The 57,671-nt window shown below is 54.0% G+C and carries 45 protein-coding genes, 1 tRNA gene and 3 pseudogenes (1 of these 49 running past the window's edge); 11 read left to right on the forward strand and 38 right to left on the reverse strand.

The window, feature by feature from the left end; genetic code table 11:
• Nucleotides 1–93 precede the first annotated feature (93 nt).
• Together C8D90_RS16135 and C8D90_RS16140 are read left to right on the forward strand one after the other, a co-directional pair.
• Nucleotides 94–1,089 (forward strand): annotated as a pseudogene (locus tag C8D90_RS16135) (IS3 family transposase); the annotation flags it as partial.
• Nucleotides 1,090–1,100: 11 nt separating this feature from the next.
• Nucleotides 1,101–1,298, forward strand: a pseudogene (locus tag C8D90_RS16140) (SymE family type I addiction module toxin); the annotation flags it as partial.
• A gap of 102 nt (nucleotides 1,299–1,400) precedes the next feature.
• On the opposite strand, the gene C8D90_RS16145 reads toward C8D90_RS16140, so the two are convergent.
• The 19 genes from C8D90_RS16145 to tssB form a co-directional block, all read right to left on the reverse strand.
• A complete protein-coding gene (locus C8D90_RS16145; protein ID WP_115459507.1) occupies nucleotides 1,401–1,757 on the reverse strand; it encodes a hypothetical protein in 357 nt (118 codons plus the stop codon).
• A gap of 8 nt (nucleotides 1,758–1,765) precedes the next feature.
• Complete coding sequence (locus tag C8D90_RS16150; RefSeq protein ID WP_115459508.1) at nucleotides 1,766–6,412, reverse strand: RHS repeat-associated core domain-containing protein; 4,647 nt, start codon at nucleotides 6,410–6,412, stop codon at nucleotides 1,766–1,768.
• The gene (locus C8D90_RS16155) at nucleotides 6,405–6,860 is read right to left on the reverse strand and encodes a DcrB-related protein (RefSeq protein ID WP_115459509.1); all 456 of its coding nucleotides are present in this window, start codon (nucleotides 6,858–6,860) and stop codon (nucleotides 6,405–6,407) included. The genes C8D90_RS16150 and C8D90_RS16155 overlap by 8 nt, the downstream gene beginning before the upstream one ends.
• A gap of 3 nt (nucleotides 6,861–6,863) precedes the next feature.
• Entirely contained in the window at nucleotides 6,864–8,888 is a 2,025-nt protein-coding gene (locus C8D90_RS16160) for a type VI secretion system Vgr family protein (RefSeq protein ID WP_162844417.1), read from the reverse strand.
• Between the two features lie 771 nt (nucleotides 8,889–9,659).
• Nucleotides 9,660–11,027 carry a VasL domain-containing protein gene (locus tag C8D90_RS16165; RefSeq protein ID WP_115459709.1) on the reverse strand — a complete coding sequence of 456 codons (1,368 nt, stop codon included), beginning with the start codon at nucleotides 11,025–11,027 and terminating at the stop codon, nucleotides 9,660–9,662.
• Nucleotides 11,028–11,073: 46 nt separating this feature from the next.
• A complete protein-coding gene (tssM, locus tag C8D90_RS16170) occupies nucleotides 11,074–14,595 on the reverse strand; it encodes a type VI secretion system membrane subunit TssM (RefSeq protein ID WP_115459510.1) in 3,522 nt (1,173 codons plus the stop codon).
• A 28-nt stretch (nucleotides 14,596–14,623) separates the two neighbouring features.
• Entirely contained in the window at nucleotides 14,624–16,033 is a 1,410-nt protein-coding gene (tssA, locus tag C8D90_RS16175) for a type VI secretion system protein TssA (protein WP_115459511.1), read from the reverse strand.
• Between the two features lie 9 nt (nucleotides 16,034–16,042).
• Nucleotides 16,043–16,687 (reverse strand): type VI secretion system-associated protein VasI, encoded by a 645-nt coding sequence (gene vasI, locus C8D90_RS16180; protein ID WP_115459512.1) that lies wholly within the window; start codon nucleotides 16,685–16,687, stop codon nucleotides 16,043–16,045.
• Complete coding sequence (locus tag C8D90_RS16185) at nucleotides 16,684–17,481, reverse strand: helix-turn-helix domain-containing protein (protein ID WP_115459513.1); 798 nt, start codon at nucleotides 17,479–17,481, stop codon at nucleotides 16,684–16,686. Before C8D90_RS16185 ends, vasI begins: the two co-directional genes overlap by 4 nt.
• Nucleotides 17,478–20,078, reverse strand: a complete 2,601-nt coding sequence (gene tssH, locus C8D90_RS16190; protein ID WP_115459514.1) for a type VI secretion system ATPase TssH — start codon at nucleotides 20,076–20,078, stop codon at nucleotides 17,478–17,480. Before tssH ends, C8D90_RS16185 begins: the two co-directional genes overlap by 4 nt.
• Nucleotides 20,075–20,830, reverse strand: coding sequence for a type IVB secretion system protein IcmH/DotU (icmH, locus tag C8D90_RS16195; protein WP_115459710.1), 756 nt, complete (start codon nucleotides 20,828–20,830; stop codon nucleotides 20,075–20,077). Before icmH ends, tssH begins: the two co-directional genes overlap by 4 nt.
• Before the next feature lie 29 nt (nucleotides 20,831–20,859).
• Nucleotides 20,860–22,206 (reverse strand): type VI secretion system baseplate subunit TssK, encoded by a 1,347-nt coding sequence (gene tssK, locus C8D90_RS16200; RefSeq protein ID WP_115459515.1) that lies wholly within the window; start codon nucleotides 22,204–22,206, stop codon nucleotides 20,860–20,862.
• A 1-nt stretch (nucleotide 22,207) separates the two neighbouring features.
• Entirely contained in the window at nucleotides 22,208–22,750 is a 543-nt protein-coding gene (gene tssJ / locus C8D90_RS16205; protein ID WP_115459516.1) for a type VI secretion system lipoprotein TssJ, read from the reverse strand.
• The gene (gene tagH, locus C8D90_RS16210) at nucleotides 22,747–24,072 is read right to left on the reverse strand and encodes a type VI secretion system-associated FHA domain protein TagH (RefSeq protein WP_230473033.1); all 1,326 of its coding nucleotides are present in this window, start codon (nucleotides 24,070–24,072) and stop codon (nucleotides 22,747–22,749) included. Before tagH ends, tssJ begins: the two co-directional genes overlap by 4 nt.
• Before the next feature lie 16 nt (nucleotides 24,073–24,088).
• Nucleotides 24,089–25,123 (reverse strand): type VI secretion system baseplate subunit TssG, encoded by a 1,035-nt coding sequence (tssG, locus tag C8D90_RS16215; RefSeq protein WP_115459518.1) that lies wholly within the window; start codon nucleotides 25,121–25,123, stop codon nucleotides 24,089–24,091.
• Nucleotides 25,087–26,907: a type VI secretion system baseplate subunit TssF gene (gene tssF, locus C8D90_RS16220; RefSeq protein WP_115459519.1), complete on the reverse strand. Its 1,821-nt coding sequence runs from the start codon at nucleotides 26,905–26,907 to the stop codon at nucleotides 25,087–25,089. The genes tssG and tssF overlap by 37 nt, the downstream gene beginning before the upstream one ends.
• A gap of 7 nt (nucleotides 26,908–26,914) precedes the next feature.
• Nucleotides 26,915–27,349, reverse strand: coding sequence for a type VI secretion system baseplate subunit TssE (gene tssE, locus C8D90_RS16225; protein ID WP_115459520.1), 435 nt, complete (start codon nucleotides 27,347–27,349; stop codon nucleotides 26,915–26,917).
• Nucleotides 27,350–27,355: 6 nt separating this feature from the next.
• Nucleotides 27,356–28,837 (reverse strand): type VI secretion system contractile sheath large subunit, encoded by a 1,482-nt coding sequence (gene tssC, locus C8D90_RS16230; protein WP_115459521.1) that lies wholly within the window; start codon nucleotides 28,835–28,837, stop codon nucleotides 27,356–27,358.
• A 31-nt stretch (nucleotides 28,838–28,868) separates the two neighbouring features.
• On the reverse strand, nucleotides 28,869–29,375 hold the full coding sequence (gene tssB, locus C8D90_RS16235) for a type VI secretion system contractile sheath small subunit (RefSeq protein WP_115459522.1): 507 nt from the start codon (nucleotides 29,373–29,375) through the stop codon (nucleotides 28,869–28,871).
• Nucleotides 29,376–30,076: 701 nt separating this feature from the next.
• Here tssB and C8D90_RS16240 point away from each other — a divergent pair.
• From C8D90_RS16240 to C8D90_RS22515, 3 genes and pseudogenes are all read left to right on the forward strand, one after another.
• Nucleotides 30,077–30,595: an Hcp family type VI secretion system effector gene (locus C8D90_RS16240; RefSeq protein WP_115459523.1), complete on the forward strand. Its 519-nt coding sequence runs from the start codon at nucleotides 30,077–30,079 to the stop codon at nucleotides 30,593–30,595.
• A gap of 68 nt (nucleotides 30,596–30,663) precedes the next feature.
• Nucleotides 30,664–31,143 carry an Hcp family type VI secretion system effector gene (locus tag C8D90_RS16245; protein WP_115459524.1) on the forward strand — a complete coding sequence of 160 codons (480 nt, stop codon included), beginning with the start codon at nucleotides 30,664–30,666 and terminating at the stop codon, nucleotides 31,141–31,143.
• A 205-nt stretch (nucleotides 31,144–31,348) separates the two neighbouring features.
• A pseudogene (locus C8D90_RS22515) lies at nucleotides 31,349–31,546 on the forward strand (DUF4225 domain-containing protein); the annotation flags it as partial.
• Here C8D90_RS22515 and C8D90_RS16255 read toward each other — a convergent pair.
• Together C8D90_RS16255 and C8D90_RS16260 are read right to left on the reverse strand one after the other, a co-directional pair.
• A complete protein-coding gene (locus tag C8D90_RS16255; protein WP_115459526.1) occupies nucleotides 31,543–31,941 on the reverse strand; it encodes a hypothetical protein in 399 nt (132 codons plus the stop codon). The pseudogene C8D90_RS22515 and the gene C8D90_RS16255 overlap by 4 nt on opposite strands.
• Nucleotides 31,942–32,394: 453 nt before the next feature.
• Nucleotides 32,395–32,850, reverse strand: a complete 456-nt coding sequence (locus tag C8D90_RS16260; protein ID WP_115459711.1) for a GNAT family N-acetyltransferase — start codon at nucleotides 32,848–32,850, stop codon at nucleotides 32,395–32,397.
• A 247-nt stretch (nucleotides 32,851–33,097) separates the two neighbouring features.
• Here C8D90_RS16260 and C8D90_RS16265 point away from each other — a divergent pair, with 247 nt between their 5' ends.
• Nucleotides 33,098–34,186 carry an alpha/beta hydrolase gene (locus tag C8D90_RS16265; protein WP_115459712.1) on the forward strand — a complete coding sequence of 363 codons (1,089 nt, stop codon included), beginning with the start codon at nucleotides 33,098–33,100 and terminating at the stop codon, nucleotides 34,184–34,186.
• Nucleotides 34,187–34,444: 258 nt separating this feature from the next.
• A tRNA-Arg gene (locus tag C8D90_RS16270) sits at nucleotides 34,445–34,516 on the forward strand.
• Nucleotides 34,517–34,728: 212 nt separating this feature from the next.
• Here C8D90_RS16270 and C8D90_RS16275 read toward each other — a convergent pair.
• Both C8D90_RS16275 and C8D90_RS22520 read right to left on the reverse strand, forming a co-directional pair.
• The gene (locus C8D90_RS16275; protein ID WP_115459527.1) at nucleotides 34,729–35,286 is read right to left on the reverse strand and encodes a hypothetical protein; all 558 of its coding nucleotides are present in this window, start codon (nucleotides 35,284–35,286) and stop codon (nucleotides 34,729–34,731) included.
• Nucleotides 35,287–35,288: 2 nt separating this feature from the next.
• A complete protein-coding gene (locus tag C8D90_RS22520) occupies nucleotides 35,289–35,510 on the reverse strand; it encodes a peptidoglycan-binding domain-containing protein (RefSeq protein ID WP_115459528.1) in 222 nt (73 codons plus the stop codon).
• A 576-nt stretch (nucleotides 35,511–36,086) separates the two neighbouring features.
• Here C8D90_RS22520 and C8D90_RS16285 point away from each other — a divergent pair.
• Complete coding sequence (locus C8D90_RS16285) at nucleotides 36,087–37,208, forward strand: ribosomal protein uL16 3-hydroxylase (protein WP_115459529.1); 1,122 nt, start codon at nucleotides 36,087–36,089, stop codon at nucleotides 37,206–37,208.
• An 86-nt stretch (nucleotides 37,209–37,294) separates the two neighbouring features.
• Here the strand turns inward: C8D90_RS16285 and C8D90_RS16290 are convergent, their stop codons facing one another.
• A complete protein-coding gene (locus C8D90_RS16290) occupies nucleotides 37,295–38,068 on the reverse strand; it encodes a siderophore-interacting protein (protein WP_115459530.1) in 774 nt (257 codons plus the stop codon).
• Nucleotides 38,069–38,297: 229 nt separating this feature from the next.
• Between C8D90_RS16290 and C8D90_RS16295 the strand changes: the two genes are divergently transcribed.
• Both C8D90_RS16295 and C8D90_RS16300 read left to right on the forward strand, forming a co-directional pair.
• A complete protein-coding gene (locus tag C8D90_RS16295) occupies nucleotides 38,298–38,801 on the forward strand; it encodes a PadR family transcriptional regulator (protein WP_115459531.1) in 504 nt (167 codons plus the stop codon).
• A gap of 212 nt (nucleotides 38,802–39,013) precedes the next feature.
• Nucleotides 39,014–40,399 (forward strand): aminotransferase-like domain-containing protein, encoded by a 1,386-nt coding sequence (locus C8D90_RS16300; protein WP_147291379.1) that lies wholly within the window; start codon nucleotides 39,014–39,016, stop codon nucleotides 40,397–40,399.
• A gap of 16 nt (nucleotides 40,400–40,415) precedes the next feature.
• On the opposite strand, the gene uhpT is transcribed toward C8D90_RS16300, so the two are convergent.
• The 8 genes from uhpT to C8D90_RS16340 form a co-directional block, all read right to left on the reverse strand.
• Nucleotides 40,416–41,825 carry a hexose-6-phosphate:phosphate antiporter gene (uhpT, locus tag C8D90_RS16305; protein ID WP_115459533.1) on the reverse strand — a complete coding sequence of 470 codons (1,410 nt, stop codon included), beginning with the start codon at nucleotides 41,823–41,825 and terminating at the stop codon, nucleotides 40,416–40,418.
• A gap of 23 nt (nucleotides 41,826–41,848) precedes the next feature.
• Nucleotides 41,849–42,895 (reverse strand): galactitol-1-phosphate 5-dehydrogenase, encoded by a 1,047-nt coding sequence (locus tag C8D90_RS16310; RefSeq protein ID WP_221810506.1) that lies wholly within the window; start codon nucleotides 42,893–42,895, stop codon nucleotides 41,849–41,851.
• A 3-nt stretch (nucleotides 42,896–42,898) separates the two neighbouring features.
• Nucleotides 42,899–43,945, reverse strand: coding sequence for a zinc-dependent dehydrogenase (locus C8D90_RS16315; RefSeq protein ID WP_115459535.1), 1,047 nt, complete (start codon nucleotides 43,943–43,945; stop codon nucleotides 42,899–42,901).
• Nucleotides 43,946–43,953: 8 nt separating this feature from the next.
• Nucleotides 43,954–44,766 (reverse strand): HAD family hydrolase, encoded by an 813-nt coding sequence (locus C8D90_RS16320; protein ID WP_115459536.1) that lies wholly within the window; start codon nucleotides 44,764–44,766, stop codon nucleotides 43,954–43,956.
• A 10-nt stretch (nucleotides 44,767–44,776) separates the two neighbouring features.
• A complete protein-coding gene (deoC, locus tag C8D90_RS16325) occupies nucleotides 44,777–45,463 on the reverse strand; it encodes a deoxyribose-phosphate aldolase (RefSeq protein ID WP_115459537.1) in 687 nt (228 codons plus the stop codon).
• Between the two features lie 10 nt (nucleotides 45,464–45,473).
• Entirely contained in the window at nucleotides 45,474–46,283 is an 810-nt protein-coding gene (locus C8D90_RS16330) for an SDR family oxidoreductase (RefSeq protein ID WP_115459538.1), read from the reverse strand.
• A gap of 384 nt (nucleotides 46,284–46,667) precedes the next feature.
• Nucleotides 46,668–47,105, reverse strand: a complete 438-nt coding sequence (locus C8D90_RS16335) for a type VI secretion system amidase immunity protein Tai4 (protein ID WP_115459539.1) — start codon at nucleotides 47,103–47,105, stop codon at nucleotides 46,668–46,670.
• Nucleotides 47,105–47,605: a type VI secretion system amidase effector protein Tae4 gene (locus C8D90_RS16340; RefSeq protein WP_115459540.1), complete on the reverse strand. Its 501-nt coding sequence runs from the start codon at nucleotides 47,603–47,605 to the stop codon at nucleotides 47,105–47,107. The genes C8D90_RS16335 and C8D90_RS16340 overlap by 1 nt, the downstream gene beginning before the upstream one ends.
• Before the next feature lie 545 nt (nucleotides 47,606–48,150).
• Here C8D90_RS16340 and C8D90_RS16345 point away from each other — a divergent pair.
• Nucleotides 48,151–48,690: a fimbrial protein gene (locus C8D90_RS16345; protein ID WP_115459541.1), complete on the forward strand. Its 540-nt coding sequence runs from the start codon at nucleotides 48,151–48,153 to the stop codon at nucleotides 48,688–48,690.
• Between the two features lie 492 nt (nucleotides 48,691–49,182).
• On the opposite strand, the gene C8D90_RS16350 is transcribed toward C8D90_RS16345, so the two are convergent.
• The 6 genes from C8D90_RS16350 to C8D90_RS16375 form a co-directional block, all read right to left on the reverse strand.
• Nucleotides 49,183–50,244: a CobW family GTP-binding protein gene (locus C8D90_RS16350; RefSeq protein WP_221810508.1), complete on the reverse strand. Its 1,062-nt coding sequence runs from the start codon at nucleotides 50,242–50,244 to the stop codon at nucleotides 49,183–49,185.
• A gap of 41 nt (nucleotides 50,245–50,285) precedes the next feature.
• Nucleotides 50,286–50,483 carry a YbdD/YjiX family protein gene (locus C8D90_RS16355; RefSeq protein WP_115459714.1) on the reverse strand — a complete coding sequence of 66 codons (198 nt, stop codon included), beginning with the start codon at nucleotides 50,481–50,483 and terminating at the stop codon, nucleotides 50,286–50,288.
• Between the two features lie 103 nt (nucleotides 50,484–50,586).
• Nucleotides 50,587–52,689 (reverse strand): pyruvate/proton symporter CstA, encoded by a 2,103-nt coding sequence (gene cstA / locus C8D90_RS16360; protein WP_115459542.1) that lies wholly within the window; start codon nucleotides 52,687–52,689, stop codon nucleotides 50,587–50,589.
• Between the two features lie 818 nt (nucleotides 52,690–53,507).
• Complete coding sequence (eco, locus tag C8D90_RS16365; RefSeq protein ID WP_115459543.1) at nucleotides 53,508–54,014, reverse strand: serine protease inhibitor ecotin; 507 nt, start codon at nucleotides 54,012–54,014, stop codon at nucleotides 53,508–53,510.
• A 128-nt stretch (nucleotides 54,015–54,142) separates the two neighbouring features.
• Nucleotides 54,143–55,735: an ABC-F family ATPase gene (locus C8D90_RS16370; protein ID WP_115459544.1), complete on the reverse strand. Its 1,593-nt coding sequence runs from the start codon at nucleotides 55,733–55,735 to the stop codon at nucleotides 54,143–54,145.
• A 183-nt stretch (nucleotides 55,736–55,918) separates the two neighbouring features.
• On the reverse strand, nucleotides 55,919–57,671 hold the 3' portion of the coding sequence (locus C8D90_RS16375; RefSeq protein WP_115459545.1) for an amidohydrolase. The gene runs 116 nt beyond the window's last position; the window shows 1,753 of its 1,869 coding nt (coding positions 117–1,869); its start codon lies off the right edge, out of view — the gene reads right to left on this strand; the stop codon is at nucleotides 55,919–55,921.

The raw sequence follows: 57,671 nt of genomic DNA on the forward strand, positions 1-57,671 counted from the left end.
AGCAATACCCAGAAATACGATATTCATGGTGATTCTCCTGCTGAGCATATTTCGTACAGTTAACCGTAGAGGGAGGAGGTAGTCCATCCCATTAATTGGAAAGCAAAGTACGGTGGTATGGAAGCCTCTGATATCAAAAGGATGAAAGAGCTTGAGGATGAGAATCGTCGTCTTAAACAGATGTTTGCTGACCTCAGTCTGGAATGCCGGGCGCTTAAAGACGTCATCGAAAAAAAAGCTTTAAAGCCAGCGATAAAGCGTGAACTCGTCAATTATCTGAAAGACACGTTTTCGATGAGTATCCGCCAGGCATGCAGGACATTATCGCTGAGCAGGACGGTGTATTTTTATCAACCGGATACCCGACGTGACGAGCCGGTGCTCCAGGCGCTGACAGAACTGGCAGAGCGCTATCCGCGCTATGGATTTAAGAAGTTGTTCCAGCGCTTGCGCAGGCAAGGTAACACCTGGAACCATAAGCGTGTTCACCGGATTTACTGTCTGTTAAAACTGAATTTTCGCCGTAAGGGAAAGCAACGCCTGCCTGCGCGTAACCCGGCACCACTGGCAACGCCTGAGGCGCTTAACCAGAGCTGGTCGATAGACTTTATGCACGATGCGCTGAGCTGTGGCAGACGCTTCAGGACCTTTAACGCGGTGAATGATTTTAACCGGGAAGCGCTGGCGATTGAAATTGACCTGAATATCCCGGCTCAGCGTGTCGTCCGGGTGCTGGACAGGATAGTGGCAAACCGCGGATACTCGCTGAAGATGCGGATAGACAATGGACCGGAATTAGTCTCACTGGCTCTGGCGCAGTGGGCTGAAGAGCATGGCGTCATGCTGGAGTTTATTCAGCCGGTCAAACCGACGCAGAATGCCTTTATAGAACGTTTTAACCGGACCTACCGAACAGAGATACTGGATTTTTATCTGTTCAGAACCCTGAATGAAGTACGGGAAATTACAGAGCGCTGGCTGACGGAATATAACAGCGAGCGGCCCCACGAATCCCTGAATAACCTGACGCCGGAAGAGTACCGGTTGATGGCAGAAAACCCGGAATTCTCAAAAAGTGTGTGGAACTAAAACAGGTATGCTTACACCTTAAAGGCGACTGGCTGAAAGAGGCGGGATTTGAGACCGGGCGCGGCGTGACGGTAAAGGTTTCGGAAGGGTGTATTGTGCTGATGGCTGAGAGCAACGAAGTGCAGGAACTGCGCGAACAGCTTTATCAGGCTAAACAGGTGGTTAAGGGAATTAAAGACGGGATGTTTAGTGTACTGAACGAAGGTTAAACAATAAAAAGCCGGGAAGATTTGATAATCTATCCCGGCATTGATTTCATATAGATAATTAAAACTATTGAAGCCTACGAATAAAAAAACCTAAAAACATCATTATTTATAAATACCAATTTCTTCTGCTTTTGATATCAATTCATCCTGTAGTGACCCTTGTATTTCGTCACCTTCATACTCAAGCGTGAAATCACCATCAATATTTGGTGGAAAATGTGAACCATCAATTGTGCCAAGAACAGTTGAAGTTGTATCCACAATGACCAACTTCAGAAAATTGAAAATCTTCTCTTGCTCTTCAAGTGATAATTTTTTAATAACACTTCTTGCTCTTGAATAAGGGTCATCATCTCCAACTGATTTGGCTGAATCAGTTAAATTACTTATATAGTAATTTAGTGTTTCGCCTAAAAGCTCAGACAACAACGATGTAACAACCAATTCGTCTTTCTTCATTTTAACTCCTAGCAGCCAGCTTTACCGTTAGGTTTAGACTTTCTCATTTCGGGATACATTTCTTTGTTTTTTGCGATTAAATCTTGAAGAGCACTATTTGGTATATCTGGATAAACCCGTCTTAATTCAAACACATCCCTAGCGAGCAAATCTCTGGCATTAGTAAACGGTTTGCCTGTAGCAGGATTTATTTTACTACGAGAAACTATACCAACACCATCTTTAGATATTGTGTGCCCTTCTTTAGGAACTAATATTGATGGGCCAGTTTTAGGATCATATCCTTCTACAAGATCTTTCATGATAGCTTTTTGCCCTGCATGGTGGGCATCAAGCCCTGTATTCCCACCCTTAACTATATCTCTTAAATCGGTATAGCTTCCTACTTCATAAACATTTAATCCAAGAGGGTCGACCCACATTAACGGATTCGGCGCATACTGATAAAGATTAATTCCCCCCGCCAGCCCTATCGGATCCGGCTGAGTAAACCGCCCACACTCCGGATCATAATACCTGAACGTATTATAGTGAAGCCCGGTCTCTTCATCATAATACTGCCCGGCAAAACGCAGATTCTGCCTCGCCACATACGGCGATAACGTGCTTTTCTCGCGCTTAACCTTACCAAACAGTCCCGAGTTTAGCGACTGCCAGACCGTATTACCATCCCTGTCGCTCAATAACAGCGGCATCCCGTTCGCTTCGGCATGCATAAACCACAAATCGCCCGGCTCTGCGGCCTTATCATCCTCTTCATTGCAGTCAAACCGGGCCAGCGGCGTATAACTGCCTTCATGATAGAAGTAATAACTCAGCGCCTGGTTCGCGGCCTGCTCACCACACAGCCGCATTCCCTGCCAGTGAAATTCAGTCCGCCTGTCCGCTTCATACGGGCTTGAGAATTCCAGCGTTTTGGCAATCCGCCGCCCCAGCGCATCATAGTCATAGCTGACCCGCTTGTAACGCGGATGGCGCGTAAACGCTACCGCCGTGACACGGCTGTCGCTGTCATAATGAAAGTGCTGCTCCTGCCCGTTCAGCCGGTTGGTGCGCCGGCACATTCGCCCAAACTCATCATAGGCATAATGAAAGTGCCCGGCCTGCTCTACCTGATTACCCCACGCCACCGGCGTATTATCAAGCAGGTTGCCCGCCGCGTCATAGCGAAACGTTTCCGGCCCGACCCCGGCATAACGGGCAAGCACCTGCCCCGCTTCATCATACTGATAATCGACGGTCTCTGTCTCGCCGTAGTCGAAAATACCTTCGCCCTGACCCAGCGTCAGCTTCATCGTCTGCAGCTGATTTTGCCGGTTATACTGATAATGACGCGCGATTTTGGCACGGAACACATTACCCGTCGAGCTTGCCCGGGAGAGCTTCGCCGTAATGCGCCCCAGAGCATCATACTCCGTGAACTCCGTCAGCGCCCCCTGCGTACGGCTCATCTCCCGGTGCAGGTTGTCCCGCGTATATTCCGCCAACAGATATTGTTGCGCGCCACGGGTGAACTTGCTTTGCAACAGGTGTCCGCTGCCATAATAGAAGTGTTGCAACTCGCTCTTGTCGGGAAACGCCGTTTTTACCAGATTACCAAGCTCATCATATTCATAACGATACTGCCCGTTATGGTTATGCTCTCCGGTTAACTGCCCGATTGCGTCAAAATGGAAGACGAGTTTCTGATAATCCGGCTCCCTGTTTTCAGACAGCGCCAACTGATAATCGCTCTGCCGGATATGCCGGATGTGCAGTTCACGGGCCGGGTATGCATATTCCGTACGGTAATCCGCCTGCTCTTTGCGCACCAGCCGACCAACTTTATCGCGCACCAGCGTGGTGTCCAGCGTCCCGCCATCCCGCCCCAACAGCGTTTCTTTTATCAAAAAACCCAGCCGGTTATACGCCATCCGCCGGGCCGTACCGTCAAGCCGCTCCTCCCGGACCAGCGCATCAAGTACATTATATTGAAAACGATAAGGTTCACCCTTTTCGTTATATAACGCACTTAACCGGCCATAATTATCATATTCCAGACGCAGCGCCTTCCCGCTGTTGCTCTGCTCCACAACCTGACCACGGGCGTTATAACGATAACGGGTACGAATGTCACCGTTCTCACCAATCTGGCTCAACAAACCCGCGGTATTGTAGTGATACTGACGGGTCGCGCCATTGGCCAATACCCGCTCCAGCAGCTTTCCTCCCGGAGAAATGACAAAATGGTCGGTCTGCTGCAGTGCGTTTTGCGCGGTACTTAACTGACCAAAATCATCATAAATAAACCGCGTCACGTTTCCTGAGCAATCTATCTGACTCAGTAATTGCCCGCGCGCGTTATAACTGTAGTGGGTCTCGTTATTTTTCGCATCGCGCTGATAAATACGGTTACCCGCACCGTCGTAGGCAAATAAGGTTTCCATTCCCAGCGGATCGGTCAGCGAAACCAGGTCACCTTTATCGTTGTAACGGTAGTACCATTTTCCGCCATTCGGCATCACCCGAATAAGCGGATAAGCGAAATCCTCATCCCATTTAGTATGTGTTTTTTGCCCTTCCGGATCGACGCTGTGTGCTAAATTGCCGTACAGGTCGTATTCGAACAGCCACGCATTATTGTCCGGATCGGTGACTCGGGTTAATTTATCCGCGCTATTCCATTCAAATTGCCAGATATTGTCCATCTCATCGACAAAATCGCGGATAAGATAATTTTCCCCCCAGCGCCGGTAGCTGCTGCCTTTACCATCCTCGACGACTTCCACCTGTTTAAGTGCCAGGTCATAGTTGAAGCGCATCGACTCTAGCACAACATCACCATCCTGAAGCGTATGCGCCACGACCCGGTAATGGGCCGCCTCATCGCCCAGGGCAGGGAACAACTGATAACGATAGTGCGCCGTCAGGCCCGTGGCGTAACCATGACTCACCATCAGATGATGGTCGGGATCATAAGCATAACGTCGCGTAATAATCTCATCTGCGTCACTGACCCGGATGAGCTCACCCTGCGTGTTGTAATGATATTGAACCAGCGATTTCTCAACCCGTTCCTGCTGACGATAAATAATCTGCTTTACCTGGGTCAGCCGCGACAACAGCGGGTCGTAACTGAAAGCCACCTGTAACTGTTGGGCATCATCAATAATTTGCCGGAGCCGGCCTTCCTGGTCGTAATGATAGTCCAACCGGTTTTCATGGCGATCGAGTTGCTGAAGCAAACGGAAGTGATTGGCCTTCAGAGGATGCTCTTCAAATAAATAATACAGACCAAAATCCGTTTGCAGCAGAAACTGGTTATAGGCACTACGGTACAGCGTAAAACCTTCGTCAATATATCGGGCGCTCATTCCTTTAAGTAACACACCCAACCCTAATTCCCGGCCTGAACGGTCAATATAAAAAATGGCCTCTTCACCCTGCTGATCCCGGATCTCAAGCGAAAACTCAAAAGGCAGACTCCATCCGGTGCCTAACATCCCTTGCCGTTCATTTTGACTATTGTACATACGCTGCCAGTACAGGGGGATTTGCCCTTCAAGCACGAAGTCCAACTCGGCATCATCCGCTAATATTTTGCTGCCTTTGGCGTAGTGAACAGGGTTATTCGACGATGTCGCCCGGGATATCGCCTCACCAATCGCAGCAGAACCCACCGTGGTAACCGCCGTCACGGCAGTATCAATAAGCAGATCGCAGGCAGCGCTTTTAAGACAGGTCATGACCGCCTGGCGACCGGCGGCGGCCAGCCCTACCAAAATCCCGCCGACAATTTCACCAGCCATTGATGCAAAAGGATTTTTACCACTATGAATATCGCGCACAACAACGCTGTCACCGCCAATACGGACTTTGCTGCCTTCTTGCTTTGGTGCGATCTTAGCTTCACAGGTGCTGCGATCGTCCTTACGGCAGGCAGGTTGGCTATTGATTTGGACGCGCTTTGAACCCTCGGCAAGGTAAAGACCACCGTCGTTAAAATGCCATTTTTTACAGGTTATTTTATCCATATCCGCCGGCGATGCCTTGGGATGAGCGCCTGCTACGACGGGAGACATTATGCTGTTGCCGACCGACGCCCAAAAACCGGGTTTCGCCGCCGGATTTTCATTCGCAGGAGGAGGATTAGTTGGCTGCTGAGCAGCCGCTCCCTTGTCAGCATTTAGCCCTTCATAAGCGGATATAAGCGCGCCGGCTGGGGTGGTCCATTTTAATAGCGTTAATCCCTTTTGCAGAATACCTTCCGCAATCTGTTCGGCTTTTCCTTTGGGCGGGTTTTCCTTGTCATAAGCAATCATGCTCAGCAATGCTTCCCGCTCTATTTTTCCGGCCGCGCGTGCCGCAGCAAGTTTTTTTGTACGTACATTACTGGAGCCGGTAACGATTATGCCGTCTTCGGATGGCGGGAACCAACTTGCCACCGTGTCCGCTACGGCATCAACGGCCTCACCAAATACAAAACCAACCGAAAGACCAACCGCCGCCCCGACAACCAGAGAGGCCGGGAACGTGACTGCCATCGCAGCGCAGGCCACAGCACCGGCGGCTGCATAAATGGCGCCTTTAACCACGCCGGATACAAAATCCGCGAGCAACGAAGTATGCAACAGGACATCCGTTTCTCTGGCCGCCAAATACTTCCCGTCACTCATGAGGCGCCTCCGTAACCGACTGGAACCACTGAGGATCCGGAGTAAAATCAGACTTAATACGCTCCCAGGATGCTAAATCTTCATTAGTGAATGCATGAAGCTGGGTATAAGAAAAGGTGATAAAACAGGAACGCTGTTTAATCAGCAAATTCATCTGGTATTGCTTGATATTTGATCTATCAAACATACAGAAGAATTCTTTTCCCTTTAAAGCAAGAGCGTTGCCAAGCACGACGTCTCGGGTATCTCCCAGAACAACCGTTTTAAATTCCCTTTGAAACAAGTTTCTCTGTAATTCAACCGTTTCGGCTAAAGAAAGTTCAGGCGGCATTTCACCACGCACGATAGTCAAACTCGATTTCTGCTCAGGGAATTTTAAAATCGTCATACTGCTGTCGGCGTAATCAAACGGCAGTGTTAACGAGCCTTCATTCATGAGGTACATCATGCTTTACTTCCCTCCCTTCCCTGAGAAAGCGCTGGCAATCGCACTCTTAATATCACCCACGCTTGGGCCTGTGGTCGTCCCCGGTTTTGCGCCATCCATATTCAAGTCTAATAAACTCCCGGCAGTAATCTGCCCGAGATCCTTGGCATAAATATTGAAGTTATTACATATCAGGGAAATATTTCCGGTTTCGGCATTCATTTCCAACACCGCCTCTCCGCAAACAAGCCGCAACCCTTTTGCGGAAGCCATAAGAATGCCGCCTCCTACATTAATAATCTTGTCGCCGCCAACGAGTGTATTTTGCTTTTCCTTTACCTGAGTACCCTGATTTGCCAGAACATTGATCGACTGATTTTTCCCAATCTGAATGCTCTGATTATCGGTGACGCTTTCTGCGTGGTTAGCGAGAACCACAGTGGTACGATTATTCAATACCGTCGTCGACATATCCTTCTGCGCATGCATCGACAACATTTCCTGCCCGTTAGCGTCCTCAAACTTCAGCTCGTTATACCCCTGCCCCTTATGCGTCTTACTGCGAAACGCCATCTGGGTCTTCGCCGTCGGCAGCCCGATAGAAGGGAGATTATTGGCATGGTAAGTACGGCCAATAATGATCGGCTGGTCCGGATCGCCGTGCAGGAAGTCCACCACCACTTCCTGACCAATACGCGGTGTGGCGATCATCCCCCAGCCCTGCCCGGCCCAGGGTTGTGATACACGTATCCAGCAGGAACTTTTGTCGTCAGACTGGCCGTAGCGATCCCAGGGAAACTGCACCCGCACCCGGCCGAAGTTGTCACAGTAAATTTCTTCGCCCGGCGGCCCGACCACGATACCTATCTGCGAGCCGTCCATTTTGGGTTTGGGCAACGGCGCCGGGCGCCAGGTCTGCGGGGCCGGCACAAAACTGAATTGGTTGTACAAAACCGTGCCCTGCTCGCCGGATTCATGCTCCAGCGCCTGTGGCTGCCGCCCGGTATGGGTGATACTCACCACCTGCCAGCGGGTGTTTAAATCCGCCCGGGGGTGGTTCGTCAGGGTGAACAGCAAACCGGGATAAAGTTGAAAAGCATTGCTTTGCCCGTGTCCGGAATCAGCGTCGTTACGCAAGCCATCCAGGTGATAAAGGGAAAAATCTTTCCCGTGTTGTTCATCTTTGAAACGGCCGGGGAAGTCGTAATACTCATAATCCGGACGCTGGTTGTGCAACTCGCGCGCCTGCTCATTGAACTTACCGGGCCAGTTGGGGTTCTTGAAGGTGTAGTCTTTAAGCTCGACGGTAGCGGGACGAATCTGTACGCTGCGGCGGAACGCATTGACGCACAACTCCTTGCTTTGCGCCTCTTTCGCCGGATTCCAGGGCAGCGTTGGCCCTGCGGGCAGCGTACCGGCATCGTCGGCGAAAATCAGCGTTTCACCGCCCTCCCCGGTTTCAAAGTAGTAGTACATGCCTTCTTCAGCGCTGATACGCTGAATAAATGAAAAATCATCTTCCTGATATTGCACGCAGAACTCACGCGCAGGATGGCTGTTACGCAGAGAGAACGCGACATTCACCACCCCGCTTTCACGCAGCAACGTCGTAATGATTTCTTCCGGCGTTTGCTGCTGAAAAATACGCGAATTGCGCCGCAAAGAGGTTCGCCACAGAGAAGGACGAATAATCATGCTGTAACGCGTTTGGTGAAAACCGGTATCGCCTTGTTCAAAAGCGGCGATAATTCCGGTAACCCGGCGCTGTAATTCACCATCACGCCAGACACATAATGCGGCATTGTTGTCTAATACGGCTTCAAAGCTAACCGCCGGATCGGCGCTGGCTAACCCCGCCTGCAGGATGTAAGGCGAGGAAAAAGATTCCGTCAGCGAGAAATCCACGACCACGAACGTATCAGGCGGCAACCCATCCACCGTCAGGGTGAACTGCAGGCCTGACGGCCCCGTGCCCATCGCGCCCATTAAAGCACTGCCGGCAGATGACAACGTGGGCATACCCCCGCTGCTGCCGACGACATTTTTCATTAACGGATTATCACCTGACGAAGCAAAGTTCATCGCTGTCGCCGGGCTTCCCGCACCGGCAAAGTTCTTCATCAATGCTGCATTTCCACCGGGCAGCGACGGCAAAGAGCCGGAAGGCAGGTCCGGGGAAACAATATTTTTCATCAGGCCATCACCGGGCACTTTTACGTTGGAAGCGGCCTGCGCGACTTTGGCCACGCTGCTAACCGCTTTCCCAACTTTACCGCCAGCCGCCTGCGCGACACTTCCTGCTATACCGGCGATCTCATTAGCGCCCAGGTCCGTCGTGTTTTGCGGCGCAACGATATTATTCGGGGCAATCCCACCGGGAACAGGATTCTTTTTGCTATCATCAGAAAACATTACCAGCTCCATTTTGTCATATTTTCTGCAGAAAATAGTGAAGTTGCCGGCTTGCCGGCCGACACTGCAAAGTGTGTATGTCTTAAATAATAAAACCGCTATTAAAAGATAAAACGCCAGCAGCTACGATAACACACAGAAAGACTAAATAAACAGCATAAAATCATTCAAACCAATAAATAAAATACATATAAAACAATGAGATAAATACACCCACCCAAAGGTAATAAATTATCCCGCAGCGCCTTAACTTTATAAAAAATGATATCGTTCCGGCAAAATTTATAATTTAATCTTCTGTGTATTAATATATTTCAGCGCCATACCCTCCCGTTGTCATCGCTTATTAAACTGCATATTTCATTTCAGCGCAGAAATTCGTCAGATAACGATAGAAACATGCACATCTCATCCCGGGTTTAAGGAGGGATCAGAAAGATGAGTTAACTTATAATAATGTCCATTTATTACCCCCCAGCGATCATTGATCTGCTTTAACAACCCTGCCGGCGCCGGTTTGCCATCACGCGTTATGGCCTCAAGTTGCCCTAACAGCGCTTCCAAAGGCACATCCGCCGCCATTGCGCTCTGCATCTGATATACCGCAGTTTTCAAATAAGAAATGGTTAATCCACCCCGCACTCTTTCCTGCTCCAGCAGTTCATTACTGAGACTCTCCAGACGTTGCTGCACGCGAACATAACCACCATCCGGGATCGTTGTTTCATTAGCAGCCTGCATCGCAGCCCGCCAACGCTGTGTTTCCACACGTTGCCGCGTATCCAGCGGCCAGCGTTGCTGCGCCAGCGCTACCGAGCGTTCCCCCAGCTCCAAAACAGAATAAGGCGGCGCTGTCGCCAGGCGGTTCAGTTGCTGACCATAGCTTTCCACGTCAGGTTGACCCAGCCAGAGTAAAGCGCTTCCCAAAGGCTGCCGGGCCACCTGCGCCAGTTGGTCCTTCATCGGCATGACATGGACGTAATAAGCGCAAACCGCAGCCGCCAGTGAACACAGCACCCCCAGAGAAAATCCCTGAAAGCGCCAGCGTGTTTTGCGGTATACAACGGCGCTTCCTGGCGCGACGGCAGGAACGATCAGGGGTTCAGCTACGGGGTCCACTGACGGCATTTCTGTCGCTACAGGTTCCGGTGTCGGTAGCGCGGACGCCAATCCCGGCGGACTTTCTGCAACCGGCATCCACACCAGCGTTTCCGTCGGCGCCCGCCGGGCAGTGGCGGGTTCTTTTTGGTTCTTCTGTTCGACGCGGCGGCCCGTGTTTTGGATGAAAATCAACAGATTTTCTATTTTAGGAACCCGGCGCAACGGAACCTGCTGCAACTTATCATTAATGAGCTGCAACGCCCTTTCCGCCCGGTATAACAAGCGCAGGTTTTTCTCGTTGAACGATAGCGTACGCAGCACATTTCCCGCTTTTGCATTGAACCAGTCCAGGATTTCAATGCGGGCCGCTTCATTGTCCGGCCAGCAGCGCTCCCACTCTGCGGTAACGACGCCGGCCAATAACTCACACCCTTCAGTAAATCCGGCCAACCCGGCAAGACGCATGCGCGCAAGGGTGTAATACACCGTCGTTTGCAGATCCACGCCGTTACGGCGAAAAACGGTCAGCGCCAGCGATTCGATCAGCTTCCAGTCCACCTCCGGCTGCATCGGATGGTTAATTTTATTAATTTCCGACCGAATAGCCTCAAACTCCGGCAAATGGCGCGGATCGCCGCCGGTATGTATCACTATATTTTGTGCTTGTTCGCTCACAGTCATTCACCCCGCGAAGACCCGGCGGCTTCCCGCCGGGTCGCTGTCAGTACAATGTTTCCGGCAGATTGAACCGGCTGAACAAGCCGCCGGCAAACGGGTTATCCGATGCATCTACGTGTACGCGGTAAATCATGTACCCACCGTCAACGTTGAAACGGACGTTGAATGATCCCTCACTCACGCTGGTCAACTGCCCCGAGTTAATCAGCCGCAACTGCGCCCAGGGGCCGATGAAACCTATACTGCGCGGTGCTTTATCGCTGATATCCGGCACCAGGGTCAGTTTGCTTTCCACCCCGGCGCGCATGGAGTTCGGCCACACCAGGTGTACCGTACGCGCGCGCCCGTGGGTATATTCCAACAGTTGCCCGTCCATATTCAGCACGCTGCGTCGTTTACCCGACGAGAGTTCCACCGTTTCAATCGCATATTGCGTCCCCAGACCGTTTTGCGGCGTAAAGAAGGTTTCGCGAATCTTCTGCGCGGCCTCCAGTTGCTGGCGGATGTCGCTACGAATCAGTACCTGTCCATCGCTTCCCCAGGTCAGTTCGTTCTCAATAAAAGGTTTGAGATTTTGTTGATAGAACGCATCCAGCGTGCCGCCGGGTTTAAAGAAGCGTTCAAACTCACTCAGAGGCGCATCATCCCGGGCATTCGGTGTAAACGGGTAACGCCCGGAGAGGTACGTCTGCCAGGGTTTCACCACCGAGTTGCCCCATTCAATCTCCAGGTACTGAATCGCCTCAATCATCACGACGCGCCAGGCTTGTTCAGCCAGTTCACCCACCCAACGATTCAACGGGTCCGGCAGGTTTTTCGCCATTTGCTGAACGGCAAAAATCGGATCGCTGCTGTTTTCGCTCAGGCGCATCTGAACCGCTTTCAACGCGGACTTTCCGGGCGTCGGCGAGTTCTGAATCGCCAGCAGATAACGGTGCAAATCCGTCAGTTTCTGGTAAACCCCCTGCAGTACGCCGCTGCCATCTTTCTGCTCCATCAGCACACTGTTTTCCGGAGCAAAATCGCGGCTGATGCGGGCGAACAGGCGGTAGTCCTGGGTATCCAGAAATTCCTGGCGGGCCTTATCGGGGATTCCTTCAGGCAACGCCGGCGCCTGAGTGTTATCACGCAACGTCTGCAACGCGCGGCGGAATACCTGATCGCCGCTGATCACCTGTTCCAGAGCGGCGATCACCTGTTGCATATCATCAAATTGCAGCACTTCCAGATTGCTCATCGAAGCACGCCACGTCGCACTGTAGTCGCTGAGGTACTGTTCCGTAATGTGCCGCTGAATCTCCTTACGGTCGGCCTCGCTGTACTGCACGTTTTGCGTCAGGTTGAGCACCCAACTGTCCATCGCCGTCAACTCCACCAGCCCATCGCGCTGCTTAACGAAATAGTTTTTCAGCCCGTAACTGGTCAGAAACTGGGGGATCCGCAGCAGCTTCTCGTTATTCGCGGTAAACACCGTGTCGAAATTCGCGCCGATTTGATCGCGTAAGTTGAGATCGGAAGGAAGCACCTGTTGTGATTTGGCCCGCAGGCTCTGATAGACCCGCTGATAGATGGAGAGCTTACTGAGCTCGCGCTGGGCGTCACGAATCGGCTGCGCATAGGGAGAGAAACTGCTTATCGCTTCCTGATTTCCCTGCGCGCGCAACGTCCGCCAGTCCGTACGTTCCAGCGCATACTCCAGGTGCCCCATCAATTGCCCCTGCAGGCTGTTCTGCCCACTGAAACGCTGGCTCCAGCGTTCGGCCATAAACTGTTCGATGAGGGCCTTATTCCGGCCGCTCTTATCCTCCAGCATGCGCATTACACGCAGTATATTGAGCTTTTCCTCGCTTCCTGCCGGCGCTTCGTTCAACGCTTTGAGTAATCCGTTCATCAGCGCGGGAAGGTAGCGCTGCTGCAGCAGTTGCAGGTAGGTATCTTCGACGTAGGGACCAATTTTGTAGCCCTGATACAGCCCCATATCCGCCAGCAAAGCATTGCGTTCATGGTAGTCGCCATAGGCCAGCGTGGCTTCACGGATCGGGTTCAGCAACGGCAATTGCAGATTACCGTAATTATCCGTTTCCACCGGCGGAGGAATTTCCAGAAAAGACTTCGCCTGGGCTAATACTTCCACGCCCGCCCGGTAGTTCGTCTGATAATAGTGATGCCAGCCGTAAAACAGGCACAATAGCGCAACGCCGCCAACCGCGGAGAAGCACATCAAACGGCGGCGGGACTGTTCCAGCCACACAGTATTCTCACCGGCCAGATTCGGCTCGGAAAATAACACGCTGTTAAACAACGCATGGGTAAAATATGGCGCGCTGTCGCCGAGCGGCCATGTCGGGAAAGCCTGCGTTCCCAGGTGGTACTGCGCCGCGGCGCTCTGCACGAACAAGTCATCCATTTGCCCGCTTTGGCGGGCAGACGTCAGATATACGCCCCGCAGCAACGGCGGATGCTCATCGTTAAAGAGGATGCCGTCGAGCAGTTGCACCACATACTCATGCAGCCCGTACATCTGCCGAACGTAGCTGAACAGCAGGCTGCGCTGGCCGCCGTCTACGTCATTAATCATCATCCCCGGCATCGCGTCGTTCATTTTCGCAATCCAGCCCTGCCAGAACGCATCCAGCTCTTTGCGCCAGACATCCGGTTGCTGAGAAAATGTCACGCCCAGCACCGACTCCCGCTGAGTTTTATCCAGCGACTGGAACATGGCATCAAAGCCGTAAAAGAGATCCATGTGAGTCAGAACAACGTATACCGGCAACTGGCAGTGCAACCGCAAGCGCAGATCCTGCAAACGCTGGCGCATCGTCGCCAACCAGGCGTCACGCTGCGCCTTATTGAGCGTCATGAACTCGCCGATATTCACCGTCAGCACAACGCCGTTAAGCGGCTGACGGGTACGCACTTCACCCAACCATTTGAGCAGATCCCGCCACAGACGGCCGAACACCTCCGGCTTATCCGCATCCTGGCCCAGCGGTTGTTCAATCAGCAGGCCATCAACGTCCAGCATGACCGCCTGCTCGCCGGCCCAGCAATGAACGTGAAGATCCGCACTGTGTTCCCCTTTCATTTTCTCAGGAACAAACAGCGGCGCCAGCTTCTGCCCTTCCTGCAACAGGGTGCTTTTACCGCTGGCGCGGCTGCCGATCACCAAATACCACGGCAACTGATACAAATAGCGCCGGGTGTTCAGGTGACGCTCCAGTTGCAGCAGCCAGCGGGTCAGATAACGGCGCTGATGGTTGATATCGGTACTGACAGGATCTTTGACCTCCTCGCGCGACAGCTTCTGCAGGCGTTCCAGTTGCTGTAAACGGCGCAGAATGCGCAAGGTTAGCCAGCCCAGGGCAATTAACACCAGCACCGCCGTCACCAGCCAGCGGCTGAGCGGGGTAGCCAGCGGTTTTTGCTGGCCGAACTCCCACTCCGGCCCCCACCACCATACCCAGAACACCGCCACACACCAGGCAACCACCAGCAACAGCAAGGCAGACGCTTTAAACCTCGGAAGGGCAGGTTTTAGCACACGAAAAAATCCCGGTACTTTCATTGATTAAGACTCCTGTTCCGCTCCATGGTTATCCTTCACTGTTCATATGTTGTTCTTCCAGCTGCGTAATCAGGTCCGGTTCCCAGTCCGGCAGGGTTATTCCCTGTGCTACCTGATAGAGATGCCGGTAGCTCTGCTGCGCCAGCGCCGCCATGCCGGCGTCTTCCAAAAGCCGGGCGCCAAGCAGCTGACAATAAAACCGCCCGCGCGGAGTTTGCTGCTGCGCCTGGGCATCAATCTTGCCCAGCGCCGCCTCCAGCCCCTGTTCCCGCCAGCACTGCCACACCGCCTCGTTGTCGATGTCGCTCTGAACCAGCCGCACCGTTGTGGCAGACGTCGTCTCCTGTGCCGGCGCATCGCTCAGCCAGTCTTGCGTTGATGCAGACAGAAACGGCGTACGGTCGTTAAAGCTCAGTTCGCTCAACTGAGGCAAACGCTGTAAAAAAAGCCCCAGTTCTTCACGGATAGCCTCAGCCACACGTTCGTAGCCAAGTTTTCGCGCAATGCCGGCGGAGATACGGTGCCCCTCAAACCAGTAAGGCGCCAACGTCAAACTCTGTTCCACCTGTTCCCATAACGCATGATCGGGATTCGTCGCACCGCCGAGATATTCCGCCATTCGATCGGCGGAAAATGCGGCCAACGGGGTTCTGCCATCCGCCTGCGCCAACGGCGCGCTGTTGATCCCCTGCCACACCGCATTGCGCCGCAGCCGGTAACCGAGCGGATTATCCGGCTGACGTTCACACAAAATTTCCGCCATGCGCAGCTGGCTGTGCCGCCAGGCTTTCTCACCGGAGTCATCGATATCCACCACCGGCGCGGGCGCAACGGCCGGGGAAAATGTCACCGGCTGTACCGGCTGGGCGGCAGTGCCGGGTCCGGCGGCCTCCACCGGCGCTCTTTCCGGTTGCCGCCGGTACACCACACCCAACGCATCTGCCTCTTTAGCCAGCTCTTTTTCTGCGCCCTGCCAGAGCTGCGCCAGATGCGCCAGTTCACCCAGTACGGCCTGGCGGTGTTCATGATCCGCCCGTTCAATGAAAATATTCGCCGCAGAAGAGAAGCGCTTCATCACCTGCTGCGCCAGACGACGCTTCATGACCAAATTGTCCGGCCAGGCCAGCTCCCAATATTCCCTCACCCAGGTGCACAACAGTTGCAACGCCAAAATGATGTCCTGAGGTTGGCCCGCATGCTGTAAGGTACGCAGCAGATGCACCACCAGGCGAAAGTCTTTACTTTCAGACGACAACAGCGTCAGGATGCGTTGCTGTATCTCCGTGAGATTCAGCGTGCTGTGGCTGAGCGCGCCCAGCTTGACCATTTCTCCGTCAATAAACTCCCAGTGCGGGTTGTCGTCATTTACCCGGGCGCGGATCTTTTCTTCCGGCAACGGCGCTGTCAGTTTTTCCAGCCATTCATGTTGGTCTGTCATTACGCGCTCCTACCAGTGACACGCATTGCGTAAGGGCTCGATCTCCTGCGCCAGCCCGGTGATGTTAAACGTCAGGCGCGTGGAGGCGCCCGGCGGCGTCAGGGTCAGGCGCTGCGCGCCGAATAGCTGCCGGATCTCTTCAATCCCCGCCAACCCGCGGCTGGACTCCAGCAAAAAGCCGTTCTCACGAACAAACCACCCTACGTTGACACTGCTTCTCTCAGTCGCCAGTAAAACGGTGCCGTCGCTTTCCCGTACCGGCGTCATGAGTGCGACCTGAAGGCGGGTAATGTTATCGACGCAGCTGAACATCAGCACCGGGCGGGGCGGCGGAACGCCGATAGCCGGCGTGGTCAGCACCACCAAGGGGTTATCCCCGCCGCTGTCGGTGACTAAAAACGTCGTGGAATGATCGTCGCGTTGACGCTCCTGCGTCATCGCCCGCTGCCATGCCGCACCGGCCAATGCCGGCTGAGGGATAACCGGGATTTCGTTATTAGCCAGCGCATTGTCATAACAATCCAGGCGCAACAGCGGCGCCGGTTCCTGACGGCAGGCCTGTACCGCCGCCAGCTGCGCTTTGTCATCAGCCCGGAGCGACGGCGCCGCTAACACGCCGGCACCAATCAACGCCAGCCAGATCAACGCTCTCATACCTCACACCTGTATTTCGTTAATTTGTAACTCAGGGTGCGCGGCGACAGATTCAGGCTTGTCGCCACACGTTTCTTGTCTGCCCCGAACTGACGCAGGCGTTGGGTCAAAATCTCACTTTCAAACTCTTCCAGCGCGGCGTAGAGATCGTCGATATCGCTGTAATCTCTGGCAATGCCGGATAACGCCTTCGGCGTTGCGGAGCTGAGCTCTGTTATCAACGCATCAAGCTGCATCTGTTTTTGCCGCTGAGCCTGAAATACGTCCTGGATCTGGCGTAAATGGCGTCGTAACTGATCCAGCTCCATAATCTTTTTCAGTTGGTACTGAAGCAGCTCACAACTCAGGCTAAAGACGCTGTTTGGTTTGCCATACGCTTCCGGCTGATTGCTGAATGCCGCGACAACGCCGCACGCCGCCGCGTTGTGATCAAACAAAGGCCGGACGTACAGCCCACACTCGCCGGGCAGTTCGTACACAAAATGACGAAACCGGGCTTCCTCAATACGCACTCCCCGGTGCAGGGTCTGCCAGGTTGTAGCGATGCCGTTACGCAAAACGTGAATCAGCGGGTGATTAACATCATGCAGACTGGCTTCAAAGCGCTGAATATTGATATCCCGCGTGTCGGATACCGCATAACACTCCATGCGCTCTTCGGCGGCATTTACCATCCCCGTCATCAGTGCTGCAAAACGCGGCCGGCGCTGATTAACGTCTAAAAAGTTGAATACCAGTTGTTCCTGGGTATTGCTTTCCAGTAATGCCAGTACGCTTTTTAGTCGTCTTCTCATGCGCTTGTTTCCACTTGTGCTTTAAACTGATTTTCCTCGGTAAAGACGCGAATGTGACGAATGCCGTCACCTGCCGCCATGTGCTGTAACAGCAGTAAAGAGAGCGGGGGCAGCAAGGCGCCATCAATTACCGACTCCAACATGCGCGCACCATTTTCCGCGCGCGTTACGCGCCGCATGATTTCCTGTGTGACAGGCTCGTCAATGGCTACCGTGGCGCCAAAGCGCCGGGTCAGCAGGTTTTCCAGCCGCGTAAGTTTGCCGGTGATGATTTCCGTCAGGGTATCGCTGCCCAGCGGCATAAAAGGAATAACCTCCATGCGCGCCAGCAAGGCCGGTTTGAAAAAATCAGAGAGGACGGGATACAGAACGTCCTGCAGGGTATCCGGGGCGTCGGCGTGATCGACAATGACCTGATACCCCAGGTTGGAGGTAAGGAAAAACACCACGTTCTTGCAATCAATCACCCGGCCTTCGCCGTCTGCAATTTCACCTTTGTCAAAGGCCTGATAGAAAAGATTCAGGACATCGGGATGAGCCTTTTCAACTTCATCAAGCAACACCACCGAATACGGCTTTTGCCGGATGGCCTCTGTCAGTACGCCGCCCTCGCCATAGCCCACGTAGCCCGGCGGAGAGCCAATCAGGCGGGAAACGGTGTGTTTCTCCTGAAACTCCGACATATTGATCGTGGTCAGGTACTGGCGCCCGCCGAATAAGGTGTCTGCGATCTGAAGCACGCTTTCCGTCTTACCCACGCCGCTTGGCCCCACCAGCAGGAAGGCGCCCAGCGGACGCCCCGGGCGACGCAGGTCGGCACGCGCTGTAAGTAAGTGCTTATGCAGATGCGCGATCGCCAGATCCTGACCGCGGATCGCCTGCCCCAGCCACTCCGGCAGCTCGGTAATCGCCGTCATCTCGCTTTGTGACAGCCGGTTGAGCGGAACGCCGGTCCACTCGGCAATCACAGCGGCTATCTGTTTCTTTCCGACATGCGGAGAAACCAGCGCCCTGTCTTTTTGCAGGTCATCAAGTTCCTGCGTCAGCGCCGCCAATTCCGCGATCTGTTGCTCATCGGGCTGCCCTTCGCAGCTCAGCAAAGCGGCACGCAGCGCAATCACTTTGCGCACCCGTTCCTGCTGCCCGCGCCAGTCGGAATCCAGAGCGCTCAGGGTATCGCTGAGGGCCGCCAGACGCTGATGCAATGAAGCCAGATAACCGACGTCGCCCGGTAAACCAATCCGTTGCTCACGTTCCAACTGTTCGATTTCCTGCTGCAACTGATGGCGCTCCGTCGTCAGCGCCGAAATCTGGCGCGGCGGCGACGTCAGGTTAATAGCGACCCGGGCGCAAGCAGTATCCAGTACGTCAATCGCTTTGTCCGGCAACTGGCGGCCCGACAGATAACGTTCGCTTAAGCCGGAAGCCGCCTGCAAAGCTTCGTCATCAATCAATACACCGTGCGCATTTTCATAGGCGCTGCGCAGTCCGCGCAGAATCACGGTCGCCTCGGCGGCCGTGGGCTCAGCGACCTTCACCACCTGAAAACGGCGGGAAAGCGCGGCATCCTTCTCAAAGTACTTTTTGTATTCGCTCCAGGTGGTCGCGGCGATGGTCTTCAGCTCGCCGCGCGCCAGTGCCGGTTTCAGCAGGTTGGAAATATCAAGCCCTCCCTGCTGGTTGCCGGCGCCGATGAGGGTATGCGCTTCATCGATAAACAGGATGACCGGCTCTGCGGATTGAACGGCCTCCGCCATAATGCCTTTGAAGCGCTTTTCGAACTCGCCTTTCACCGCCGCGCCTGCCTGCAGCGCGCCGAGGTCAAGCGTCATCAGGCGCGTATTGCGCAATTTTTCAGGAACCTGATCCGCCACCACCCGCAGCGCCAAACCTTCAATCAGGGCACTTTTCCCCACGCCCGCCTCACCGACCACAATCGGGTTGTTTTTACGCCGGCGGCATAAAATATCGATCATCAGGTCGATCTCAGCATCGCGGCACAGCACCGGATCTAACTTGCCTTCACGGGCCGCCTGCGTCAGGTCGGTAGCAAAACGCGCCAGCAGGCTTTCACCACCGCTCTGCCCTGCCTGCGCCTGCCCGCCCTTAACCACCGCGGCGCTTTCCGCTGACTCGGCGGTCCAGGCATCAAACTCTTCATGCAACAACGCGCGATTCACCTTCAACAGCAGTTGTACGGCACTGGCCGGCAGATAGCGGTTCGGTGACTGCAATAACGCCATTAACATCGCGCCGCTGCGCAACTGCGCATGCCCGAATTCCGCCGACGCCAGCAGCCAGCCGTCTTTAAGCCATTCCACCAGCAACGGGGAAAAAGAAGGATAAGAAGCCGCTACGTTGCGTCCGCCGGTCTGCACATTATCGAGCAGCTCCCGCAGCGCTTCGCAGTCCACCTCTGCGCGGTTGAGGATAAGACGCACGTCGCTGAGCGGCGTATTCACCATCTGCAACAATACCTGAGGCACCGTAATCTCTGCTTCCTGCGCACTGACGCACTGTGCTGCCGCACTTTCCAGCCCGTGACGCGCAATGGGATGAAGCCGGTTAACCAGCATTGGTAAATCAATCGCGATCATCGTTTTCCTCCGCTCAGTAAGCCATTGAGCTGTTGCAAAATATCCTGGGTTTGTACGTTGAGACGCAGAACATAAAACAGATAAATCAATGCCAGTAACACCAGGCCGCCGATCAACACCTGCTTAACCGTCAGGCGCTTAATCAGTTGGTACCTCCCGCGTGACGATGCCGGCCCCTGATACATCAGCGGAGAACCCGCCTCCGGGCGCATCTGGCGGATGACGTTGTATAAACGGCGAAAAATACGGTCAAACTCATCAGCATGCTGGGCCGTCACCTTGTAACGTCCACGAAAGCCGAGGCAAAAACAGAGGTAGATAAACTCCAGCAGGTCGCGGTAGCGCTGGGGTTCCCCCATCAGACGCTCCAACAGCACGTAAACTTTCTCACCGCCCCAGGTTTCATTATGGAAATGCACCAGCAGTGACTGCTTCAGCCATCCGTTTTCGCTGTTCCAGCCATGCCCCAGCGCCGCTTCATCGATAAAGGTGCACAGGACGTAACGAAACGAGACGATGGCTCCCGGTTCATACCCCTGGGTTTGCAGCAGTTGCTCTATCGACTGAATGTCGGCCACCACCTGCTGATACAACTGTTCGGGTAAGGCCTGGCTGCTCATGGCTTTCAGACGCAACACCATTCCCAACAGCGGTGTCGCCGCATCGATCATCGGGTTGAGGCTATCGCCGCGCAGCAACAACTGATACTGGCGGGCATTAACCGCCCCGCCATCGGAAACGCTGGCCGACATGGGCGCTTCGGCCGTTATCTCACTCACCATCAGCTCCCCCTTATCGCCCAGAACTGCATATCCAGTTCAGGGAAGTCGCCGGAAACGTGGAAGGCAATGGCGTTGCTCTGCTGAACTTCCTTCCAGGCAGGACTCTGTTTGTCCAACATGAAATAGGTGTATCCCGAATGGTAGGGCAACTGGCGCGGCGCAGCCGACAGCGCAACCAACGGCACGCCGGGGATCTGTACGCTGACCAGATCGCGGATACGCTCAAGCGAAGTAATCTTGGTTTGCTGCACAAACTGCCGGCGCAGTTGTTCCTGCGGAAGCTGGGCGCGAATAGCCAGTACAAAGTCAGCGCTGTTAAGCAGCTCTTGCTCGTTGATGGTCGCCACCCGTATACCGTGCGCCTGTTGACGCAGTTGGATGGAGATGGCGCGCGGGGTAAGCACCGTACTCAGCGCCTGACGCATCATCAGAATCAGGGGATGGAAGGTATCCGTCAGATTATCGTGGTTATAAACCGGAAAAGTACCGGGCAGCCGCGACTCGTCGGTAAAGGTCATCAGCTCACCGCATCCCTGCACTAAATGCGTATAGAACGTTTCCGGATGCAAAACGCTCTGGTAGGAAAGATGGGTGAACACCGGCTGCAAGCGGTTGAACAACTGCAGCATCATGAATTCCGCGACGTCAGCGATGCCCTGCTGCCCCGGCGAACCAATACGCTGAGAAAGCATCCGCGCCCGCTCCACCAGCGTGCCCTGGACTTCGTCCATAAACATGCGCAGCAACGGGGACACCGTGATATTCAGACCGGTAGGAATAAACTCTTCATCCAGCACCAGCGCGCCGTCCGGACGTTTCTCGCGGATACGGCATAACGGAAGCACCGTCCAGGCGCTCATATCCTCGTGCCCCTGCATCAGACGCGGCGCCAGTTGGGCCAGCACCAGTGAGCTGACATCCCCCTCTTCCGAGTGCAGATCGCGCACGCTCGACAGCACTTCCCGATAGCGTACCCGCCCGGTTCCGGCGGATTCCGCCGATTCGATTTCATTAATGGCGTCATTAAGTAACGGCAACGCCAGATAGATATCCCGGCTGCCGGGTTCATGGGTTGCGCCGATATCCAGCGGCGGCGGCAACAGGTCCTGATGCGGAATATCAAACAACGAACCATCGGGCATAATGCCCTGGGCCGAGGTGAGGCCGATACGCCCCAGTTTCAGCACTTCATGATTCAAAATCAGGGAGTGAAAGCCATAACCATAGCGTTTGAGCATGTCCAGGCGCACGTCGAGTTGGTAATCGTTATAGCGTTGCTGTTGCTGGAAATGCTGGGGTTTAACAAACAGCCCTTCACGCCAGATAACCCGGTTTCTGGTTGGCATCTCAATCCTCCTCTTTTTGTAAATCGACATCCTTGGCGCGCACATGGATCAGCAGGTGATAAACATGCCCCATGCCCTTTGCTTTAATGATTTTTTTCCACTCGGTAATGTTTTCATCGGCGTAATACACCACGACGCCAATGTACTTGTTGTCTTCTTCCAGCTTGATGGGGTCCAGCGGCTTGTACTGGCCGGGCAGCAACGTATAGTCCTGATGGTCGATGTAGTTTTTGCCCAGAATTTTGGCGAGGTCGCTGTCTTCATCGTTGAGCTGATCAAAGTCGGTCGCCAGTAACCTGGAATCTTCACTGAGATAGATCACCTGCAGGTTGACGGGCGTCGCCTCGTCGCTTTCGTTTCTGTTGATATCAGGCTCCGCCAGCAGCGTTATCCGGACGGATGACGGCTGATCGGCCAGTGAACCGACCTGAATGTCCGGATTCATCAACACTTTGCCGACCTTCTTGCCAATCACGCAGCCACTGAGCAGCATGACGGTAAGGAGTAACGCGGGAACACCCCACAGGGGGTGGCTTAGCTTCATTCCTTGCTCTCCGACTGTCCTTGTCTCAATGCACGGTCATAAGCCTGCGCATAGACTTCATTGAACAACTTCTCGAAACCCTGCTGGCGGCTGGAAGCAAGCTCCTGGTAGTAGCTGCAGTACATATTCCACGCCCATGCCGGACTCATCTCGTCGCGTTCCGCACTGCGGCGGTATTGGGCAAAACGCGCCATCAGACGTGGTGGCGAAAAGGCTTCCAGCATTACCGACAGCGCTTCCGTAATGGCCTGCTGATTCGCCTGATAATGCAGCCGCATATTGTGCAAACTTTCCGCCACCGCTTCCGGGGCAGAAAGGTGAACCGGGCTTTTCCCTTCGGCAAACAACACGTTGATCGTTGAGTCGTAGTCCATACGCAGACGCAGCGGGTTGTCTTCCAGCGGACGTAAATGTTTATCCGACAGCGCATCCTGCTGGCGCTGCAAGGCAAGCAGTCCCCGGATTGTCGCCTGCAGCGTACGCCCGGCTTCCTCAAGAAAATCGTTCGCCTGCTGGCTGTCATACATCGCCAGCGGCGCATCCAGACCCCGTATCAAGGGCGTGACCGCAACATGACGCTGCGACATATCTTCCCGATCGGCGCGGGTATCCTGGCTGGCGAGGTAATTACTGATTTGGGGTAACTCGATAAAATCCTGATCCATGGCTCGATCCCTGGCGTTGTCGGAAAGCGGGGTAGTGACGAGGGCGGCACGGTACACATCGCCCTGTAATAAGCTCCCGGCGTCGTTATCCGCCACTGTGGCGGTCATTCCCGGCTGGGTAAGGTTCTCGTTTTGCAATACCTTGAGCGGATCCTGCGACCAGCTATTTGCGACCGTAGGTTCTAAAACCGGCGCTGCAATGTCGCCGGCGGCGCGTTTACCGCCGTCCTCCAGCAATGATTCCAGCGGATTACTGTAGTGCGTCACCAGAGACTCCGGCGTAACCTGCAGCGGATCGCGGATCTCGCCGCCGGTCAGGCTGATAAACACTTTCAGCACCAGGCCGCCGAGTCCGATCTCATCGCCCTGCTGCAGACGGACAAAGCCGATGTTTTTCTCGACTGGCGCCTGGTTGAGCAACAGCGGCTTATCCTGCGCCCGCAGGCAAAACGCGTCATCACGCCAGGCGATATCGAAATATGCGGCGGCAATGGCGCGCGTACTGTCCTGAATGCGCCAGGTGCTTTGTTCGCCGCTGCCGACGCTCCCGCCTTCCGGCCCGAAAAGATGGCTCGCATCGCAGCCGCTTTCCAGTTGGTTGCTATTGTTCACCCGCAGTAAGAGTGAAGGACGGTGTTGCCCGGTGTTATTCATCATTCAGTTCCTCTTTCCCTCACTCCCTGACACAAATCGTGACTTCAGGCCGCTCATCCGGCTGCCCCAAGAAACAGGTCCAGCCCAGCAGCGCGTTCTGTTTTACGCCTAATGTCATGCCGCCAACCTGTTGTTGTGCGATCCCCAGCCGTAAATCCCAGGCAAACTGGTCGCGCAGGATAAATGACATAAACATCACCAACGGCAGATAACTGTCGCCATTGGGCAGAAAATCAAGAAAACGCTGGCGTGACAGCCCATTGATATGCAAAAGAAACTTTCCGCTGCGATCCGGCACCCGCGCACCGATGGAGAAGTTTTCTCCCAGCAGCGATCTGCCGGCCGTACGTTTACCGCTGAAACGCCGTACACCGCCCAGGCGATTTTGCTGTTCCGGCGTAATGTTTACGTGGCGCAATTGCCAGCCGTGCAGCGTGACGTCATCCAACTCAAAGCAATGCGCAATCAGGCCGCAAATAACGTCGGGCGAACGCCCCGGACTGGCCAGCAGCCCGGCATAAGCCAACATCTTGCTGTGGTTGATTTGCAGTTGTTCCCGGACATCAGCACTGCCTAACCCGACAAGCGAGAACATGCGCTGAGAGAATGCGTCCTGCCCTTCGTTCTCAAAGCAAATGTAGTAGCGGTATTTACGCCAGATGCGGTGCAACAGCGTCAGTAAACGGTGGTTAAAAACGTTAAGGAAATCCGTCAGCCGGCCACTTTGCTGTGCTTCTTCCCATGCCAGGCTATCCAGGTAGTAGCCCGGCAGCGGTGACTGACTGCCGTGCAGCCCCATAAACGAGGCGGTCAGTTGCCACTGTGTATTTCCCTTTTGTTCAAGCGAGATAACATCGCGCGGCGGAAACGCAATGCTGGCAGCCGAGAGGAAATGTATTGCCTCTTTCTCCGCATTCGCCGCAAAGGCCGGAGCGCTTTCCCCGTCGTTCCGGGATAACAGTTCAACCAGTTGATAAAAGTTGTAACGCCCTGCACCGGCGGCCAACTTCTCGCGCGCTAAATCAACGCGTGCTGACCTATCTGCACCGGCCATTCATAACACTCCTTGTTATTCACATTGACGACTTTCAAAACGTGAAATGCATTAACACTGGCGTATAACGAGAAAAAGCGCGCCAGGATAGTGCTGAACAGATAAAGCTCGCCTTCACAGGAAAACGCGTCTTGCTCCAGCCACAATGTGGACTCCAGCCCGCGGATGGGAACGCCGCGGAATAATTTGTCGATCGGACGCGTTTCAATACGCGAGATCCCTTCCAGTCTCTTTTGCGAAGCGCGTGCCGCCTGCCGGTCATGCATAGCGGGCAAATCGTAGGTGCGCAAAATCTGGCGCAATGCATCCTTGCTCAGCAAAGAAAGGTAATTGAGCGACATATTGGAGATCAGCGACCAATGCAGGCTGCCATCCAGTACCGGATAAAGTGGCGCAGTGGGGCGCGTCACGTTACGGAATGCGGCAAATGACGGGTTGTCACGCGCCGGTGTGTCGATATCGCCGACCCGCAGCAACGTAGGCAGTTCCCGGTTGGTACACGTCAACTGAACCGAGACGGTTTCATCGCTCAGAATGCACTGCGTCTCATCGCTGCGCACAAAAGAAATGCCATGCTCTAATCCCGGGCGGAAGAGCGAAGGACGGGTTCGTACCCGGTAGTAAAGTTTTTCCCGGCCCTGGGTATATTCAACCTGATGTTGAAAACTCTCAAACGGCGCGTAGCTGCGCAAAGCGCCACGGGAACGGCCGTGCTCCTGATCATTGCCTTTCAGCCAGCTTTCAACTTTGTCGACAGAGAAAATGTCGTAGAAATCAGGTTCCCGGTAACTGACCCGCAGCGGATATTCCGCCTGCGTCCCGTCCAGCAAAATGGATTCACTGTAACGACTGAACAAATTGACGGCGGGCGTACAATGCAGCCGCAGTGAGTCCCGGCGGATTTTTACCTCAGGAGGGAACGGACGGGAAAAATAGAAACGCAGCGAAAACTGTTCAGCATGCATCTCTGCCGGCAAACGGGGCACACCCTGAACATCAAAGAATAAAAACCCTTCAGGAAAGCAAAAATACTCCTGCAGGATGCGGTATCCCATCGCGGCATTTTTCGGATAGGGCAGCATCGCTTCATCGCGGCCGAACCCCAGGGGGACAAAGTCGAAATCAGGCAACGGGATCACCTCTTCCCCGATCACCAGTTCGGCTTTTGCGAAATAATAGCTGAACCAAAAATAGAGCTGATAGCTGCTATAGTTGCCGTCCCCCAACCAAAAGCGCAGCTTGTTGAGCTCCAGCTCATTAACACTGATTTCACCGCTGGCGGAAAAGTCTACGTTGAGAATAGCCAGCTCATTGCTGTTGTTGAGGCGGATATCTTCCAGCGCGATCGGCAACAGCCAGAGGTCACGACATTGGGTGAAAGTACACTGCGGCTGCCCGTACGCATCCCGGTCGGACGCCAGCCCATCGCCCGAGCTGACCCTGATGGGGCGGCTGAGCAACTCGGCTCCGCGCTTTACCTGCGTGGCTCCGGTAATGATGTTCTTTTCCGGGGCGTACTCCATAATGGTCATGCTGGGCGTGGGCCGCAGATAGTTGGGCCACAGCATATTCAGCAAGCTATGGGTCAGTTCCGGAAACTGATCGTCAATCTTTTCGCGCAGGTTTCCCGATAAAAACGCAAATCCTTCCAACAGGCGCTCAACATCGGGATCAGCGCCTTTTTCCGATAAAAACGCGGCCAGATGCGGTTTTTCGCGCGCGACAGCACGGCCAACCTGATGCAAATAATCCAGTTCGTCTCTGAAATATTTCTCAAATGACATGTTGTTTCTAGCTCAGATGATAGCGCTGATGGTTATCCAGATGGATGTTGAACTCGACCACATCATCAATGTCATCGAAATCAACATGCGCCAGAATATGAAAGCTCAACGTCAGCGGATCTTGTTCGTCGCTTCGTCCTGCGCTGACGTCCACCCGGGAAATACGTGGCTCATAATGAATAATGCAATTCCGGATAGCGTCTTCAATCGCCTGGCGAAAATCCGAGGACGAGGCGGTGGCATCGTTAAGATCGATGACCCCTAACTGTGGCGCACTCTGGCTTCCGCCCGGATGCGAATTCAACACCTGATTCAGGTTTTGCTTAATCGACGCCAGTAGATCCCCGGAGCGGGAATAGCCGGAGAATCCCGTTTCCCGCTCCTGAATCCGCTCGAATAAACTGGCCGAACGATCGCGCCTCCAGCTCAATAGCCCAGCCATTTTCCCTTACTCCTTGTCCAGGCGCCCTACCAGGGACAACTCAAAACTGGCCCCCATGTATTTGAAGTGCGGACGTACAGACATTGTGACCTGATACCAGCCCGGATCCCCTTCGACATCCAGCACCTTGATTTGCGCGGCACGCAGCGGACGACGGCTGCGTACGTCGGTCGGCGGGTTTTCCTGATCGGCGATGTATTGCTTGAGCCACATGTTCAGTTCACGTTCCAGATCCTGACGCTCCTTCCAGGAGCCGATCTGCTCGCGCTGCAGCACTTTGATGTAGTGCGCGAGGCGGTTGATAATGAACATGTAGGGCAACTGGGTCCCCAGCTTGTAGTTGGTTTCCGCCATCTTCCCTTCGCGGGTATTGGGGAACACCTTCGGTTTCTGGATAGAGTTGGCGGAGAAAAAGGCCGCGTTGTCGCTGCCTTTACGCATGGTCAGCGTGATGAAACCCTCTTCGGCCAGTTCGAACTCGCGCCGGTCGGTGATGAGCACCTCCGTCGGGATTTTCGCCTGCGTGTGTCCCATCGCCTCATACAGGTGCACAGGAAGATCGTGCACTGCCCCACCGCTCTGCGGGCCGATAATATTCGGACACCAGCGATACTTGGCAAAGCTGTCCGTCAGGCAACTGGCCAGCAGAAATGCGGTGTTGCCCCACAAGAAATTCTCATGACTTTCATGCACGCTCTCTTCGTAGCCGAAGGTGCGGATCGGATTTTCCGTTTGGGAATACGGCAGACGCAGCAGGAAGCGCGGCGCCGTCAGGCCGATATAGCGAGAATCTTCCGACTCACGCAGCGAGCGCCATTTGGTGTGGGAAGGGCCTTCAAAAACCGATTTCAGTTCTTTGATTGCCGGCAATTCGGTAAAGCTGGTAATCCCAAAAAACTCCGGAGCCACCGACGACAGGAATGGCGCATGCGCCATCGCGCCCACGGCGCCCACGTATTGCAGCAACTTCATGTCCGGAGCGGTGTTTTTAAACGCATAGTTGCCGATTACCGCGCCAACCGGCTCACCGCCAAACTGCCCGTAACCCGCGGAATAGATATGCTTGTAGAAACCGGACTGGACGATTTCCGGCGCAAACTCAAAATCATCCAGCAACTCATCTTTGGTCGCGTGTAATACGTTAATTTTGATGTTTTCACGGAAGTCGGTACGATCGACCAACAGCTTCAGCGAACGCCAGGAAGACTCCAGTGTACGGAACGTCTCCGCGTGCATGATTTCATCCATCTGCGCGCTGAGTTTCTTATCCAGCTCGACGATCATGCGGTCGACCAACATTTTATTGATCGGCTCTTCGCTTGTACCGGAGTCCAGAATATTGGCGATAAAGGCGGCAACACCCTGACGGGCGATATCATAGCCGTCGTTTTCTGGCTGCATGTGCGCCTGGGCCATAATTTCGTCCAGTAAAGAGAACTGGCCGGCGGAGCGTTCTAATGATGCTGTCTGTTCTTCATGCAATGACATGGTAGAAATTCCCTCTAAGCTCAAGCCCGTATCACTTCTTGTCCAAAATATTCAGCTCTTCCAACAGCTGTTCACGCGCCTTTTCGTCTTTCAGCAAGGCCTGCAGTTTCGATCTGAACGCGGGGATATTGCCTAACGGCCCTTTCAACGCAACCAACGCCTCACGCAGTTCCAGCAGTTTGTTCAGCTCAGGAACTTTGCGGGCTACGCTGTCAGGGGAAAAATCAGAAAGTGATTGAATATCAATATGAACCGGGAGGTCGTTCTCAACTTCGCCCTCTTTTTCATCCAGCCGGTTGGGAACACTGAATGACATACTGATCCCGGCTTCGCCCATGACCGAATTGAAGTTGTTCTTGTTGATAGAAACAGGCTGACGTTCTTCCAGCGGAGTGTCTTCACGCGTGCCCTTCATATCACCGACGACAAACAAATTCAGGGGGAGTTCGATTTCAGCAATCTGATCGCCGGTATTCGGTACATATTTAATATTAATACGCTCTTTGGGGGCGACGCTGCTTGACTTATCCTTACTCATGTCAGACATCCTCTTCTGGCAACAATGATTCAGAATTTAGTTAATTTAAAGAAAGATAAGCGAGGGATTATTAGCCATGAAATTAAATATCCATATCCGCAAAAATAATGTTCTGAGACATACACACTGCCCAAATCACATTATTTGTCATACAGAATGCGCTACTGCCACACCATGCGAGTCATTAGCCATCCTTACACAAACACGGACATTAGCCCAGCCACAAACATAGACATTAGTCTAGTTAATTAATCCCTGTGACTATCTTAAAAGAGAGTACCACATCGACATCCCGCTAAACGAGAACCTAAGATTTTTTAATGGGGAATTGCTAAGGAACGAAAATATTTTTTAAAAATCAATAAAATAAAAAGATCAATGAGAATACTCCGTCATTTAAAACGAGATAAAACGTCGCAAATAACATTACTAAAAGAATTAATTGCCATGACGGCAAAAAATATAATTACATAAACCATCCTTATGCAAAAATTAATTAATGATTTTAAGTTCAGGGCTGGATCTTTCATCTCAAAGTTTTATAGTGCCCCCACACACTGCCAACTGTAATAAACGTTAAATAAAAATGTCGTGCTGTTGTTTTATTCTCCTGTCTGGGAGAAAGATCACGTTATTCTGTATGATGAATTAACGGAACTCCACAGCATACCTCTCTGGTATTAATATAAGGAAATTAAGCTATGCCAACTCCCGCTTATATTGCGATTACAGGAAAGACTCAGGGTAATATCACCGCTGGCGCCTTCACTGCAGAATCAGTAGGTAACATTTTCGTGCAGGGCCACGAAGATGAAATGCTGGTGCAAGAATTTGATCACATTGTTACCGTACCGACCGACCCGCAGTCTGGGCAACCGTCCGGCCAACGGGTACACAAACCCTTCCGCTTCACTGTGGCGCTGAATAAAGCCGTTCCTTTGCTGTACAACGCGCTGGCATCCGGCGAAATGCTGCCAACCGTTGAAATGCGCTGGTATCGCACCTCGGTGGAAGGCAAGCAGGAGCATTTCTTCACGACCAAGCTGGAAGATGCGACGATCATCGACATTGATTGCAAAATGCCGCACTGCCAGGACGTGTCGAAAGCTGAGTTCACGCAGTTAATCCGCGTATCGCTGGCTTACCGTAAAGTCACCTGGGAGCACACCACCGCAGGCACCTCCGGCGCCGACGACTGGCGTGCGCCGATCGAAGCGTAACCGGCGGCAATATATCAGGGGGAGATGTTCTCCCCCTCTTTCATTTGTAACGCTCAAAGGGAACTGACATGGCAAATATTATCTATCTGACGCTGAAAGGCGAAAAGCAAGGACTCATCTCTGCGGGATGTTCCAGCGCAGAATCTATCGGTAACAAATACCAGGCTGGGCATGAAGACGAGATTTTCATTCTGGAGTTGATAAACCACATGACCCGCAGTGAAAACGTCTCACTGCACCCTGTTGAAATTCGTAAGCCCATTGATAAGTCCACACCACTACTGGCGCAGGCCATCAACGAGAATGAAAAGCTGGAGTGCACCTTTTTCCTCTACCGCACGGCACAAACCGGGGGAAATGAGCTCTACTTTAAGATGAAGCTTACCGACGCAACCATCAGCGACATCCGGTTATTCTGCCCTAACTCCATCTCACACAATGAGACGCAGCCACAGGAGAGCATCTCTTTCAAATATGCGTCAATTACATGGGAGCATGTGATGGGGGGGACGAGCGCGTATAGTATTTGGGAAGACAGGGTTTATTAAAAATTAATACGCCAGCAGTGCTATGGGTGTCGCTTCTGGGAGAATACAGGCATTGGCTGGATATCGCTTGTACGAACATGGACGTAAACTTAATATCAAGCACTTTAAATCTGCAGGAATTGTATTAGCCTCCTAAGGTGCAGATAATACGTTCGAAGTTATGACACCTCTAATTCATGAAGGTAGCCATTAATCGGGGCTATTAAGAGATATCTATAGATATATAGCAACATTACTCGGATACAGTGAAAGAGAGGGAGATCTTGCATATGTTGTCGGTGATCTTAGTGTAACTGCCTATGCTACCTTCAAAATTTCAGCATTGGTACAAAAGCCTGACAGACTCATTAAAAATGATCTTTTCGATAAAGCCGGGACTAATAAGTCTTTCTATTTTATTTAGACATAATTTAAAATAACCAGTAACCTAAGATAGAATAGCTTCATAACTGTTTTAAACCTCACACCAATAGAATCTGCATTAACTTTCATTATGCATAAAAAGAGCAATGGGAAAAGAAAAATAAAAATCTGTAGCGCACGCATTCCCACATCATTTTTATAAAAATCATATACCGCAAAAAACAATGAAAAACCAATGACTAATAATATACCACGCCAAGACTCTTTTGAGATAAAAAGCACATATTCAGGAAACGATTCATACTCATTTAGCTTTACATCCTTACCATAAATTTTCTTTTTATTAGAAATATAATACCAGCGCATAGCCAAAAGATCATCTAATGAAAGTCCTGATACTCCTATCAATTTCCTTTTTCCCAAGTCTCTTTTCATTATATTTTCCCTGATTAAGACACTAAAGATATGTTATCTGTACACTATACGTATAAGACTCAAAAAAACAAGAATTGTAACTCACGGACACCTACCACAAGGATACCAAAACCTACGAATCGGGAGGGATTAAAGGCTATCAGCCATCTCAGAAAAATAGCGTTAATATGGTTTTAAACTTAATATTCCCACTTTCTTTTATTACACATAAACTGGTCCCATAGATCGCCAGACATTTCACCTCTCTTAAAATTTTAGCAAGAGTTGCCAATAAAATAGTTTTCAACAAAAAGAATCAGAGCTTTTACCTGAATGCCCGTTGCTGCCAATGATTTCAGTATGCTGGCGGGCAAGATTGAAATCAGAAGTATTTTTCAAAAGGAAAAATCATACTAATTGCCCCACTCTCTGTAACGCCAAATCTCCCCGCCCCTCACCGGCTGATATTCTCCCTTATGTGGAAGCCTTATGCATTACATAGTTAGTAAAAACCCTCCCCCTCACTTCTACCTGCTGCGCTTTCACCACCCAATAGCCCTGTTGCTGAAAAAACGGTCTGGCGGTGATGCTGGCCTCCACCCGGAACCGGGTCTGCGGATGCTGCCGCTGCAAATGCGACAGCAACGCCGTAGCAATTCCCCGGCGGGCGCATTCCGGCGAAACATACAGCAGATCGATATAGTCATTTTGTACGGCGATGAACCCTGCGACGTCCCCCTGATAAATCGCCACGGAGACATCTGAGCACGAAAACTTTTTTCGCCACAGTGATTCATCAATCTGCGCCCAGGCGGCAACCTGTTCAGGGGAATAATCACGGCTCGCCGTCTCTCTCACCGCGCGTAAAAACAATGCGCACAGGGCGCCAAAATCATCGGGACAGTAGTCCCGGATATACAGTTGATTCATCATCAGATATCTCGCGGCAAGGTAACAAGATGACCCCTTTATATCAGCCAGCCGTTGATAGTACCGAAAATTCTCATCCGGTACCTGGCCGAAATGTGTGGCCCCGTTTAACGCTCCCCCACTACACTTAACCGTTGGCAACCCTCCCGACAACGGCCGGGTTTGAGATTTATCCCGATGTCAGAGGAGCACTATGTTTTCTACCAACCCGCTTTTACGCTGGGCGATTGCGTTTGTTACCCTTATCATGCTCACACCGGCACAAGCCGCACCACAACAGGGAGTAACCGGCCAGGTGATCAGTAAAACAGAACTTGCCCCGCCAAATGGCTTGCAGGAAGCCGCAGAGCAGTACCTGATCCATTACCGCTCAACCAGCGGCGTTGACGGCGTAAGTTCACGTGAGGACACCGCCGCCGTTTTTCTGCCCAAAGGAACAGCGCCCCAGGACGGATGGCCAGTGGTGATCTGGACTCATGGCACCATCGGCGTTGCCCGCGGTTGCGCGCCATCGCTTAATCCGCGCACGCCGCGTGATGCCCAGTACCTGAATACCTGGTTGTCACTGGGATTTGCGGTGGTAGCGCCGGACTATGCCGGGCTTGGTTCCGCCGGACTGCATCATTACATGAACGCCCGGGCAGAGGCATGGAGCGTGCTGGACAGCGCCCGGGCGGCGTTGGGCGCTTTCCCGTTGCGTAATCAATTGGTGCTGGTTGGGCAGTCTCAGGGCGCGCATGCGGCATTTTCCAGCGCAGGCTATCAACCGCAATACGCACCAGCGCTGAATATCCGCGCCACGGTACTGACCGGCACCCCGTATTTCGCCCCCGGTTTGTCGGCGGCGCAGATCTTCGCCGGTGGAACGCAGGAACAAAGCGGCGACCCCAAAATCCCCTACGCGTTTTATCTCTATCTTTCCGCTGCAGACCAGCAACCCGGCCTGAATGCAAGTGATTACTTTCAGCCCCGGGCGCTGCCCGTACTGGAGCAGGCACGCCAGCTGTGCATCACTCCGCTCACTGCTGAAGTCATGCAACAGGGGCTGAACGCCGGAAACAGCCTGAAGCCGGCCATTCAGCAGCTATTGGATGAACAAACCGATGCACTGCGTTATGCCACGCTGAAGATCGCCCATCCGGTGTTTATCGGCATCGGCGGCGAAGACATCAATGTCCCTACCGCCATGCAGCAACGCTTTGCCACGGCCGTCAGGGAGGCGGGAACAGCGGTGGATGTTCATCAATATCCGGGGCTGGACCACAGCTCCGCCATGAATCCGTCGCTGCGCGACTCGGTACCTTTCGTACTGAGAACTCTGGCGGAAGAGAGATAGGAGGAATCACGCGCCTGTTCAAGCAGCCCGGCATTTTCCGGGCTCGGGACGACACCCCGCTTCAGCGCACCCAATGGTATAGATGACTATGCCATAACTACAGAGGGGGGGGGAGAAGCGGGTTTCGGATGGCGATGCGAGCCTCTACGCAAAACGGGTAAATGACGAAAATCTACGGCATATCTGCCGCTATAGTGAGCAAACTGGTAAGCCAGAGTCTTATTCTTCGGCAAAAACATGCGGATAATGTGGCGCACTGTCTCCGTAGTTAAATGGATATAACCGGCCCCTCCTAAGGGCTAGTTACAGGTTCGATTCCTGTCGGGGCCATTGCAATATGGCCCTCAATTACTCCACGTTACCCAAACCCGCATGAAACCCAAGTTTAACGAAATTCATCGTTATCACACATTACCTACGATTACTTGACTACACCAATTGCGGGCATATTGTGGGCATAGAGCAATATCACACAACGACGACGATGAACGCTAGCCAACCTATTAAGCTCATCGTCGCTATTCTCGCAGCAAGATAAACGTTTACTGAATATCGTAGCGTGCCAATTTCTGCGTACACGCCTCCGGCTTATCAGCCATCAGGCGCGCTTCCTCATTGGTTTTCGCCATACCGCAAAGCATCGGTTCCTGGCCGGCCAGGCTCACCACGTAAAGACGGGAAATCTCTTTCTCCGGATTATCTCTGTCCTGAGCCGATTGACGGAAAATAAATGCCCGGGGCTGACCGGCATTATCCATCCGCCATTCCACTTTTTCCGCATCCATATTCGGGAAATTACCTATGGCATCAGGCCCCAGTGCAACCTGCCCGAGACTCCAGAGGGTCTTTTTATCCTGCTCCAGTTCAATCCATGAACGGGGGTCGGTGATGGCAATCAATACACGCCAGTTTTTTACGCCTTCACACAGGCCCGCATCCAGGCTTCTTTTCTCATAGGTCTGAGCCAGTTCGCCAGTCAACTCAGCGCAGGAACCGCCTTTTGTCGAAGTGTAAATGCTGGTCAGTTCGGTGGCGGAAGCCATGTTCCAGCACATCAGGCCGCCCAGCAACGCGGCAAAAGATTTAGCAGAGAAGATCATAATTACATTCCCAAATAGCGACGAGTATTTTTCCCAACCAGGCCATCAGCAACCAGGCCTGCTCTCCGTTGTAATGCTTTTACCGTATTTTCCGTCGCAGGGCCAAACTTATTGTCAACCCGTAACCCGCGATATCCGCGCTGTCTCAGTCTGGTTTGCATTGGCATAAAGATTGAGCTTTTATGCATGGAATCATAAACATTAATGAATAATATCTTAATCATTTCAGGATAAACCTTATTCTAAATGGGAAAGGCGTATATCAAGCGAAATAATGGAGAATCCAATGAAACAATTACAGGCATTAATTTTATTATCCCTGCTCGCAGGTGCCTCTTCAGCAGGAAATGGCAGTCAGGCGGTGGTTGCCGGTGAGCTTTATAATAAATAAAATTTAATTTTCTACACCTTTCCCATAATACCTGGCTGATGGGCGCTTTCTGGTGTATTTAATGCTAATCTATAGCGCTATTTCACTTTTAAAAGACTAATTCCAGCCATTTTTAAAAAAATATTTAATACACATTTGTGATTAATTGGCAGAAGATATTTTTACTTGAATGAATTTTACTCTGTGCCACAGCATGAGAGAATTTATTTTATTGAGTCTTCTTACGCTGCACTCTGTTCCTGAGGAAATAACGATGTCGTTAACGTTATTACCAATCACCTGAAAACCGGGCGTATCATTAACACACCCGGTAGCCCGCCATCAACACACTCCTTGACCAATAACAAAGCACGCCTTCCATCAGCCTCCCTATAATCAAACCCATTTACCTTCTCACTGGTGTGCAACCATGGCTTATCAACTGAACCTTAACTGGCCCGAATTTTTAGAGAAATACTGGCAAAAACAACCCGTTGTATTAAAGAATGCCTTCCCTGATTTCGTCGATCCCATTACGCCGGACGAGTTGGCCGGCCTGGCGATGGAGCCGGAGGTTGACAGCCGTTTGGTCAGCCACATCAATGGCGAATGGCAGGCCAGCAACGGACCGTTTGAAGATTTTGACGGACTGGGAGAAACCGGTTGGTCACTGCTGGCCCAGGCCGTTAACCATTGGCATGCGCCGTCCGCTGAGCTGGTTCGCCCGTTCCGTGCGCTGCCGGACTGGCGGCTGGACGATCTGATGATCTCCTTCTCGGTACCGGGCGGCGGCGTCGGGCCGCACATCGACCAATATGATGTCTTTATCGTTCAGGGAATGGGCCGCCGCCGCTGGCGCGTCGGCGACAAGCTGCCTATGCGTCAGTTCTGCCCCCATCCGGCGCTGCTGCATGTCGATCCGTTTGAACCGATCATTGATGAAGAACTCGAACCGGGCGACATCCTGTATATCCCGCCGGGATTCCCGCACGACGGTTTAACCTATGAATCGGCATTTAACTATTCCATCGGCTTTCGCGGGCCGAACGGCAGGGATTTAATCAGCAGCTTTGCCGACTACGCCCTGGAAAATGACCTCGGCGGCGAGCACTACAGCGATCCGGATTTAATCAGCCGCGAAAATCCGGGCCGGGTAGAGGATTACGAGCTTGAGCGCCTGCGCAAAATGATGGTCGATATGATTAATCAGCCGGACGATTTCAAACAGTGGTTTGGCCGTTTCGTCACAACGCCGCGCCACGAACTCGACATCGCGCCGGCAGAGCCGCCTTACGAACAGGGCGAGATCGTTGACGCGCTGATGGATGGTCAGGTTCTCACGCGCCTGAACGGGCTTCGGGTATTGCAGGTCGGTGATGGCTATTACGTTAACAGCGAACAGATGGAAGCGGCCGATGCGCACGGCGCCGACGCGCTGTGCCGTTACGCCTTCATCAGCAAGAAAGAGTTGGGCAACGCCCTGAACAACCCTGCATTTATGGCGGAACTCACCGGGCTGGTGAATCAGGGCTATTGGTTCTTCGACGAATAACGCCTGTATCACCCGATGAAACAAGAAAGCCGCTCTTTTCAGACCGGCTTTCTTGCTATTTGACTCACCGCAAATGCCTCATACCATCACGCATGCCAATAAGCGACAGCCCGCAGTAAGCGCTCATCAACATTCCGGCCGTCAAAACAGGCAGCAAGGTTTTTCACTACCTGCCCCTCGCCGGTGATCCAGATAAAATAGTCATCGTCAGGCACATCCAGCGCCTGCAACATCGCCGCTACGGATTGCCCGTCATGCTCTTCAACGTACACGATGTCTGCGCCGTCAAGATGCGACAGATAGTCTTTGTTAGCCGCATCAGCGACTGAAACGATCGCCTTCACGTTTGCACGGCATCCGGAACGGGCCAGTTCCTCCAGGCGCCGGCGTAGCGCAGGCATGCCGGACTCATCGCAAACATAGCGCTGCCAGGCATAATCTTCCGGCACGACGAGTGAACCGCGCGGACCGCCAATCGTCAGCGTATCGCCGGCTGCGGCCTTCATAGCCCATGTGCTGGCGATACCGCCGTCATGAATAAAGAAATCAAACGCCAGCTCATGGCGTTTTGCGTCATAAAGCGGCGTGTAGTCCCGTGTTGCCGGGCGAACGCCTTCTCCCCAGACGATGCCCTCATCCGTCACCACTGGCGGGGTAAAGTGGCTGCCCGGTTCGGGAAAGAAAAGTTTGGTATGATCGTCAAAACCACGGGAGCAAAAGCCCTCCAACGCATCACCGCCTAAAACAATACGCTGAAAGGCGCTACCAACGCGTTCACTACGCAACACCGTCAGTTCACGGAAACGGAGTTCATTACGTACCCGCTGCGGATACTTTTTTTCTTTGGGCACAGTCGTCATAGTTCACCTTTACCACACGAGCAGATATATCTAATTTTGGTAAATGATAATCATTGATGATTAGCCGTAAAGCAACACTTTTCCGTGAAATTAATTAGCAAAAGCAAAAAAAGCTAAATCACATGACGGGCCTGAAAAGACTTTCTGCGCAGGCTAGTCATTGCTAAATCCAAATTTACGATATAGATTAGATACAAATAGTTATATCTGATTAATCAAAAAGTAAACGATGCAACATTATCATGGTAGTGAACATAGCAGCGGGCGTCGTCAGCGCTTCTTCGGTCACGGCGAACTGCGGTTGGTTATCCTCGATATCCTGACCCGTAACGCCAGTCATGGCTATGAATTAATTAAGGAAATTGAAGCACTGACGCACGGCAACTACGCGCCAAGCCCCGGCGTCATTTATCCGACCCTGGATCTTTTACAGGATCAGGCCCTGATCCGGATTGAAGAAGAAGACGGCGGACGCAAAAAAATCACCATTACCGCAGAGGGAATAACGTGGCTTGCTGCACACCAGGCGCATCTCGACCACATTAAGCAAAAGCTTAACGCCCGTATGGCCGGCTATAAGCTGCGTCAAAACCCGCAAATGAAGCGTGCACTGGAAAATTTCAAAGCGGTGTTAGACCTGAGGGTCAATCAGGAAGCGCTCAGCGATGCTCAACTCAAACAGATTGTCGGCATTATCGATCGCGCAGCGCTGGAGATCTCCCAGCTGGATTAGTTTGATCGTTGTTTCTGATTAATATGAAAAGCAGCAGCGTTGAGCAGCCCGGCGGCTCCGCCAAATCACACTTAAGATCAAAATCTGATCCGGTAATATCACGCGATTCTCGCCAGAGATCACACTCTGGCGAACAAAACGTAAACGGCCCCAAAAACCGGATACTATAAGGTATCAGCAGCCATCCGGCCCGCCACTGCAAGGAGCGTTACGTGCTAACCCCCGTCAATCCCGATACGGAAATGCCTCTGTATCTGCAGGTGGCGTGCAGTATTAAAAAATACCTTGAGAGCCTGCCGACCGGCCATAAACTCCCGTCACAACGTAATATCGCCGCATTGCTTAACGTCAGTAAAACTACCGTGGTCGAAGCATTCAACGTGCTGGCGGACGACGGCGTGATCGCCATCAGGGAGAAAGCCCGTGCCGTATCCAGCCTGAAAGCGCCGGGCATTGACTGGCCGCTGATTATTCATAAGGCCAGGCAGTCGCGCGCCAGGGATGACGCGCTGGAAGCGCATGGCGGCGCCTACAGCAAAAGCCTGCTGATGTGGCCCGGTATGGATTTTTCCCCGCAGACGCCGCTGATGGAGGTGTCGGAAGCCGTTGCGCACCGAATCGCCGGCGCCGACTTTATGAACTATGACGATATCGGCTTTCTGCAACTGCGCGAACTGCTGACGGAACATCTCAAAAGCAGCCTGGGAATTGACTGTTCGCCGGAAGAAATCATCATCACCAGCGGAATTTCCAACGCGCTCTATATCATCGCCTGCGCCTTCTTCGGGCGCTTTGCCCCGGTGTTATACGAAGCGCCGGGATATTACGAATCCATCCTGACCAGCCCCGGCGCGCCGGCAATCCCATTGCCGATGTGCGCCGACGGCATTCCGCCGGAGGTGCTGCAACACCATATCGCCCGGCACCGTCACGCTTTTTTTCTGACCACGCCGCTCGCCCACTGGCCCACCTGCCACATGACCAGCGAAGCCAACAAGCAGGCCCAGTTTGCGCTGTGCCGTAAACACGATATTCCGATTATCGAAGTGGACGCCATGCGCGGCCTGTTTGACGCGCCGCCGCCCATGCGTTCTTATCCGGGCAGCGAAGCCAACGTGATTTATGTCGGCACCTTTACCAATACCATCGGCCACAGCATGCGCCTGGCCTGGATCATCACCCCGCGCAATACCATCAAACGGCTGCTGGAGGTGAAGTCTCAGGTCGAGCCAAGGATCAGTAACTTAATTCAGATTTATGCCGAAGAAATGCTGCGATCCGGCGCCTATGACCGCTATCTCGGCACGCTGAAAGAGAAGGTATGGGAACGTAATCAGGGAATTGAAGCGATTCTGACCCGCCATCTGAGTGGTAGAGCCGTATGGCGCGGAATGCCCGGCGTCAGCCGGCTGATCACGCTGAACGCTCCGGTAGATGCGGGTAGCGTGATACGTATGCAGGACGGGCAAATCAGCCTGCTTCCTCTGGACGCGCTGGACGAATCCCTCGCCAGCTCGCTCTATATGTATTGTGCGGCGGATTCCCTGAGCAATACCGAAGCCCTGATCCGCCGCCTGAGCCAACTCTGCGCCCGCTGAGGCGCAGCCAACATAATTAAGCCTGCGTCGCTGTTTCCTGGCTTACCGCCGCCTTTTTCGCCGCCCGGATCCGCTTCTCCTCGGCAAACGCCACGATGGACAACAGTACAATGCCGCAGAACACACAGCAGTAGAAAATAACGAATACGTCATGCCAACCGTGCAGCGTAGTATTAAAGAAGCTGACGCCTGATTTCTCCGGGTCGGCGATCATCGCCAGATACACCTTGGCGATGGAGTCCCCCAGCAGGTAGGCAAAACAGCCGGAAAGTCCGGTGGTCATGCTGACGGCATTTTTCGGTACGAAGTCCACCAGCGCAATGGTGATCATCAGTTGAGGGCCGAAGATAAGCAGCCCCAGCGCGACCAGAGAGGCGTTGATCATGAAGACGGACGTTGAGTAGCGATAGCTCATCAGCGCGAAAATGATCAGGATGAAGCAGCCCACCGCCACGATGGCCCGCCGCCCTTTGAGCAGGTCGGAGATATAGCCCCAGAACAGGCTGGCGACCAGCGCCCCCATCTCAAAGTAAAAGATGGTGTTAACCATGTCGCTGCGCGACCAGTTGAACTGCTCGGAAACGTAGAGCGGCGCCCAGTTATCCACGCCGATACGGATAACGTAAACGAAGATATTAGAAATACACAGGATCCAGACGAACGGGTTCAGCAGCACATGCTTTTTGACAATCTGCCATTTGTTCTCGCTCTCATGGCGATCCATCTCCGCCACCGGCTCGTCGAAGATCTCTTCCGCCCTGCCCCAGCCCAGCTCCCTCGGATCCCCTTTGCCCAGGTAATAAGTCACGCCCGCGATGACCAGCGCGATAATTGAGGGGAAAATAAACATGCCCACCACGTTGCCGTCGAAAAAGACGTTGGCTCCCCAGAGCGCCAGCGCCCCGGCCAACCCGCCGCCGACGTTATGCGACATATTCCACAGGCCGAGATAGCGGCCGCGTTTAACCCGCGGCGTCCAGCGGGTCAGCGCGGAATAGGATGCCGGCCCGCCGGCACACTGGAACAGGCCGTTCAGCCCCCACAGAGTGATCAGAATGCCGATCGGCGAACCCCAGAAGCTCATCACCAGCCCCATCGCCAGCACGGACAAGGACGAAAGCGCCAACAGAACGGCGAGGAACTTCTTGGTGTTTTTACCGTCGATATAGAATCCGACCAATGCCTTGCACCCGCCGTAGGTGATGGAGAAGCCCAGGCCGATCAGCCCCAGCTCCGTCGTGGTCATATCAAGCTGTTCTTTCAGCATCGGCCCGGCGGCCTTAAAGTTGTTTCGGATCAGGTACATCGCCATGTACCCCAGAAACACCGCCAGAAAGGCTTTCAAAAACTGAACGCCCCACTGGCGGCGTTGTTCCGCCAGGCTGATGGACGGGTCACGGTAGTTTCTCAGTGCAAAAAGAGCCATAAGATGTTCCTCGCATATCGTTGTTATAGTTCTACGATCACTTTGTTGTAGACCACTGCGCGGTTCTTCATATCCCTCATGAATTGGGGGAGTTCGTCAAGCGAAATGGTGTGGGTAATCAGAGGTTTTGTTAGTAATGCACCACTTTGGATATAGCTGACGACCGCCGGCCATTCCCGGCCGGGGAAAGGGGCGGAGAAGGAGTTCCAGGAGCCGGTCAGCGTCAGCTCGCGGCGAACGATATGTTCAAACGCCGCAGGCGGAATAACCACGTCGGCATGGGCCGTACCCAGGTACAGCACCCGTCCGTGTTTACGGGTCACCTTCAGCGCCTGCACCTGCGTAACGGGGGCGCCGGCGGTTTCCACCGTCACGTCGGCCATCCCCTGAGCGCAAATCGCGTCAACCGGATCGGCGTCGCGTGCGTTAATGACCTCCGTTGCCCCCACCTCACGGGCCAGCGCCAGTTTATCCGGCGCGATATCCGTCGCAACGATGCGCGTAGCGCCCAGGATGCGCGCAAACTGAATGGCGAACAGCCCCAGTGCGCCGCAGCCCAGCACGGCCACGCTGTCGCCGGCCCGGATCCCCGCCCGCATCATGCCGTGCAGGGTCACCGCAGCAGGTTCCACCAGGGCGCCGCAGGCGAAATCCACCGTGTCCGGCAGGCGCACCAGGTTGCGTTCCGGCGCGGCGACATAGCCGGCAAACCCGCCGTCGGTGCGGGAGCCGAGGTAGTTATAATGATCACACAGCCCGTAATCGCCCTGTTGACAAAAATCACAGCTGAAGCAGGGTAAAATCGGGGCGACCGCCACCCTGTCGCCCGGTGAGAACTGCGTAACGCCGCTGCCGGTCTCCACCACCACGCCGCTGAACTCATGCCCCGGAATGGTGGGAAAGCGGTACGTGCCAGTGGTCATGATCCGGTCAATGTCGGAGCCGCAGATCCCTGCGGCTTTCACCTGAACCAGAACCTCATCCGCCCCGTAACCGGGAACGGGTACGTCCTCCACCCGCAGGTCCGCCGGCGCATGCAGCACGGCGGCTTTCATCGTCGTTCGTTGCATGGTTTATCCCTCCACCACCAGCGCCTTCATGCCTTCACCCGACAGGGCGTAGCGGAATGCGTCGTTGATTTCGTCAATGGTGAAACGGGCGGTCGCCAGCGGCAGCAGCGAAAGCCGTCCTGCGGCCACCAGCGCCATCGACTCGCAGTAATCATTGATGCTGGAACCGGTGGTGCCCAGTACGGTCAGCTCTTTGTAATGAATCAGGTTGGTATTGAGCGGCACGATCTCTTTCCCTTTCGGCATGCCGCCGAACAGGTTGATGCGGCCGTGGGTCGCGGCGATCTCCATCGCAACTGCCTGCACTTCCGGCACGGAACATGCGGTAATCACCACGGATGCCCCCTCGCCGCCGGTTTCCGCCATCACCGCCGTACGCAGATCGGTCGTGGCGGAGTTGATCACCGCGTCCGCGCCCAGCGCTTTCATTCCGGCCAGGCGGCTGTCCTGCACGTCAGCCACGATCACCCGCGACGCACCGGCCAACCGGCTCATCAGCACATGACAGGCGCCGATAGGACCCGCGCCGATCACCACCACGCTGTCGCCCGGACGAATATTCAACGCCTTATAAGAGTGGTAAGCACAGGAGAACGGCTCCACCATCGCCGCCTCTTCCCAAGAGATGCCTTCAGGAACCGGCACGACGTTACCGCGGCGCACCGCATTCCCCGGCACCCGGATGTATTCCTGGAAGCCGCCGTCATAACTGATGCCGAACGCTTCATAGGTCGGGCAGAGCTGCGTGAACCCCTTGCGGCACATGGCGCAGGAGCCGCAGCCGACGTTGGGCGGCAGCGCCACACGCATGCCGACCTTAAAATTCTCTACCTGCGTACCCACCTGCACCACTTCGCCGGCAATTTCATGCCCCAGTACCCGGCGCTCGCCGGCAGGAATTTTAAAGTGGCCGAATTTGAAGATACGCAAATCCGTACCGCAAATGGCGCTGGCCTTCATTTTGATCACCAGCTCGTCAGGCGCCGCCTGCGGCACGGACGTTTCTTCTACCCGGATATCGCCGGTGTCGTAAAAATAAGCTGCTTTCATGGAATACCTCATAAATACCGTGGAATTATCTCGTTCAGGGCATAGGCCACGCCGTCTTCGTCGTTGGACGGCACGATGTGATCGGCGATGTTTTTCAGCCGGGTAAAGGCATTACCCATCGCGATGCCGACGCCGGCCCCGGACAACAGTTCAAGATCGTTATCGCTGTCGCCGATAGCGGCGACCTCCGCCAGCGCAATGCCAAGGCGGGTGCAGAGATGCCGCAGCGCCACGCCTTTGTTCAGGCCGCGGGGGAGCACCTCGAAGTAATGATGATGGGAAGCCACCAGCGAGATGGCGGGCAGCGCCGCCAGGCACGCCCGCAGGCGCTGTTGCTTTTCACGTTCCCGGCACAGGATGAACAGCTTTACCGCCCGCAGCGCGTCGCTATCGGTAAACGGCAAAATACCTGCCGCAAAGCGGCGGAGGTATTCCGCCTTCATGCCGGATGCCGCCAGGTTGTCCATCCAGTACGGACGGACGTAAACACGATCGCGGGTATAAATCTGGTAAAACACCGCCAGCTCATCCAGAACCCGCACGATGTCACGTACCGCTTGCGCGCTGAGCGCCTGGTCGTAAATCGTCTCTCCGCTGTGTAAGTCGAGGGTTTGCGCGCCGTTCATGCCCATAAAGAAACGGGTAGCACCGATCGCCCCGGCGGCGAAGCTGGCCTCCCGGTACATCCTGCCCGTCGCCACGACGGGCAGGATCCCCCGCTTTTTCAGCGCGACGAAAGCGTCAACGGAGGCTTGGGACAAGGTGTCCGCCGACGTCAGCAGGGTGCCGTCAAGATCCGTTACCACCATTTTTAACGCCATACGTCGCTCCTTATTGCGGGTTGCGCAGCCTGAATTCCTCAAGGATGCCCACGCTGTTGGAACTGCCGATCCGCTCTGCGCCGGCTTCGATCATCGCCAGGCAGGTGTCGAGATCGCGTACGCCGCCGGAGGCCTTCACCTTCACCGCGTCGCCCACCACCTTCTTCATCAGCGCCACGTCTTCCACCGTCGCCCCGCCGGTGCCGAAACCGGTTGAGGTTTTGACGAAGTCGGGCTTCACGTCTCTGGCGATTTCCGCCACCCGGACAATCTCGTCTTTCGTCAGGTAGCAGGTCTCGAAAATCACCTTCGAACACACGCCCGCCGCGCGGCACAGGCTGACGATCGCCCGCATCTCTTCCTCAATCCAGGCGTAGTTCCCCTCTTTGAGCTTGCCGATATTGATGACGTAGTCGATCTCATCGGCACCCTCGGCAATGGCCTGCTCGGTTTCAAAACACTTCACCGCGATGGTGGTTTGCCCAAGCGGGAAGCTGATGGCGGCGCCGACGTGAACGTCCGTTCCCGCCAGCAGCGCCTTACACGCGGCAACCGGGGCGGAGTTGATCGCTACCATCATAAAGTTGTGTTGTTTCGCCTCCGCGCACAGCACGCGGAAGTCGTCCTGCGTGGCGTAGGCTTTCAGCTGCGTATGGTCGAAATATTTGGCCAGGCGGGCCGCCGTCATGTTTTTCATGTTGGTTCTCCTAGACTTCCATGCCGTAGCGATGGGCTTTGTGCGTCGGGTAGAACGCCACGGTCGGGACCGTCACATCCGGCGTGCGGGTGGCGATATACAGGGCGATTTCCGCGACGTTCTCGACGTCGATGCAGCTGTTGTAAATGCCTTCGCGCAGCTCTTTCTCGTCCAGCCAGCCGTCGGTATGCACTTTGCCGCCGTCGTAAACGCCGCTGTCGAGCACTTCCGTCATCGGTGTTTTGACGTGTGAAGGGTTAATGACCGTGACGCCGATATTTTTATCCATCCCTTCCAGCAGGATGTTTTTGCTCAGCCCCATCATGCCGTGCTTGGAAGCGCGGTAAGGGCTGTGCCCCGGACAAGACGCCATACGGGCCGATGAAGAGCCGATATTCATGATGCGTCCGCCGCTTTCTTGCTTCTCCATTACCCGGAACGCTTCGCGGCAGCACAGGAACACGCCGGTCAGGTTCGGGCCGATGGTCTTGTGCCACTCTTCCAGGGTGGTTTCCGAAATCTGCGGAGAGAGAGAATCGCGCCCTGCGCTGTTAACGACCAGATCGATCCGGCCCCAGCGATCAACGGTCTGGCGGAAGGCATCGATGACGGCCTGCTCTTCAACCACATCAACCACCATGGAAATGACATCGCCTCCCAGCCCGGCAATCTCATCGGCGACGCTCGCCAGACGCGGCGCATCAATATCAAGCAGCGCGACCTTGCAGCCTTCTTTGACGTAAGTTTTGGCAATCGCTTCCCCGATACCTGAGGCGCCGCCGGTAATCAGCGCGACTTTTCCTTCCAGTTTTCCGCTCATGATGAATCCTCCGTTAGTGCATTTTTGTCAGTACGTAACGCCCGGTGGCGTTGTTCTGTCACTGACCTTAACAAGGGGGATATGGCGGATTAAGCACCAGATTGGCAAAAAAGGGCGACCAGATTGGATTGTATGAGTGAGGCGGGTGGAACGCTGCGCTATCGCAGAGGACGGGGCATTGCCGGTGAGCAGAGCTAATCAGGGGCCGACGCTGCCCACGGTGAAACAACCAACGAAAACCATTAAATTTAGTTAAAAGACAACGCTAACCAATCGCATCGGACACAACGCAGGTACGCTTGCGCGTTACATTACCCGCGTTGTCAGGGAGGCAAAGGGAAAAGCTATGTACTTACGGCGCCCGCTGGCGGGCGCCGCTGCTGTTTAGCGCGGATTATCCTGCCGGTAGCTGTGCTGCGGATTAATCACCAGCTTCTTCACCTGCTCATCCAACGCCTTACTGTGGTAGAGATCCAGGCATTTCAGCATCGCGAACTTAACCCCCTTCACCTCAGCCTCGGCGAGCGGATTAAAATAGTTTCGGGCCAGGTACGCATCAACCAGCGCTTTAATTTCGTCCGGCGCGGCTTCCATGTCGTAGTAGGTCCAGTCGCGCAGCGCGCTGACGCTGCTGCCCGCATCCGTCGCCGCACCAGGGTCAGCCTGATAGGCCTGAGCAACGCAGGTCGCCAGCACCATATCTTTATAGTTTTGCCCATAACTGCGCGCCGGCGCCTCAGGAGAATGTACGTTCTCCTGCGCGCCGGCGGAAAACGAAACCAACGCTGCGGCCAAAATAAACAGTCCCGCCCGACGCTTCATTACGTCATCTCCCAAAAGTTTGCCCGCTCGGTACGATAATTCGCCATGGGGTCGTTGAAATAACAGTTGTCGTAACAAAGCTCGCCGTTATACAGCGAAGCATGCCCCAGCGCATCGCTCCAGCCGGAAATTTCAAACAGGATCAGGCCTTTCTTGCCGGCCAGAACCCCGCCGTCTTCCGGCGGATATTCGACGACTTCCGGCGGCCCCCATTGTCCCTTCAGAAATACGATAAGATCGCGGACACGAAAGAAATACTGCCGCTTATCTTCCCCGGATACCGTTTTACCCCGGATGCGGGGAATACGCACGCCTGTTTCATTCAGTATATAGCTCATGCGCACCGCGCAGGTATTGCTCCAGCGCTGGTTGGGGTCGGAATGATTGATATTTTTCTCCACGTATCCCCCGACAACCTCCGCCACTTTGGCGGCTGGATCGGCGGGGTCATAAATACGCAGGGAAGCGCTCCAGGCATCGGCAAAAGAGGGTCTGGCCATTTCATATCCTTGCTTAATGAACGCATAAAATGGTTAAGATCTAACCTGATACTACCCTATATGCTTAAATCGTCTCCATATGAAACATTCTGAATTCGCGCGCCGCATCATGCATACGCAGTGCTTTCACCCTCACAGACAACAGGATGCAAACAAAATTTAGGAATTCGCCGGTTTTTTCTTTTTCTTCACTGCGCTTTCATAAAAATATTTCCTCTCTGCTACGGATGCTCCAGGCTGATTAATTTAAGAATATCCGCCACTTTTATTTATCTTTCCGGATTATCCACTGGATAATAAAAAATAAATCATCCAACACTTAACAAACCCGCCCACCTCCTGAAAAAACAGGAAATATCACAAGGCCGTATCTGCTTATTTCCCAATGTAATCATTGATATAATTATTCGCACTGGTTGGTGTTTGGTATTATTTGCATCAGCTATGCCATGACAGGAATCGTCATGGAATAAAAAAAGGGAAGGTACTTCACGGCAGTGAAGCGCTAATGGAATATAAGTATTAGTTACGGAAAATATCAATAAATGAAGAAAAACCTGATTGCCACTTTATTTACCTCCGCAGTAATTCTGGCGGCAAACAACGCTTTTGCTGCAGACGGTACTGTTCATTTCAACGGTGCTATCACCACTGAAGTCTGTAACGTTGACCCCGCTCCTGGTTCCGCGTTAACCGTTAATCTGGGCAGCGTATCCCGTGCTTCTATGGAAGGAGCGAAGGGAAATGTTTCCTCACTGCAGCAGTTCCAGATCGTACTGAAAGATTGCCCGGTTTCCGTGCTCGGCAAACCGGCACACGTCCGTTTTGATGGTAACGCCGACAACGGCGATAGCAACGTTCTCGCTCTGACCCAGGTCAGCGGCGTTGCTACCGGCGTGGGTGTTCAGCTGGTTAACCAGACCGTAAGCAACACTATCCTGCCGCTGTATCAATCTTCTGATTCCCTGACGCTGGCCGCCGGTAACAACTACTTCAAATTCGGCGCGCGCTATGTTTCAACCCAGAGCACCGTCGTTGCCGGCGTAGCTAACTCCAGCGCCACGTTCACCGTGGTTTACGATTAATCGGGTTTTCCCAAAAATACCTGAAATGTATGGGCCGGTTTATCCGGCCCGTTTTTTTTTGTCCATTATTTTCCTATCTTTTTAGTACTTTTCTTGTCACATTTTCTTATTTATTCATCCGGACAAACATTGATCTTACAAGTCAAAGAACTATCTGATATTATGTTTACTTCATTACTATAACCTTATGTTATTCGCCCCTCTCCGGAGGGGTATTTTTTCTTTTTTAGTAGGTTACCTTCAACATCCCCACCTGATTTATTAATATTTCTAACCAAACAACCAACACAATAAATCACGACTCAGTACAATAATCAGACGATGTTTTTTGTACTACAAACATAACGTTTTAATAACCGGAAGCCGCCAACGATCCCATTAATGTATGATTAATACACATTCCAAAACGTATTCTAAAAAAGAGGAATAAATGACGGGAATAAACGCGGAGGTGCAGATGCCGCAGCCGCAAAGCGGCCACGGCGGGGAGCATTAAGATGCGGACGGGCTGCCCGCCTGCGTTTGCATAAACGCCTGCTGTAACGCTTCGGCAGGAAGCTGGCGCCCGATAATCACCAGGCGGGAAACAACGGCCTCTTCCGCCCCCCACGCTGAGCCGTAATCAAATCCCACCACCTTGTGTACACCCTGCACGATCAGGCGCTGCGGTTGGTCGTCGATTGCCAGCACGCCCTTGTAGCGCAGCATGTCGTTGCCATAGCGCTCAATGGTCTGCTCCATAAAGGCGCCGATGCGCTTGAGGTCCAGGTATCCGGCTTCAAAAACATGGGCGCGGATATCGTCATTCCACGACTGCCCTGCCTCTTCCTGTGCACGGAACGGCTGAAAACGCACGGGCTGCGCCGGGCTGGCGCTGACGATATGAAATCCTTCACGCACCGAAACATCGTCGCTCAGTTCAAACGCACGGATATCCAGCCATAATGAGGCCGGACAAACGCCCTGAATGATTTCAAAGACATCTGCCTTGTTGTTAATCTGTCCGATGCGTTGCAGAACCCGCTCTTTTTCCTGTGTGCCGACCCGATCCGCCTTGGTCAGCAGAATACGGTCGGCAAAGCCGATTTGCGACGCCGCCACGCGGTGTTCATCCAACTGCTTCAGAATATGTTCCGCGTCAACCAGCGTAATCACCGCGTCCAGCATCAGTTCGCCGCGTAAACGGTCATCGACGAAAAAGGTCTGAATGATGGGGGCGGGATCGGCCAGTCCGGTGGTTTCGACAATCAGGCGTTCAAAATTGAGTTCGCCGCGCAGGCGACGATCAAGCAGTTCGGTCAGGGCTTCGGTGAATTCCCCGCGCACGCTGCAACACACGCAGCCGTTGCTCAGTTCCACAACGCTGACGTTGTCGCCGCGGTTAAGCAGGCCGCCGTCGATGTTTACCGCGCCGAACTCATTTTCCAGAATCGCCAGAGGTTGATCGCCGTGATGAGCCAGCAGGTAGTTGATCAGGGTCGTTTTGCCCGCACCGAGGAAACCGGTCAGGATCGTTACCGGCAGCGGCGGGCTGGAAAGCATTTCTTCTTGCATAACATCTTCTCAGTGATTAAACGGCATCCTTTCCGGCGGCGTCAGCAGCAACGCATACCGCCCTTGCCTCCGTAACGCGCATCCTGGCGCTCGCGGAAAAATTCCTCGTAAGTCATCGGCGTCTGCTCCGGATGCGTCAGGCGCATATGCTGCACGTAGTTATCGTAGTCGGGCACGCCCACCATCAGTTTGGCGGCCTGTCCGAGATATTTACCGGCTTTAGCCAGTGTATCAAACATATTCCTTTCTCCCGGTACGATTGATTCTGATGCATATCGTTTCTGATGCAACATGCCGGCGGACGGCATTTCACCGCCCGCCGGCATGACGCCCGAATCAGTATCAGTGCGCTTTCGCGCCGGATACGATTTCCTGATAGTTTTCCGGCATCGGCTCATACGGCGTTTCGTTCGCCGTCGGCTGATCGGTTTGCAGTGACTTCAGCGCCGTTTTCAGGGCAAAGAAGCCAATGACCACGACCACGATCATAAAGAACAGGGTCAGGCCGGCATCCAGACGGTTGTTGAACACCAACTGCGCCAGCTGCGACTGGGTGTACTGCACCGGAATGTTACCGCTGTCGATCATCGCCTGGAACTTGTTAGCCACGGCCAGGAAGCCGACTTTAGCATCCGGGCTGAACACTTTCTGCCAGCCGGCGGTCAGGGTACAAATCAGCAGCCACGCGGTCGGCAGCAGGGCCACCCAGGCGTAACGCTGTTTCTTCATCTTGAACAGTACCACTGCGCACAGCATCAGCGCCATCGCCGCCAGCATCTGGTTGGCGATACCGAACAGCGGCCACAGGGTGTTAATGCCGCCCAGCGGATCCACCACGCCCTGATGCAGGAAGTAACCCCACGCCGCCACGCACAGCGCGGTGGCTATCAGGTTAGCCGGCAGGGAGTCGGTTTTCTTCATCGACGGCGCGAATACGCCCAGCAGGTCCTGCAGCATGAAGCGCGCGGCACGGGTACCGGCGTCTACTGCGGTCAGGATAAACAGGGCTTCGAACAGAATGGCGAAGTGATACCAGAAGGAGACATCCATCAGGCCGCCCAGGGCACCGTGCAGAATATACGCCATCCCTACCGCCAGGGTCGGCGCGCCGCCCGCACGGGAGATGATGCTCTGCTCGCCGACTTCGCTGGCGATGGTGTTCAGGGTATCCGGTGAAATTTCAAAGCCCCAGCTGCTGACAACGGCAGCGGCAGAGGCCACCACGTCGGCGGTTCCCGCCGGCGCCAATACCGCCATCGGGCTGTTCATGGCGAAGTACACGCCCGGATCGATAACGCAGGCCGCAACCAGCGCCATGATCGCCACAAAGGACTCCATCAGCATGCCGCCGTAACCGATAAAGCAGGCCTGGTTTTCGTTAGCCAGCATCTTCGGCGTGGTGCCGGAGGAAATCAGGGCATGGAAGCCAGACACCGCGCCACAGGCGATGGTGATGAACAGGAACGGGAACAGGTCGCCTGCCCATACCGGGCCGGTGCCGTCGACGAACTTGGTCAGCGCCGGCATTTCCAGCATCGGGCGTACGATCAGAATCCCGATCGCCAGGCCAACGATGGTGCCGATTTTCAGGAAGGTGGAGAGGTAGTCACGCGGCGCCAGCAGCAGCCATACCGGCAGCACGGCGGCCACGAAGCCATAACCCACCAGGATCCAGGTCAGTTGAACGCCGGTATAGTCAAAGTACGGCGCCCAGGTTTCGCTTTCCGCAACCCAGCCGCCGGAAATGATGGCGAACACCAGGAATACCAGGCCGATAACCGACACTTCGCCGATACGACCGGGGCGGATATAGCGGGTATAAACCCCCATAAACAGCGCCAGCGGAATGGTGAAGGCAACGGTGTATGTTCCCCACGGGCTGTGAGTCAGCGCCTTCACGACGATCATCGCCAGTACGGCCAGAATGATCACCATGATCATGAAGCAGGCGACCAGCGCGATAACCCCGGCGGTGTTGCCCATTTCATCTTTCACCAGCTCACCCAGCGAACGGCCGTCGCGGCGGGTGGAAACGAACAGCACCATGAAGTCCTGCACTGCCCCCGCCAGCACCACCCCGGCCAGCAGCCAGAGCATGCCGGGCAGGTAGCCCATCTGCGCCGCCAGCACCGGCCCGACCAGCGGACCCGCGCCCGCGATTGCGGCGAAGTGGTGGCCGAACAACACCTTTTTATCGGTGGGCACATAGTCCAGCCCGTCGTTATGACGTACCGCCGGCGTCATGCGCGTTGCGTCTACCGTCAGAACCTTCTTGGCGATAAACAAACCGTAGTAGCGGTAAGCCACCAAATAAATACACACTGCGGCAACCACAATCCACAGTGCGTTGATTTTCTCACCACGGCTCAGGGCCACATAGCCCAGCGCAAACGCGCCGAGTATGGCCAACAGAGCCCAGATGAAGTGTTTTCCTTTCGTTTGCATAATTGTCCCATTATTTTTAGTTACAACCAGAGATATAAACGTTCTCATGTCTATAACAAACTGCCCCTTTCTGACAAATTGAGTATCGCTATTCTGCGAAAGAATGTGGCATAAAATGCTGAGAATGATACTCAGATCACTGAGTGGGGAATTTTCTGAAAAAAATTCAGCCCGGAATGTCAGACACAGTCACAGTTATTCATTCCATAACGGTATTGTCCGGCCGTAACCGCAGGTGTTCATTTTTTAATCTAAATAAATGATAACAGAGGGAAAGTCCATATTAACGATAAGGAGTTACCGTCACGGGCAGGTTATAAACTCATCATAGATAACGTGAATGGATGTGAGCGGAGACCAGAGGGAAGAATATGTATTATGGCTTAAGGAAAATAAGAATATACTTATTTTAGTTAATACATATTTTATCTGCCGTTATTATTCCATCACAGCTGATCATAAATCACCCAAACCGCCATAGTGCATAATAATATAAGCATAAGCGCCAGGCTCACGAGCAACGCAATCGCCCCGCGGGTGAGGCGGGATACAGGCTTTGGCGCAGCAGGCCGATGTTTTTGAGATAAATCGGTATGCCGTTTCAGGGGAGTGACATTGCTCATGCAAGTGCTCTCAATAACGCACAAAAGGTTCACCAGTATAAGGTAATTTATGCGTTTACGCATATAGGATAAAACTGTCAAAAGATAATAAGAAATAAACAAAAATAAGAAAAATATAATAGCGGGGACAGGGCTATAAAAAACCGGTTTATGCCCACAGACATAAACCGGTTATACGATAAGGATATGCAGTGATTACTTCTGCTGTGCTGCCTGAAGCTCTGCATCCGCACGCCAGATGCGATATTTCACCTCAACGCCCTGCGGCGCATACACCACCAGCGGCAGCTTGCTGTTATAGCGCTGCATAGCCTGGTCGCCGAGGTTCACCTGCACGAAACGTGACTCTTTCTTCCCGTCCGGACAGGCCATCATGGTAGACGCCGGGCCGGAAACGCTCTCCAGGACAAAATAGTCATATCCCCAGCCTGACAGCGTTTCCGACTTCATCTGGCCGCCCAGGATCTGACGGTTGCAATCAACTTCCAGCGTTTTACCCACAACCAGTTCCACGCGCAGGTCATGTTCATTTTCCTGCGCCGGCAAATAAATAACCTGACGGGTCATGCCCTTTTCCGGCTGCGGATAAGGCGCGACTTTTTCCAGCGGCTGCGTGCTGGGATCGACCTGGGATTCAGCGGCAAATGCGCCGGCAGAGGCGGTTAATAAGATCATCGAGAGCACCGTGGTATATTTTTTCATCATCACTTTCCGGAAGTTAATCATATTCAGTGGCATAATCTAACACGTCAATTAATGAACCTTTATGGATATAATCCCATTTTCCGCCGTTAACAGGAAAAGTAGTCACGGCGGAAATCATCAATCCCTTAATTAATGCCCTGGCTGCGCAAATAATCTTCGTAATTACCGCTGAAGTCGATCACCTTCTCCGGCGTAATTTCCAGAATTCGCGTCGCCAGCGAGCTGACGAATTCCCGATCGTGAGAAACGAATATCAGCGTTCCCTGATAAAGTTCCAGCGCGGCGTTAAGGGATTCAATGGACTCCATATCCATATGGTTAGTCGGTTCATCCATGATCAAAACATTCGGCCGCTGCATCATCAGTTTCCCGAACAGCATGCGACCCTTCTCTCCGCCGGAAAGTACCCGCACCGGCTTTTTGATCTCGTCCTGGCTGAACAGCAGGCGTCCCAAGTAACCGCGCACCACCTGCTCATCGTCATTTTCCTGCTTCCACTGGCTCATCCACTCAAACAGCGTCAGATCGCAGTCAAATTCATGGGCATGATCCTGTGCGTAGTAGCCGATACTGGCATTTTCAGACCACTTCACGCTGCCGCTTTCCGGCGTCAGCTCGCCCAGCAGGGTCCGCAGCAACGTGGTTTTCCCCACGCCGTTGGTACCCAGCACGGCCATTTTCTCCCCGACCTCAAGCAGCAACTTCAGGTTGCGAAACAGCGAGCCGTTATCGAACCCTTTGGTCAGTCCTTCAATTTCCAGCGCGTTGCGGAACAGTTTTTTGTCCTGCTCAAAGCGGATGAAGGGGTTTTGACGGCTGGAAGCCTTCACTTCGTCCAGTTTGATTTTATCTATCTGGCGGGCGCGGGAGGTCGCCTGGCGGGATTTGGACGCGTTCGCGCTGAAGCGGCTGACGAACGACTGCAACTCGGCAATCTGCGCCTTTTTCTTGGCGTTGTCCGACAGCAGACGCTCGCGCGCCTGGGTGGCGGCGGTCATGTAGTCGTCGTAGTTGCCGGGATAAATGCGCAGTTCGCCGTAGTCCAGATCGGCCATGTGGGTGCAAACCATGTTCAGGAAGTGGCGGTCATGGGAAATGATGATCATGGTGCTGTTGCGCTCGTTGAGCACGTTTTCCAGCCAGCGGATGGTATCGATATCCAGGTTGTTGGTCGGTTCGTCGAGCAGCAGAATATCCGGGTTGGCGAACAGCGCCTGCGCCAGCAGCACGCGCAGTTTCCAGCCCGGCGCGACTTCGCTCATCAGGCCGTAATGCTGCTCCAGCGGAATGCCCACGCCCAGCAGCAGTTCACCGGCGCGCGCTTCGGCGCTGTAGCCGTCCATCTCGCCATAGTGCACTTCCAGATCGGCGACGCGGTAGCCCTCTTCTTCGCTCATTTCCGGCAGGGCGTAGATGCGATCGCGCTCCGCCTTCACCGCCCACAGCTCTTCATGGCCCATGATTACCGTGTCGAGCACGCTGTACTCTTCAAAGGCAAACTGATCCTGGCGCAGCTTGCCCAGACGTTCGTTGGGATCAAGGGAGACGTTACCGGAAGTCGGGGCCAAATCGCCGCCGAGGATTTTCATCAGCGTGGACTTCCCGCTGCCGTTGGCGCCGATCAGGCCATAACGGTTACCGCCGCCAAATTTGACGGAGATGTTTTCAAACAGCGGCTTACTGCCGAACTGCATGGTGATATTGTTACTTGTCAGCACTGCGTTTTCTCTGCATTGTTCGTGATTTTCATCACATTATGACACAGATCGCGATAGAAATGCCCTCCGGTTAACACCCGGTTAAAAATCAATCACCTGCAACCTGCCTTGAAACAGAGACAAAAAAACAGGGGAAGGTTTTCCCCTTCCCCTGCCTGCTACAGACGGTTGTTTATCCGCCGGTTAAAACGCGAAGCACGAGCACCCTAACACGCCCCAGAATGCGCCTTCATCGGAAACCGGCATCGAGGAACCGCGGGCGAAGTCATGCGCGTGACCATGTACGCCACACGGGCCGCAGCACTGGTGAACCTGCGCCATCATGCCAACCTTCGCGCTGGCCGGCGGCGCGGCGCGATAGTGGCCCGGCACCTTCGTCACCGGCGACCACTCAGGCAGCACCGGGATCGGCGGCGGCGCCAGCGGGCTGAAGCTGCCCGCAGCATAGACGACTTTGCCGTCCACCAGCGTCATGACCGACTCGATGCCCTTGATCGCTTCCTCGTCCACCGAGAAGTAATCCTGCGACAACACCACCATGTCCGCCAGTTGCCCGGCCTGAATGCGCCCTTTCTTACCCTGTTCGCTGGAGAACCAGGCGCTGCCGGCGGTCCACAGCTCCAGCGCCACGTCGCGCGCCAGACGGTTGCTGTCGTCATACATCAGCATTCCGCCCACGGTACGGCCGGAAACCAGCCAGTACAGCGCGGTCCACGGGTTGTAGCTGGCAACGCGGGTGGCGTCAGTGCCCAGCCCGACGGGAACGCCCATCTCCAGCATTTTGGCGACCGGCGGCGTATGCTTCACAGCCTCCTTCCCGTAGCGATCGACGAAGTATTCCCCCTGGAACGCCATACGGTGCTGTACCGCAATGCCGCCGCCCAACGCTTTTACGCGCTCGATATTACGCTCGGTGATGGTTTCCGCGTGGTCGAACAGCCAGTGCAGGCCATCAAACGGGATCTCGGCATTAACCTTCTCAAACACGTCCAGCATACGGCTGATCGATTCGTTGTAGGTGGCATGCAGGCGGAACGGCCAGCGGTTGGCGACCAGATGGCGCACCACCCGCTCCAGTTCCTGCTCCATGCCCTCCGGCAGATCCGGGCGCGGCTGGAGGAAATCCTCAAAGTCCGCAGCGGAAAACACCAGCATTTCGCCCGCGCCGTTGCTGCGGTAAAAATCGGTGCCCTGGCCGGGTTTCAGCATGTCGGTCCACAACTGGAAATCTTCCAGCTCCTGTTTCGGCCGCTGGGTAAACAGGTTGTAGGCGATACGTACCGTCATCTGCTTATTCGCATGCAGTTGCTCAATTACCTGATAATCTTCCGGGTAATTCTGGAAACCGCCGCCGGCGTCGATGGCGCTGGTCACGCCCAGACGGTTCAGTTCGCGCATGAACTGGCGCGTGGAGTTGACCTGCTGTTCCAGCGGCAGCTTCGGCCCTTTCGCCAGCGTGGCGTACAGAATCGTGGCGTTAGGCTTGGCGATCAGCATCCCGGTGGGGTTGCCGTTACCGTCGCGCACGATTTCGCCGCCCGGCGGGTTAGGCGTGTCTTTGGTGTATCCCACCACCTTCAGCGCCGCGCGGTTAAGCAAGGCGCGATCATAGAGATGCAGCACGAATACCGGCGTATCCGGCGCGGCTTCGTTAAGTTCATCAATCGTCGGCATGCGGCGTTCGGCGAACTGAAATTCCGTCCAGCCGCCCACGACACGCACCCATTGTGGCGACGGCGTGCGATCCGCCTGTTCTTTCAGCATGCGCAGCGCATCCGCCAGCGACGGCACGCCCTCCCAGCGCAGCTCCAGGTTGTAGTTCAGACCGCCGCGGATCAGATGCAGATGCGAGTCGTTCAGGCCGGGGATTACGGTGTGCCCTTTCAGATCAACGACCTGCGTGCCTTCGCCGGCATAAGACATCGCCATCGCGTCG

This window comes from Enterobacillus tribolii, from assembly GCF_003363015.1.
Lineage (GTDB): Bacteria > Pseudomonadota > Gammaproteobacteria > Enterobacterales > Enterobacteriaceae > Enterobacillus > Enterobacillus tribolii.

Excerpts from the sequence above, each read along its gene's own strand:
- C8D90_RS16145 (WP_115459507.1), bottom strand. The coding sequence starts at position 1,757 with ATGAAGAAAGACGAATTGGTTGTTACATCGTTGTTGTCTGAGCTTTTA.
- C8D90_RS16150 (WP_115459508.1), bottom strand. The coding sequence starts at position 6,412 with ATGAGTGACGGGAAGTATTTGGCGGCCAGAGAAACGGATGTCCTGTTG.
- C8D90_RS16155 (WP_115459509.1), bottom strand. The coding sequence starts at position 6,860 with ATGATGTACCTCATGAATGAAGGCTCGTTAACACTGCCGTTTGATTAC.
- C8D90_RS16160 (WP_162844417.1), bottom strand. The coding sequence starts at position 8,888 with ATGAAAAATGTCGTCGGCAGCAGCGGGGGTATGCCCACGTTGTCATCT.
- tssM (WP_115459510.1), bottom strand. The coding sequence starts at position 14,595 with ATGAAAGTACCGGGATTTTTTCGTGTGCTAAAACCTGCCCTTCCGAGG.
- tssA (WP_115459511.1), bottom strand. The coding sequence starts at position 16,033 with ATGACAGACCAACATGAATGGCTGGAAAAACTGACAGCGCCGTTGCCG.
- vasI (WP_115459512.1), bottom strand. The coding sequence starts at position 16,687 with ATGAGAGCGTTGATCTGGCTGGCGTTGATTGGTGCCGGCGTGTTAGCG.
- C8D90_RS16185 (WP_115459513.1), bottom strand. The coding sequence starts at position 17,481 with ATGAGAAGACGACTAAAAAGCGTACTGGCATTACTGGAAAGCAATACC.
- tssH (WP_115459514.1), bottom strand. The coding sequence starts at position 20,078 with ATGATCGCGATTGATTTACCAATGCTGGTTAACCGGCTTCATCCCATT.
- icmH (WP_115459710.1), bottom strand. The coding sequence starts at position 20,830 with ATGTCGGCCAGCGTTTCCGATGGCGGGGCGGTTAATGCCCGCCAGTAT.
- tssK (WP_115459515.1), bottom strand. The coding sequence starts at position 22,206 with ATGCCAACCAGAAACCGGGTTATCTGGCGTGAAGGGCTGTTTGTTAAA.
- tssJ (WP_115459516.1), bottom strand. The coding sequence starts at position 22,750 with ATGAAGCTAAGCCACCCCCTGTGGGGTGTTCCCGCGTTACTCCTTACC.
- tagH (WP_230473033.1), bottom strand. The coding sequence starts at position 24,072 with ATGATGAATAACACCGGGCAACACCGTCCTTCACTCTTACTGCGGGTG.
- tssG (WP_115459518.1), bottom strand. The coding sequence starts at position 25,123 with ATGGCCGGTGCAGATAGGTCAGCACGCGTTGATTTAGCGCGCGAGAAG.
- tssF (WP_115459519.1), bottom strand. The coding sequence starts at position 26,907 with ATGTCATTTGAGAAATATTTCAGAGACGAACTGGATTATTTGCATCAG.
- tssE (WP_115459520.1), bottom strand. The coding sequence starts at position 27,349 with ATGGCTGGGCTATTGAGCTGGAGGCGCGATCGTTCGGCCAGTTTATTC.
- tssC (WP_115459521.1), bottom strand. The coding sequence starts at position 28,837 with ATGTCATTGCATGAAGAACAGACAGCATCATTAGAACGCTCCGCCGGC.
- tssB (WP_115459522.1), bottom strand. The coding sequence starts at position 29,375 with ATGAGTAAGGATAAGTCAAGCAGCGTCGCCCCCAAAGAGCGTATTAAT.
- C8D90_RS16240 (WP_115459523.1), top strand. The coding sequence starts at position 30,077 with ATGCCAACTCCCGCTTATATTGCGATTACAGGAAAGACTCAGGGTAAT.
- C8D90_RS16245 (WP_115459524.1), top strand. The coding sequence starts at position 30,664 with ATGGCAAATATTATCTATCTGACGCTGAAAGGCGAAAAGCAAGGACTC.
- C8D90_RS16255 (WP_115459526.1), bottom strand. The coding sequence starts at position 31,941 with ATGAAAAGAGACTTGGGAAAAAGGAAATTGATAGGAGTATCAGGACTT.
- C8D90_RS16260 (WP_115459711.1), bottom strand. The coding sequence starts at position 32,850 with ATGAATCAACTGTATATCCGGGACTACTGTCCCGATGATTTTGGCGCC.
- C8D90_RS16265 (WP_115459712.1), top strand. The coding sequence starts at position 33,098 with ATGCTCACACCGGCACAAGCCGCACCACAACAGGGAGTAACCGGCCAG.
- C8D90_RS16275 (WP_115459527.1), bottom strand. The coding sequence starts at position 35,286 with ATGATCTTCTCTGCTAAATCTTTTGCCGCGTTGCTGGGCGGCCTGATG.
- C8D90_RS22520 (WP_115459528.1), bottom strand. The coding sequence starts at position 35,510 with ATGATTAAGATATTATTCATTAATGTTTATGATTCCATGCATAAAAGC.
- C8D90_RS16285 (WP_115459529.1), top strand. The coding sequence starts at position 36,087 with ATGGCTTATCAACTGAACCTTAACTGGCCCGAATTTTTAGAGAAATAC.
- C8D90_RS16290 (WP_115459530.1), bottom strand. The coding sequence starts at position 38,068 with ATGACGACTGTGCCCAAAGAAAAAAAGTATCCGCAGCGGGTACGTAAT.
- C8D90_RS16295 (WP_115459531.1), top strand. The coding sequence starts at position 38,298 with ATGCAACATTATCATGGTAGTGAACATAGCAGCGGGCGTCGTCAGCGC.
- uhpT (WP_115459533.1), bottom strand. The coding sequence starts at position 41,825 with ATGGCTCTTTTTGCACTGAGAAACTACCGTGACCCGTCCATCAGCCTG.
- C8D90_RS16310 (WP_221810506.1), bottom strand. The coding sequence starts at position 42,895 with ATGCAACGAACGACGATGAAAGCCGCCGTGCTGCATGCGCCGGCGGAC.
- C8D90_RS16315 (WP_115459535.1), bottom strand. The coding sequence starts at position 43,945 with ATGAAAGCAGCTTATTTTTACGACACCGGCGATATCCGGGTAGAAGAA.
- C8D90_RS16320 (WP_115459536.1), bottom strand. The coding sequence starts at position 44,766 with ATGGCGTTAAAAATGGTGGTAACGGATCTTGACGGCACCCTGCTGACG.
- deoC (WP_115459537.1), bottom strand. The coding sequence starts at position 45,463 with ATGAAAAACATGACGGCGGCCCGCCTGGCCAAATATTTCGACCATACG.
- C8D90_RS16330 (WP_115459538.1), bottom strand. The coding sequence starts at position 46,283 with ATGAGCGGAAAACTGGAAGGAAAAGTCGCGCTGATTACCGGCGGCGCC.
- C8D90_RS16335 (WP_115459539.1), bottom strand. The coding sequence starts at position 47,105 with ATGAAGCGTCGGGCGGGACTGTTTATTTTGGCCGCAGCGTTGGTTTCG.
- C8D90_RS16340 (WP_115459540.1), bottom strand. The coding sequence starts at position 47,605 with ATGGCCAGACCCTCTTTTGCCGATGCCTGGAGCGCTTCCCTGCGTATT.
- C8D90_RS16345 (WP_115459541.1), top strand. The coding sequence starts at position 48,151 with ATGAAGAAAAACCTGATTGCCACTTTATTTACCTCCGCAGTAATTCTG.
- C8D90_RS16350 (WP_221810508.1), bottom strand. The coding sequence starts at position 50,244 with ATGCAAGAAGAAATGCTTTCCAGCCCGCCGCTGCCGGTAACGATCCTG.
- C8D90_RS16355 (WP_115459714.1), bottom strand. The coding sequence starts at position 50,483 with ATGTTTGATACACTGGCTAAAGCCGGTAAATATCTCGGACAGGCCGCC.
- cstA (WP_115459542.1), bottom strand. The coding sequence starts at position 52,689 with ATGCAAACGAAAGGAAAACACTTCATCTGGGCTCTGTTGGCCATACTC.
- eco (WP_115459543.1), bottom strand. The coding sequence starts at position 54,014 with ATGAAAAAATATACCACGGTGCTCTCGATGATCTTATTAACCGCCTCT.